At 35.5% G+C, this 57671-nt stretch carries 42 protein-coding genes (2 of these 42 running past the window's edge); 12 read left to right on the top strand and 30 right to left on the bottom strand.

Annotated features, from left to right (window positions below; translation table 11 throughout):
* Nucleotides 1-405, top strand: partial view of an RNA polymerase sigma factor SigX gene (gene sigX, locus NST63_RS05770; protein WP_071975073.1) — the 3' portion only. 147 nt of this gene lie to the left of the window's left edge; 405 of the gene's 552 nt are visible here — the last part of the coding sequence; the start codon falls outside the window, past its left edge; it ends in the stop codon at nt 403-405.
* Nucleotides 380-1489: a hypothetical protein gene (locus NST63_RS05765; RefSeq protein WP_212944684.1), complete on the top strand. Its 1110-nt coding sequence runs from the start codon at nt 380-382 to the stop codon at nt 1487-1489. The genes sigX and NST63_RS05765 overlap by 26 nt, the downstream gene beginning before the upstream one ends.
* Nucleotides 1490-2433: 944 nt before the next feature.
* Here the strand turns inward: NST63_RS05765 and NST63_RS05760 are convergent.
* The 4 genes from NST63_RS05760 to NST63_RS05745 all read right to left on the bottom strand — a co-directional run bounded on the left by NST63_RS05760 (nt 2434) and on the right by NST63_RS05745 (nt 7549).
* A complete protein-coding gene (locus tag NST63_RS05760; RefSeq protein ID WP_341041563.1) occupies nt 2434-4101 on the bottom strand; it encodes a hypothetical protein in 1668 nt (555 codons plus the stop codon).
* A gap of 126 nt (nt 4102-4227) precedes the next feature.
* Nucleotides 4228-5139 carry a ketopantoate reductase family protein gene (locus tag NST63_RS05755; RefSeq protein WP_341041562.1) on the bottom strand — a complete coding sequence of 304 codons (912 nt, stop codon included), beginning with the start codon at nt 5137-5139 and terminating at the stop codon, nt 4228-4230.
* A complete protein-coding gene (locus NST63_RS05750; protein ID WP_341041561.1) occupies nt 5136-6860 on the bottom strand; it encodes a sensor histidine kinase in 1725 nt (574 codons plus the stop codon). Before NST63_RS05750 ends, NST63_RS05755 begins: the two co-directional genes overlap by 4 nt.
* On the bottom strand, nt 6857-7549 hold the full coding sequence (locus NST63_RS05745; RefSeq protein ID WP_341041560.1) for a response regulator transcription factor: 693 nt from the start codon (nt 7547-7549) through the stop codon (nt 6857-6859). The genes NST63_RS05750 and NST63_RS05745 overlap by 4 nt, the downstream gene beginning before the upstream one ends.
* Before the next feature lie 307 nt (nt 7550-7856).
* Between NST63_RS05745 and NST63_RS05740 the strand changes: the two genes are divergently transcribed.
* The 3 genes from NST63_RS05740 to NST63_RS05730 all read left to right on the top strand — a co-directional run bounded on the left by NST63_RS05740 (nt 7857) and on the right by NST63_RS05730 (nt 10680).
* Nucleotides 7857-8954, top strand: a complete 1098-nt coding sequence (locus NST63_RS05740; protein ID WP_341044153.1) for a serine hydrolase — start codon at nt 7857-7859, stop codon at nt 8952-8954.
* 414 nt (nt 8955-9368) lie between these two features.
* Entirely contained in the window at nt 9369-10118 is a 750-nt protein-coding gene (locus NST63_RS05735) for an SDR family NAD(P)-dependent oxidoreductase (RefSeq protein WP_212944690.1), read from the top strand.
* A gap of 145 nt (nt 10119-10263) precedes the next feature.
* Nucleotides 10264-10680 (top strand): MarR family winged helix-turn-helix transcriptional regulator, encoded by a 417-nt coding sequence (locus NST63_RS05730; protein WP_212944691.1) that lies wholly within the window; start codon nt 10264-10266, stop codon nt 10678-10680.
* Between the two features lie 76 nt (nt 10681-10756).
* On the opposite strand, the gene NST63_RS05725 is transcribed toward NST63_RS05730, so the two are convergent.
* The 3 genes from NST63_RS05725 to NST63_RS05715 all read right to left on the bottom strand — a co-directional run bounded on the left by NST63_RS05725 (nt 10757) and on the right by NST63_RS05715 (nt 15628).
* Nucleotides 10757-12079, bottom strand: coding sequence for a D-arabinono-1,4-lactone oxidase (locus NST63_RS05725; protein ID WP_341041559.1), 1323 nt, complete (start codon nt 12077-12079; stop codon nt 10757-10759).
* Nucleotides 12067-13248 carry an alanine racemase gene (locus NST63_RS05720; RefSeq protein WP_341041558.1) on the bottom strand — a complete coding sequence of 394 codons (1182 nt, stop codon included), beginning with the start codon at nt 13246-13248 and terminating at the stop codon, nt 12067-12069. The genes NST63_RS05725 and NST63_RS05720 overlap by 13 nt, the downstream gene beginning before the upstream one ends.
* 154 nt (nt 13249-13402) lie before the next feature.
* The gene (locus NST63_RS05715; protein ID WP_341041557.1) at nt 13403-15628 is read right to left on the bottom strand and encodes an MMPL family transporter; all 2226 of its coding nucleotides are present in this window, start codon (nt 15626-15628) and stop codon (nt 13403-13405) included.
* Nucleotides 15629-15752: 124 nt separating this feature from the next.
* Between NST63_RS05715 and NST63_RS05710 the strand changes: the two genes are divergently transcribed.
* Complete coding sequence (locus NST63_RS05710; RefSeq protein WP_341041556.1) at nt 15753-16376, top strand: TetR/AcrR family transcriptional regulator; 624 nt, start codon at nt 15753-15755, stop codon at nt 16374-16376.
* A 201-nt stretch (nt 16377-16577) separates the two neighbouring features.
* Nucleotides 16578-18188 (top strand): FMN-binding glutamate synthase family protein, encoded by a 1611-nt coding sequence (locus NST63_RS05705; RefSeq protein ID WP_212944695.1) that lies wholly within the window; start codon nt 16578-16580, stop codon nt 18186-18188.
* A 155-nt stretch (nt 18189-18343) separates the two neighbouring features.
* Here NST63_RS05705 and NST63_RS05700 read toward each other — a convergent pair whose 3' ends face one another.
* Genes NST63_RS05700 through NST63_RS05685 form a run of 4 tightly spaced genes read right to left on the bottom strand, consistent with a single transcriptional unit; the run spans nt 18344 to nt 21107 of the window.
* Nucleotides 18344-19366 (bottom strand): metal ABC transporter substrate-binding protein, encoded by a 1023-nt coding sequence (locus NST63_RS05700; RefSeq protein ID WP_445663896.1) that lies wholly within the window; start codon nt 19364-19366, stop codon nt 18344-18346.
* A gap of 40 nt (nt 19367-19406) precedes the next feature.
* The gene (gene rpmG / locus NST63_RS05695) at nt 19407-19556 is read right to left on the bottom strand and encodes a 50S ribosomal protein L33 (protein WP_071975086.1); all 150 of its coding nucleotides are present in this window, start codon (nt 19554-19556) and stop codon (nt 19407-19409) included.
* A 30-nt stretch (nt 19557-19586) separates the two neighbouring features.
* Nucleotides 19587-19856 (bottom strand): 30S ribosomal protein S14, encoded by a 270-nt coding sequence (gene rpsN / locus NST63_RS05690; RefSeq protein ID WP_180212082.1) that lies wholly within the window; start codon nt 19854-19856, stop codon nt 19587-19589.
* Nucleotides 19857-19916: 60 nt separating this feature from the next.
* Complete coding sequence (locus tag NST63_RS05685; protein WP_212944696.1) at nt 19917-21107, bottom strand: GTP-binding protein; 1191 nt, start codon at nt 21105-21107, stop codon at nt 19917-19919.
* A 524-nt stretch (nt 21108-21631) separates the two neighbouring features.
* On the opposite strand from NST63_RS05685, the gene NST63_RS05680 reads away from it, so the two are divergent.
* Nucleotides 21632-22339 carry a DUF3298 and DUF4163 domain-containing protein gene (locus NST63_RS05680; protein WP_341041553.1) on the top strand — a complete coding sequence of 236 codons (708 nt, stop codon included), beginning with the start codon at nt 21632-21634 and terminating at the stop codon, nt 22337-22339.
* A gap of 132 nt (nt 22340-22471) precedes the next feature.
* Here NST63_RS05680 and ebgA read toward each other — a convergent pair whose 3' ends face one another.
* The 11 genes from ebgA to NST63_RS05625 all read right to left on the bottom strand — a co-directional run bounded on the left by ebgA (nt 22472) and on the right by NST63_RS05625 (nt 38672).
* Nucleotides 22472-25564, bottom strand: a complete 3093-nt coding sequence (gene ebgA, locus NST63_RS05675) for a beta-galactosidase subunit alpha (RefSeq protein ID WP_445663895.1) — start codon at nt 25562-25564, stop codon at nt 22472-22474.
* A 33-nt stretch (nt 25565-25597) separates the two neighbouring features.
* On the bottom strand, nt 25598-27181 hold the full coding sequence (gcvPB, locus tag NST63_RS05670; protein WP_341044151.1) for an aminomethyl-transferring glycine dehydrogenase subunit GcvPB: 1584 nt from the start codon (nt 27179-27181) through the stop codon (nt 25598-25600).
* Between the two features lie 15 nt (nt 27182-27196).
* Complete coding sequence (gene gcvPA / locus NST63_RS05665; protein ID WP_341041551.1) at nt 27197-28585, bottom strand: aminomethyl-transferring glycine dehydrogenase subunit GcvPA; 1389 nt, start codon at nt 28583-28585, stop codon at nt 27197-27199.
* Between the two features lie 27 nt (nt 28586-28612).
* Entirely contained in the window at nt 28613-29386 is a 774-nt protein-coding gene (locus tag NST63_RS05660; RefSeq protein ID WP_341041550.1) for an SDR family NAD(P)-dependent oxidoreductase, read from the bottom strand.
* Entirely contained in the window at nt 29383-31107 is a 1725-nt protein-coding gene (locus NST63_RS05655) for an amylo-alpha-1,6-glucosidase (protein ID WP_341041548.1), read from the bottom strand. Before NST63_RS05655 ends, NST63_RS05660 begins: the two co-directional genes overlap by 4 nt.
* A 74-nt stretch (nt 31108-31181) precedes the next feature.
* A complete protein-coding gene (locus NST63_RS05650) occupies nt 31182-32009 on the bottom strand; it encodes a carbohydrate ABC transporter permease (RefSeq protein ID WP_212944702.1) in 828 nt (275 codons plus the stop codon).
* 22 nt (nt 32010-32031) lie between these two features.
* Nucleotides 32032-32976 carry a carbohydrate ABC transporter permease gene (locus NST63_RS05645; RefSeq protein WP_071975094.1) on the bottom strand — a complete coding sequence of 315 codons (945 nt, stop codon included), beginning with the start codon at nt 32974-32976 and terminating at the stop codon, nt 32032-32034.
* An 82-nt stretch (nt 32977-33058) separates the two neighbouring features.
* Nucleotides 33059-34315, bottom strand: a complete 1257-nt coding sequence (locus tag NST63_RS05640) for an ABC transporter substrate-binding protein (RefSeq protein ID WP_212944703.1) — start codon at nt 34313-34315, stop codon at nt 33059-33061.
* A 120-nt stretch (nt 34316-34435) separates the two neighbouring features.
* On the bottom strand, nt 34436-35581 hold the full coding sequence (locus NST63_RS05635; protein ID WP_212944704.1) for a response regulator transcription factor: 1146 nt from the start codon (nt 35579-35581) through the stop codon (nt 34436-34438).
* Entirely contained in the window at nt 35574-37247 is a 1674-nt protein-coding gene (locus NST63_RS05630) for a sensor histidine kinase (RefSeq protein WP_212944705.1), read from the bottom strand. Before NST63_RS05630 ends, NST63_RS05635 begins: the two co-directional genes overlap by 8 nt.
* A 201-nt stretch (nt 37248-37448) precedes the next feature.
* Entirely contained in the window at nt 37449-38672 is a 1224-nt protein-coding gene (locus NST63_RS05625) for an MFS transporter (RefSeq protein WP_341041545.1), read from the bottom strand.
* Between the two features lie 621 nt (nt 38673-39293).
* On the opposite strand from NST63_RS05625, the gene NST63_RS05620 reads away from it, so the two are divergent.
* Both NST63_RS05620 and NST63_RS05615 read left to right on the top strand, forming a co-directional pair.
* Nucleotides 39294-39785, top strand: coding sequence for a competence protein ComK (locus NST63_RS05620; protein WP_212944706.1), 492 nt, complete (start codon nt 39294-39296; stop codon nt 39783-39785).
* 174 nt (nt 39786-39959) lie between these two features.
* Complete coding sequence (locus NST63_RS05615; RefSeq protein WP_212944707.1) at nt 39960-41639, top strand: methyl-accepting chemotaxis protein; 1680 nt, start codon at nt 39960-39962, stop codon at nt 41637-41639.
* 171 nt (nt 41640-41810) lie between these two features.
* Here NST63_RS05615 and NST63_RS05610 read toward each other — a convergent pair whose 3' ends face one another.
* The 6 genes from NST63_RS05610 to NST63_RS05585 all read right to left on the bottom strand — a co-directional run bounded on the left by NST63_RS05610 (nt 41811) and on the right by NST63_RS05585 (nt 50840).
* The gene (locus tag NST63_RS05610; protein WP_071975100.1) at nt 41811-42851 is read right to left on the bottom strand and encodes a glycosyltransferase family 4 protein; all 1041 of its coding nucleotides are present in this window, start codon (nt 42849-42851) and stop codon (nt 41811-41813) included.
* Between the two features lie 232 nt (nt 42852-43083).
* Nucleotides 43084-44163 carry a polysaccharide pyruvyl transferase CsaB gene (gene csaB, locus NST63_RS05605; RefSeq protein ID WP_341041542.1) on the bottom strand — a complete coding sequence of 360 codons (1080 nt, stop codon included), beginning with the start codon at nt 44161-44163 and terminating at the stop codon, nt 43084-43086.
* Nucleotides 44163-46025, bottom strand: coding sequence for a DUF5693 family protein (locus NST63_RS05600; protein WP_212944709.1), 1863 nt, complete (start codon nt 46023-46025; stop codon nt 44163-44165). The genes csaB and NST63_RS05600 overlap by 1 nt, the downstream gene beginning before the upstream one ends.
* 271 nt (nt 46026-46296) lie before the next feature.
* A complete protein-coding gene (locus NST63_RS05595; RefSeq protein ID WP_341041540.1) occupies nt 46297-47865 on the bottom strand; it encodes a putative polysaccharide biosynthesis protein in 1569 nt (522 codons plus the stop codon).
* Nucleotides 47862-48599: a WecB/TagA/CpsF family glycosyltransferase gene (locus NST63_RS05590; protein ID WP_212944711.1), complete on the bottom strand. Its 738-nt coding sequence runs from the start codon at nt 48597-48599 to the stop codon at nt 47862-47864. The genes NST63_RS05595 and NST63_RS05590 overlap by 4 nt, the downstream gene beginning before the upstream one ends.
* A 297-nt stretch (nt 48600-48896) precedes the next feature.
* On the bottom strand, nt 48897-50840 hold the full coding sequence (locus NST63_RS05585) for an S-layer homology domain-containing protein (RefSeq protein WP_341041538.1): 1944 nt from the start codon (nt 50838-50840) through the stop codon (nt 48897-48899).
* A gap of 298 nt (nt 50841-51138) precedes the next feature.
* Here NST63_RS05585 and secA2 point away from each other — a divergent pair, with 298 nt between their 5' ends.
* Both secA2 and NST63_RS05575 read left to right on the top strand, forming a co-directional pair.
* A complete protein-coding gene (secA2, locus tag NST63_RS05580; protein WP_212944713.1) occupies nt 51139-53490 on the top strand; it encodes an accessory Sec system translocase SecA2 in 2352 nt (783 codons plus the stop codon).
* 22 nt (nt 53491-53512) lie between these two features.
* A complete protein-coding gene (locus tag NST63_RS05575) occupies nt 53513-54394 on the top strand; it encodes an accessory Sec system S-layer assembly protein (protein WP_212944714.1) in 882 nt (293 codons plus the stop codon).
* Between the two features lie 70 nt (nt 54395-54464).
* On the opposite strand, the gene NST63_RS05570 is transcribed toward NST63_RS05575, so the two are convergent.
* Both NST63_RS05570 and NST63_RS05565 read right to left on the bottom strand, forming a co-directional pair.
* Nucleotides 54465-57029 (bottom strand): LuxR C-terminal-related transcriptional regulator, encoded by a 2565-nt coding sequence (locus NST63_RS05570; RefSeq protein ID WP_341041536.1) that lies wholly within the window; start codon nt 57027-57029, stop codon nt 54465-54467.
* Nucleotides 57030-57625: 596 nt separating this feature from the next.
* Nucleotides 57626-57671, bottom strand: the 3' end of a protein-coding gene (locus tag NST63_RS05565; protein WP_341041535.1) for a hypothetical protein. 122 nt of this gene lie beyond the right edge of the window; the window shows 46 of its 168 coding nt (coding positions 123-168); the start codon falls outside the window, past its right edge; it ends in the stop codon at nt 57626-57628.

Genomic DNA, 57671 nt, shown 5'->3' with positions numbered 1-57671 from the left:
AATCGAAGCAGTGAAAAAACGTGGGTTTTCTCTATCGCTAAGCATGTAGCCATTGATTTTTTTCGTAAGCAAAAAAGGTGGAAACATCGGCTAGCAGATACATTTGACATGGAAACTAACCAAATAAGTGATCTATCTCCTCTTCCAGAAGATATTGCCCTTCAAAATGAATCCATTCAATTAATGTATCGCTGCTTAGATAAATGTAAGATTGATCAGCGAATGGTATTAATATTAAGATATATTCAATGCTTAACCATTGCGGAAACAGCTGAAGTGCTCGGATGGACCGAAGGAAAAGTAAAAACTACACAGCATCGAGCATTGAAAGCATTGAAACTTTTAATGGAAGCCGAATTAAAGAAAGGAGATGCAAACTGTGGAAAAATACGATTGGAAAGATAATACGTATAATATAGAAGAATTACTCAAGAAATTTCCGGTCGTAAAAGACCATAGACAACCGCAGGAAATATATGAAGCCATTTCTCCAAAATTAGTGAAAAGAAAGCGACCGCTCTGGTTGTTTCCTGCTGCTGCATCTTTCGGTGTCCTAGTAGTTGTTTTTATTGTTAGTTCTTCTTTATTTACTCATAAACCGATGAATTCTTCCAAGAAAGATAGCAGCAAGCAGGAAACGATGGATATGGGCTTGAACACTCTTCAAGCAAATGATGTACCGAATATTTTTTCTGAAACGAATCAACGCTATGCTGTACAACCCGAGGAAAACTATCTCACTTTCAGTCTTACTGATCCAAACGATAAAAAAATTATTATTCCTATTAGTATGATTACAGACGAAAAAGAGCTCCCTTCTTTGCGCAATTACAATAATAAAATAAGTAAAATGCCATTTGACCAATGGGGGCTTCTTCCAATTGATCTTGACAATGTAAAGAAACTTTATGCGAAAGATGACAAGCTCATTATTGATATAAAATCACATACTACCTCTTTAGATAACAATACCTTTTTTGAGTCTATAAAAGAGACTTTTCGCTGGCAAAATTATCATGAGATTGAATTATTATCGGACGGAAAGTCCGAAGCCATTTTCCCTGTTGATGAAGCTGGGAACCATGCGTTTATTGAATATATGTATGATGAGGATCACCCTACCTTTCTTACACCAACTAAGGAGAGGTATAACACTTTGTCCGAAGCAGTCAAATATATGGAGAGTGAAAATTTCAAATGGCAAAAGCCCCTACATCCACCGATTCCAGATGGAGTAGATATTGAGAAAATTGAGGGCGACAAAAACAAAGAACATGTAAAGATAACATTTACGAATGATTCAGGTATACAAAATAACGAAGCCACTACTCTTATGTTAGATAGCCTTTTGCTAACTGCACGCGAATTTGGTTACAAAACGGTAACATTTTCTGGTGCAGAAGACTCATCTATCGAACAAATTGGTCCTATACCATTTCATACAGCCATTACCGTTCCCGTTGCTCCCAACCCGGTAGTATTAGAATAAACTTCTACAAAACTGCACGATTAGTGTGGTTTTTTACTTAGTAAAATATTATGCTAACCAGAAAAATATAAATAAGGAAAAAACAAAATAAAAAAAGGAAAATAATATTCAGTTCTGGTAAAACGACTTTATCAAAAAAACTAATTGCTCCCGAACTATTTTCATTTGAGCGTTGATGATTTCGATTATTGAAAGACTGTTTCCTCTAATTTGTTGCTTTTGTAAAAGATTCAGCGATTCTTATAAGCTTCTAGAACTTTTCTCATTGAAATGAAAGGGGACTAGCTATATGTATCGTTATTTTCTTCCTTCACGGTAATCAAACATTCTCTTTCGTTACCGTGCTCGCGCAATTTTCTCCTTCAAGGTAATCAATCGCTCCTTTTCGTTACCGTGCTCGCCCATTTTCCTCCTTCAAGGTAATCAATCGCTCTCTTTCATTACCGTGCTCGCGCAATTTTCTCCTTCAAGGTAATCAATCACTCTCTTTCGTTACCGCGCCTAGGTAATGTCCTCTCATCCTTCACGGTATTCATACATTCCGCTTATTGATTCAAACTTTACTTAAACCTGTTCCAACAGAGTATTTTTTCCATGAGATCATTGCCATCTTTTCAAATAAAGGGATTAATCTTGTGATCGACCACATATTACATGATGAGATGCATTCAGAAATTGCTTTGATAGTTTAAAAAATTATCCAGTTTTCTTTTTGGGTGTACACTGCCCTCTTTATGAGCTTGAATTAAGGGAAAAAATTAAGAGAAGACCGATTAAGTGGACAGGCTAAAAAAAATTAGAATTTGTACATTAGCAAGGAAAAGTATACAATATCCACATTGATACATACAAAAACTCAATAGAATCTTTGGTCGATCATATCAGGAACTGTCTGGAACAGACCATATAAAAAATGGGGCTGTTTCAGACAGCCCCATTTACTTCTATTTAATTATTTTAAATTCCCCATTCACTGATGTCATTATTTCATCTGTATCAATATAGTTGAATTCAACTGTATTACCTTTTTCAATAAATATTGAATACGGAAAATCGCTGGATTGTACAACAAAAATTTTATCACTGCCCTGTATCATGAATTTTACTGCTGTACCTCGTTCCGTTTCAGCTTTATAGACATGTGAGACGATTCCTTTTTGCGACTTCAATAAAGCTTTATCAGTAGGTGTTGTAGTGTCATTACCTAGTTTTGTAGCAATCGCATATTTATAGTCATCGAATAATTTTCGTTTTGTATCACCTGTGCTATAAACCTTTTCATCCTTTGCATTAATTAGCATCATTTCTCGGAATACGTGATTGGAATCCATTAACGGTACAACCCATGTAAATTGACCATAAATCGTATAAAGAATCGGCGTACCCGCTTCATATTTGTTCGCTCTAAATGTTTTTTCAGCAACATTCATAGCAGATTTTCCATTTAAAAGGCCATTTCCTTCAGTGAAGAAAGTAAATTTCCCTGTTCTCGCATTTAATATAGAGTAACTGACCATTGCCCCACTCCCTGATTTCGGACGGGTAAAGTCGGTAAACCAATGAAGCTGTAGCTCTTGATCAAAGACTCCATTCACCTCATCAACTCCCTCCCAATTTGTTGGGACCATGACATCCTCTTGGGAGAAGTGGGAATTCCAAAATCCATGAACATATTTTCCATACCACTCATTCCAATCCTCTGCAACATTCGTTGGAATGGCATGATCAATAAAGTCAGGTAAGTTGTTTAAGGAGTAATCCGTTGTTTTTCCTGTTACTGGGTCGACTAAATATACTCCTTTTACATCGACAATATTGCGGAACTTTTCATATTTCCCATATGGAATTACATAGTATGGATGATCCTCATCATCGGGTTCAAAACTGACATCTAATAAAATCATATCCTTATGAATCGAACGAACATGTCGTTTCACGTCTTTGCTAAAGAATGCTGACGGTACATAACTCATCTTCACTTGTACGAGCTCGGCTTCAGCCCCTTCATCCTCAGCACTCATTTTAATAAAACCAGGAACCTTTTCTCCTTTTAACCATTTAAAAAATCCAGTATATTCTATTGGAGTCACCCAATAAAGATGATTATCGATTTTTTGAATAGTTGAGTCGCCTAGATCATAATAGGATGAGTGTTTTAACTCGCCTATTAGCTTTTCACTGCGGTATCTTGCATATTTTTCTGGAACTACAGGAATATGCTGCTCATCAATGGCTGATTCCTCTTTCTTTTCTATCGTTACCTTTTTCTTAACAAACTCATACTTATCATTCGTAATTGTTATTGGATAAATAAAGGTAAAATACAGACCTCCAATAATAAAAGCAAGCCCTAGAAGCGGTGTAACTCCCCCATACTTTCCACGGATAAAAAGAATATCTAGAATAAAAAACGCACCAATGATAAATAATCCGTAACTAATAAATGCTTCCCATGTATGATCGATAAGACCTACATAGGTAAGTACAAAGATACTTACAATTCCTGCAATCAATCGCAAGCCTTGAAAGACTAAAAATGACTTCTTTTTATAATTTGATTTCCATATTAATGGATTCAAAGTTAAGGCGAATAGTGCTATGAGATAATACATGATGTTTGCCTCCGTTAAAAATAAAAATAGTTCTTACTGTACTAATACGTATAAGGATGATAAAAAGTTTCACTATAACTTTTCATACAAAAGATTGCATAATAAATGTTAATTATTTGTCAGCTTTCAAATACTACTCTCGTACACCTTCAAATTAGTAAATATAAGGTGAAGAATTGGAGTGCTATCTATAAAATTGGCATGTTCAAGAAGATAGCGAAAAAAGTGGTCTGCCTCTGTTGCCATTCCTTTTTCCATGTCCCGTTGCATCGATGATTTCATTTCAGCATTCAATTCTGCAATTTTTTCAAGGGTAGCTTTCCCGCTCGCTGATGTGATTGGTGCACCCATCGATTGCATGATTGATTGTACTTCATGACAAATTTGCTTGATTGATAGTTTTCCTGACATTGCTTTACGAATAGGACCAATCGGAGCTCTCATTAGTGTAGTAATCCCCGAAAAAGTAGCAATAAATAAATATTTTTCCCACATTGATTGGTTAATATTTTTGCTATATTCGAATTGTCCCTTCGTTCCTTCAAAAACCGTTTGAAGTGTTTTTATTCTTTCTGTCTCTTCTCCATTTCTTTCACCAAAAACAAGGCGATGAACCGGGCTAGTTTGTACAACATGTCCCTTTTCATTTAATGTTGTTTCAATAAAACAAAGTCCACCTAATATTCTCTTCTCCCCAAATTCCTCTACTAATTTATCAATATGGGCTATTCCATTTAATAATGGTAGAATCATTGTTTCCTCACCAATATATGGACGCATACTTTTAATTGCGCCGTTTAAATGATAAGCCTTTGTAGCAAGTAAAACGACATCGAATGGATCAGCTCTTTCACCGTCGCGAAGAAGCTTTGGTGTCAGTTTCATGTCCCCATGAATACTATTAACAACTAACCCTCCCTCCGTTAATTGACGATACCTATTTTCTCTAACTAGGAATGTAATATCCTCACCTTTTTCCATTAACCGTCCACCAAAATATCCTCCAATTGCACCTGCGCCTATTACTAAAATTCTCATTTATATCGCACCCCTTCTTCAACTTTAAATGTAATGGTAATCGTTGTTCCAACCTTCTCCTTGCTGTTTACAACAATCAATCCACCTAGTAACTGAACGAGCTGCCCTGCAATACTCATGCCTAATCCAGTTCCATGTGGAGAGGCATCCGTATTTGTTCCGCGAAAATATTTCGTAAATAGCTGGGGAATGGCTTCTTCCCTCATCCCGACTCCGTTATCTTTGACATAGATCTCTAATTTTTCATTATTTCCCATGACACCTACTTCTATATTTGTATGTGGGGGATTGTGGATAATCGCATTCATAATAAGATTTTGAAGGATTCGAACGAGCCATTTTTCATCGATCGCAATGTTATAAGATTTACAATTCGTTTGAAAGGATAGCTGTTTTCCTAATTCAGGAGAGTGATTAATAGATTCCACAACCGTTCTTCTTACAATTTCTATGACATCTTTTTGTTCTTTTTGAATAGGTATTGCCTTATTTTTTATTGCATAGGTAAGTGTTAAGTCTTGGATTAAAGCTTCCATATAGCTTGATTTTTCTACAATAATTTTTGCAAAGTCCTTTACTTCACTATGATCCCAATCATAGCCTGGTGAGGAAAGAATTTGTCCATATCCTTTTATTGAGGATAATGGGGTTTTTAAATCATGGGAAATACCTGCCATCCATTCTTCCCTCTCTCTTTCCAGCTGTTCTCTTTGCTGCTTATTTTTCTTCAATGTAGCTGCTAAAGTTTTGACTGATTGAAAAAGCTCGTCATACACTTTACGCATCCGTTTATTTTTATTTTGCTTTTGAGCTGCTTCCATCAAATCTATTTTGTATTCCCCAGTAGCCAATTGATTCACTGATCTCGTCAGATCAAGTAATGGTTTCCCCATCCGCTTTCCATATTGTAGCGCTGCAAATATAACGACACCCATCCAGACGATCAATCCTAAAGCTACAATGATAGCCAATACATAATAAATATTTTCAGGACCAGCTGGAGCCGTTTCATTCGGTAAATGCAAAAGCCAGGTTTGTTTGTTAGCTTGATCATAATACAATGTCATTTGATGAAAATATCGGTTAGGATAAGCAATATTAAAAATAAGATCCTCTACCGTATAAGCGCTCTGTAATTTTTCTGTTTTTCCATAATGGGCTATTTCCTTCCCATTCTGATCAATAACTTGAACAATCGCCTGCCTCTTTTCTAACCATTCTTTTTCCTTACTCGGAAAAATGAGGTGATTATTCATTTGTTTTGCTCGCTGTTGAAGCTGCTGAATTTGCTGGTTTTCTTTCTTTGGCTCTCCGTAAATAAGGATGAATGGCTTATCTTGCTTATACACCAAAAAATCATACGGCGATGGTATAAGTCCAGTCCAATAAGAAGCTAATTCACCACCAATATATCGATTAGGTAATTCGCTTGGTGCTCGATACTCATATAAAACATAACCATTTTCATCAATTAATTGCAGAAAACCGTTTCGTTCATCCACCTGCTTTAGAAATTTCTTTTCAATATGATAGGTATCCTTCTTTTTACTAATCGATTGGTAGAGATGTTCAAAGCCATATTGGGGGAAGTCTTCTTTCAGTAATTGCTTGCTCATATAATTTAAAGTGAAATAAATAACAAGTGCAATAATGCAAATAAAAAGAACACTGATAATCAAAAGCTGCTTCAACAGCTGGAACATGAGTTGGCGGTGAATCATTCCGAGTCCCCCACTAATTTATATCCAAGTCCACGTACTGTTAATAAATACTGGGGACGACTAGGATCTTCCTCAATTTTTTCGCGAACCCTACGTATATGCACCATCACAGTATTATCGTCAAAGCTTTCAAAATAGCCCCATACCCGTTCAAATAATTGCTGTTTCGTAAATAACTGATTAGGATGCTTACAAAAAAAGAGTAAGAGTTGGAACACCTGCTTTGGACAAGTCACAACTTCCCCTAACACCCTAAGTTCACCTTGTAATTCATCCACCTCAAATCTCCTATAACGATATACTTTCGAATGAATGATATTATCCCCACGTCGTAATCTTGCCTTAACTCGTGCGACAACCTCCATGGGATTAAAAGGTTTCGTAATATAATCATCGCCACCTAAAGCAAAACCAGTTAATTTGTCAGAATCAGTGGAACGAGCAGAAAGAAAGAGAATTGGTGCATCCGTTAATGTTTGGAGTATCGGACAAATATCGAAACCGCTTTTTCCTGGTAGCATAACATCTAATAAAATGAGATCGACTTTATTCGTTTGACAAATGGCAAGCGCCTCTTCAGCTGAAGTCGCTAGGAGCAATTGCTGAAACCCTTCCTTCAGCAAGATCGTTTGTAATAATTTCAATAATGATCGTTCATCATCCACTAAAAGAATTACGGAATGATACAAACAGGTTCCCTCCTTCCATTTAGTCTTTTATATAGGCTGTTTTCTTATAGTTTGTTGCTTTTGTAAAAGATTTAACGAGTAGCTCTTTTCTCCGTAAAATAAATGATGTAGCGGTCTTCAATCGATAGTTTTAAAAGCTTTACTTATACAGAAACAATGTTTGAGAAAAGAGCCTTTATATAAACATATCAAATTTCTAAGGGGAAATCTGGAATTTTTTATAAAATTAAGGTAATCGTAAGGTACTCGTTCTACAGTCTTAAGATTGATTAAGTATGATGCCAGTAGGAGGAGATGTAAATTGAAAATGATAGTAAAATGGATTCTAATTGGCATAGGAAGCATTTTAGCGTTAGGCGTGATTTTTTTTATCATCATTTTAACGCCTTGGTACCATAATTTTGCTTTCGGCAAACCTGCAGAAAAAATGCTAGGCTATGTGAACGATCACCCAGAAAAAAGTGCATTAACAGTTATAAAAAATGGAGAAATCATTTATGAAAAAAACGGCGATCAGCCGATGCCATTAGCAAGCACTTATAAAATTATCGTTGCTAGTGCATATGCGGAAAAAGTAGCAACTCAAGCCCTTAATTCGAAAGAGCTCATACCATTAAAGGAACTCGATAAGTACTATGCACCGAATACAGATGGTGGTGCACATCCAGCATGGATAAAAGAAATAAAAAAAGAAGAAAAAACTAGCGATGGGATGGTAACCCTTGAAGAAGTGGTTAAAGGAATGATTAAGTATAGCTCAAATGCAAATACGGAATATCTCATGGATCGTATCGGACTTGAGTTTATTGCATTAGAGGAAAAAAGGCTAGGGTTATCGTTTAGTGAGAAACCATACTATTTTACTGCAGCCATGTTTATTGGAAATTGGCTGAAAGTGGAGAAAAAGCAATCAACAGCTGAAATAGAGAAAAAGTTAAAAGCCATGGACGACAACGAGTACTCACAACTTGCAGCAACGATTCATAATGAGTTAAAAGAAGGAATCTACAAAGCGGGCTTTGGTCGGATTAGTCCATCCATTGATAAAATCTGGTCCGATCGTTTAATTAAAGGAACTACTCGTGATTATGCCATGCTCATGTATCACATCCAGACAGGTAGTGGCCTTTCTAAAGAAAAGGCAGACCTTCTTCATGCCGTTCTAGAAACTGAAAAAGGAACAGGAAAAAAAGGGGGATCTACAGAATTCGTGCTAACTGAAGCATCCTATTTCAAAAACAAAGATGGAGATGATGTGAGCTCAGCATTATTCCTCAATAACCTAACAGAAAAAGAACAAAAAACATTATTTTATATTCCAACCTTTGTTCGCATCTTTCAATTAGGACCATTCGATGGATTTTCCGTTGCTTTAGAAGCAAATTTATTAAAACTAGATCAATAATGTGTTAAAAAGATATGTTAACTCTATTTGTGATTAAAAGGAAAATTTGATAGGATTCCATACTCATCCGCTACAAATAAGATTAATGATGTATTTGAAGATATAAAGGATTGTCTATTAAGGGAACAGAACCTTTAATAGACAATCCCTTTTAATTTTTGACTACTTTTGTATCGTTTCTTACTTTTCTAAAAACCCACTGCCTGCTCTTATGGAATTTGTGGCTCTTTTCTCAGTGAAAATTAATGTGCATCATTCTTCAACTGCTATTTATTAATTAAAGCTTTTCTTAATTGGCACCAAAGTTTGAAAAAAAGGCTAAATTTTAAATTTGATAAAAAAAAAAGAAAGTGATATTATTTAAACGTAAAATATTTAAACGTCTAAATAATTATTTCAGAAAGAGGGTTCATAATGAGATTATCAGGAAAAGTTGCCATCGTAACTGGTGGAGCATCCGGAATTGGTAGAGGGATTTCATTAGCTATGGCAAAAGAAGGTGCACATGTTGCGATTGTTGATATAAATGAAGGTGCAGGTGAAACTACACTGGCTGAGGTTAATCAATATACTGAAGGAGCCTTATTTATTAAAGATATCTCTGTAAAAGAAAATATTGCGGGGATTGTTCAGTCCGTTGTAGAGAAATTTGGAAGGTTAGACATATTAGTCAATAATGCTCATGCATCAAAAAATGTTCCTTTCATGGAAACAACTATGGAACATTTCGATCTATCATTCGGGACAGGCTTTTATCCAACTTTTAATTTTATGCAAGCTTGTTACCATGAATTAAAGAAAACCGAAGGAAAAGTAATTAACTTTGCATCAGGTGCAGGGCTTGAAGGTCAACACACACAAGCTTCTTATGCAGCAGCGAAAGAAGCGATACGTGCCATCTCACGTGTAGCAGCAAATGAATGGGGTCCAGATAATATTAATGTCAATCTTATTTCACCAATTGCTGCAACTCCTGGTGTTCAAACATGGAAAGAAAACAATCCAGAAATGTACGAGGCAATGATTAACAAGATCCCTCTTCGTCGCTTAGGTGATCCTGAAGGGGATATTGGAAGAACGGCTGTTTTCTTAGCAAGTAATGATTCTGATTATATTACTGGACAAACATTTATGGTTGATGGTGGGTCCATTAAATTACGTTAAGGTCTTCCTATATAACAGGAGCAGAACTTGTTATTGACGGTGGATTTTATGCTCAATAAACAGTATATTGGAGAAAACCTCTTTTTAAAAAAGGGGTTTTCTTATTATAATAGAATATAGGAAATATAAAGGAAGTAGGAAAATAATGGATAAAAATAAAACCATTTTTGAGCTTATTCACGAAATGGATCAAGTCACCAATCAATTAATCATTCAATGGAATCAAATGTTCAGCGAAAATTTAGGAATTTCACATATTTTAGTCATCAATCATTTAAATAAACACGGGAAAAGTCGTCCATCAGATATTGCTCGTTCATTAGGCTTAACTCCTCCATCACTCACTCATTTGTCTGAGAAACTAATTAAAAAAGGATTTGCCAATCGAATGCGCGATGAAAATGACAGACGTATCCTATATTTGGATATTACAGATGAAGGCCGGAAAGTCCTCAGCAAAGCACAAGAAGCTGGCAAAACCCTTCGTAAACAATTGGTTCAAAAACTAACGGACGAAGAAATCAGCCAGCTCTTAAACCTATACGAAAAACTAAATAATTAAATTAGTCGGTGTCAGGCACCATTTATCCATTTCACGTTAAATTCATACGGTTATTTGCATAAATGGTGTTAAGCACTTAAATGAGTGCTCGAAAATATTTATTTAAATATAATCCTGTTGGATCATAGGTCTCGCGCTTTTCTAGAAATGTCGTCCATTCGGGGTAATTTTTCTTCACTGATTCCTTCGTCAAATTATTCATTTTCCCCCAATGTGGCCGGCCATTGTACTTTTCCATAACATTCCATATCCAACGGAAATACGCCTCGTACGGCATACCTTTATACATATGAAAGGCGAGGAATGCGGAATCCTGTTGATAGTTTGGATTTAAATAGCCGAATTCTCCTTTTACGAAACGGATTTCGATTGGGAAATGAACAAAAAATGGATTTTTTTCAAGCCCTTTCTTCAACTCTTCCAAACACACTAGAAATTGTTCAATTGGGATGGCGATCTCACTTTCATAAAATTTTACTTTTCTAGGAGTCGCAAATAATTCATAACCATATCCTGTCTCCACACGATTCGGAATGGTTTTTGCAGATAGCTGACTTGCCCATTGGGTTCGTTTAGGATTGTGTCGGCATATTTCTGAAAGTAAATAGAAGGCTTGATTTTCAATAACATTCTTACTAATAGTCGATTTCGTTTTTTCCCATTTCTTCTGTGGTTCGGGTGGAATAAGCGCCATTTGTTTGACTTGGATTAGATCTGTTCCCGGAAACCAAAACCACTCTAAATGACGAAAAAGGGTTAAATCCTTCTTCCAATTAGTCATTCCTTCTTCAATTGTTGCACGAAAAGTAGTTACCTTTAAACTGTATAATGGAAGAACCTTTAATGTGACTCGAACAAGAATCCCTAATAATCCTAAGGATATATGTAGAGAATTGGCTAGTGGATCCTCTGTACTTTCCCGTCGATGTGAATGATATGCGCCTGTACCATCAATCCATTCCCATTTTACAACTTGACTGGAAAGAGAACCTAACGTTATCCCCGTTCCATGTGTCCCTGTAGAAACTGCTCCAGCAATGGTTTGTTCTTGAATATCTCCCATATTTTCCAAAGCAAACCCCTGTTCTTTAAGCAAAGGACCGATTTCATATAAATAGGTTCCTGCCCAAAATGTTGCTTCCCCTTTCTCTACATCAATCGCATCTAATCCCCGCATTTCATTTAAGCTCATACATATCTCCTCAGGTAAAGCGATCGAACTAAAAGAATGACTTGCCCCAATTACTCGAATTCGTTTTTTTCTTTTATAAGCACTAGCAACAATCGTTTGTACTTCATCGACATTTCCCGGTGTAAAAAATTCTTCAAAATGACCTTGAGCGGTTTCAGCCCAATTTGACCATCGTTTCTTCGATTGCAACGTTTTTAAAGAAAGCATTCCCCTTCACCCCGATATGTTCGAAATTTACCATCTAATTTATCATCTCGACAAACAATAAGTTCTTGAAAGCGCTCACATAATTCTCCTGCTTTTGAATGTCGGAAATAAACCGTATCTCCTATTTTAGGGATAAAACCATTTGCTTTTAATGGTGTTTGTACTTCACCTGGTCCTTCATTTTGAAGAAATTCCAATCCTTCCGGTAAATAAACTGTTGGCAATTTATCCATGCTCAATGCACCCGAAGCTGTATATCCCCCACCGTGACAAACGATAACTCCCTCTTCTGGTTTTCTTGTAACACGAAGACCAAAACCTGCAGCCGATTTCAGTGGCAATGATGTATGTTGGTCAAACAACGCAGGAAAGTAAAAGGCCGAACCGACTGTGATTTCTGTTATCTCCTTCTGTTCTACTGTCCAGAGTAAACTTCCAGATCCCCCTCCATTAACAAACCTTAATTTTCCAACATATGATTCAATTATTTCCACTGCTTTTTTTCTCCATAGTGAAATATTTGTTCTTGAAGATCTTTTTAGTAATGGAATGATGCCCCTTTTCCATTTTTCATGAGGTTTGTCGCCAACTCCAGCAATTTGTGCTTCATACCCCATCAATCCAACAACCTTTGTACGCTTGTGTTTGATCCCTTTTTCCAATAAATCTTTCAGTGCTTTTTCTTCCGTAAGAGGTGATCGTTTTGTTCCGAAATAAATAAACGGAAAGGAAGTTGATACATTAATATCTAAGCAAATTAAAAGGATAATATCATGTTCTTCTCCTATTTTTTGAAGCCACTCCCATGTTTCAATCGAATCAACCATCCAAACAATTTCTTTTCCTTCACGAATAAAAGGAATCAATTGTTCAACGTCTTCCCTTTCTAAAATGGGATACCCCATTAAAAAATGATCAAATCCTTTTTTTGCTAAAAATAAGATTTCCTTTGCAGAATATGTCATCCACCCTGAACTTGTTGGGAAGGATTGAGCAATATAGTTTAAAACCTCGACCGAACGTATAGATTTTGTAGCAATTCGGATATGCTTATTCCCTAAGTGCTCCTTAACAAATAAGATATTTTCATCTAAATGATTCAAATCTAAAAAGGCAAAAGGCCTAGCGATATTAGAAAATGCCTTTTCATACTGTGAATATAGTGACATCGTCTCACCTCCTTTATATCTATATTTCTCTATCACTCTTCAAAAATCATATTTTCTTACACAAAAAGGGATTGCCTAAAACACAAAGGGGGAAAACCCTTTACTAGACAACCCTTTTCTACATGCTATTAAAAATGAGTATTCTTTATGAATATTATTTTTCTTGTACTTTATTAATATCTTTTTCCTGCCATAGTTTTCCTGGCCAAAAGGCATAACGTCCTAAAATCGTTGTGATTGCAGGAACTAATAATGGGCGGACAACAAAGGTATCTAGCAACACACCAATGGCAGTGATAACGCCGAATTGTAATAGAACTTGTATTGGGAGTGTTGCCAGTACGGCAAATGTACCTGCAAGAATGAGTCCTGCGGATGTAATGACACTACTAGTTTCACTGACCCCATTTGCAATTGCTACCTTATGTGACTGTGTTCGGCGATTTTTCCAAATGCTTGAGATCATAAAAATATTATAATCTTCCCCTAATGCAACCAGGAATACGAACGCATACAACGGAATTAGTCCTTGAATTGCAGGAATTCCCATCCCATAATGGATAATTAACCATCCTGCCCCCAAGGCTGCCACATAAGAAAATAGTACGGTGATGATTAAATAAACCATAGCAACAATAGAACGTAGATATGCTAAAAGCAAAACAGCAATTATAGCAATAACCACTGGTACAATGACTTTTAAATCTCGAGCTGTTGTTGATTCCGTATCATAAAGAGAGGAGGTTTCTCCTCCAATCCAATAGTGGTTATCTGGCTTTATTCCAGCCTCTACTAATGCAGATTTTACTTTCCTTGTAATCTCTGGAATGGACTCCACTGCTTTTTCATCATATGGATTAGCCTTTAGATTCACATCAAAGGATAAATAATTTTCATTTTCCTTCCCTTTCGTCGGTTCAGATATACTGTCGACAATTGACAGCTTACTTAATTCTTCCTTTATATGAATCTCTTTTCCTTCTGTATTCACAATAACTTGGACAGGTGCGAGTTCTCCTTCAGAAAAATGATTGGCCATAATGTCAAACCCTTCACGGGATGCCATGTCCTTAGGAAATGATTCTAGTAAATTTTGCGTATAATGAATCTTTGGTGCAAAAGTAGCTAAGACCCCTAGGATGACTACACTAAGGATGATAACCGTCCAAGGCTTCCCAGTTACCCATTTGCCAAGGTTCTTACTTAAACGACTATGCGCATGGTATCTTCGAACTTTTTTCCCTTTAATCTTTTCCAATTGACGCCTCATTTCCTCCGTTCTTGGGATGAACGGGAAGAATGCTGCTCTACCAAGAATGGAAAGTAAAGCCGGAAGTAGTGTGAGCGCAGCCATCCCCATAATGAGAATAACTAAACTAAATGGCACGGCAAATCGATGATAGGAGCCAAATTGCGCCAGGAGCAATGTGCATAAACTTAAAACTACTGTAATTGCACTCACAAATATAGCTCCTCCAGAATGTCTGATCGCATTTTTTAATGCAATAAATTTATCCTCTTCTTCAAGGAGACATTCTCGATATTTTGATACTAAAAATAAGCAATAATCCGTTCCAGCTCCGAATAATAAAACGGTCATGATTGAAATAGCTTGTGAGTCAACAGTTATGAATCCTTTTTCCGCTAAAAATCCTAAAATAGGGCTTGTTACACCATAGGCAAATCCCACACCAATGATCGGTACAATCGCTAAAAGTGGTGAACGATAAAGTAGAATAAGTAGTACAATGACTAATATAACCGTTGCAATTAATAATGTAATATCTGCTTGACTGAACAATGCAGAAGCATCCGTTGCAATCCCAACAGGACCAGTAAAACGAACATGTAATCCTGCTTCATGAAGCTTTTTACTATAAATTGAAGGAGAATCCAATTTCGTTAATTGTTTTTTTAGCTCCTCCAAAGTGTCTTTTAATTCATCCGTGCTAGCATCCTTTTTCATAAATATTGGCGTTACCAATGAAGTACCATCCTCTGAAGTAGCTCCTGAAAGCGCCTGTGGTGGAAGCTTTCCTAACGGAGGGATAAAATTTTGCAAAGACAATGGCTCTTTTTCAAGTTTTTTATATAAGTCATGAATAAGCTGATAATCTTTTTCTTGGAGACCTCCATCACGGTACCATGCTAATAATAATGGGGTTCCGGTTTCATTCGGAAATTGTTGCTTAGCAATTTCCTCTGCCTGAATCGACATCTTGTCATTAGGTAGATTTTCTGCCCCGTTATCAGTCACTTTGTTTACAATAGGTAATGTGGATGACAATACGCCAACCAAGATAACCCAGATCGCGAGCGTGATCCATCTCCCTTTTCGGCTTGCGCTAGACTCAACAAATCTAATTAATAAGTTTTTCATCTTTATTCTCCCTTCCATTTATTTCAAAATGGAATTTATGCTATAATTAATTATATATACCGGTCAGTTAATTATCAAAGAAAACGTAAAATTTATTTATAAATATTTTTTTGGAGGCATTATTATGGAAATTAAAAAAAATGGACGACCACTTGGTAGACCAAAAACGAATCATCTTGAAAAGCCTAGAAATGAATTGATCTTGGAAACTGCTGCTCGTTTGTTTCTTGAAAGTGGATTTCAAAAGGTTTCAATTGACGATGTTGCAATGAATGCTGGAGTAACAAAAGCAACCGTTTATTATTATTTTGACTCAAAGGCAGAGCTCTACAAGGAATCAATTGTTTCTTTAATGGAACGTATAAAATGTCGTATTGACTTGTTGATGACATCAGATAAGCCTTTATTTGAAAGACTTTTAGATGTAACGACCGCCCACTTGCAAGCAACAACCACTCTCGATCTTGAAGCATTTATGCGTGAATCAAAAACAGATCTCTCCGATGAACAAATTCTTGAAATGAGAATGGTTGAGCATAAAATGTATGAAGGGATTCAAGATGCTCTCCAGCTTGCCGTTGATAATGGAGAAATACCAAAGGTAAACGTCACATTTGCGACACAATCCTACCTTGCCCTTATTAAAGTTGGGAATTATAAACTCCCCTATGGGACTCCGATTTTTTCTTCAATAGAAGAGACATCAGAAAACATTCTAAACATTTTCTGGAAAGGTTTTTTTTCATAATATGTCGGGCATATTCACGTACCACATGTAGGCGGTGGTCTATTAAAAGGGCTGCCCTCTTAATAGACCACTCTCTGCATAATCCTCCTTCATAACTATCCATAAATGAAGTCGATCATTTGGAATTTTTTTACTTGCAGTTGTAGTATTGTTTATGTTTTAGTTAGTTTGAAAGACTTCTATTTAAGGGATGGTGGTAAGATGGGGTGGACACAAGCAATGATCGTCATTATTTTCATTCTAATGTTAGCAGTTTTTATTTTGCCTCTAGGTTTTTATTTTTTAATTTCCTATCGTGATGCACGGCAGAAAGAACATGCAGTTTTACGAAATTACCCTGTTCTTGGTCGGGTTCGTTATATTGTAGAAAAAATTGGACCTGAATTAAGACAATATTTATTTTTAAATAATGATGAAGGAAAGCCTTTTTCACGTAACCAATATGAGGGTGTCGTGAAATCAGGAAAGTATAAGCAAAGAATTACCTCTTTTGGATCACAACGCAATTTCGAGGAATCTGGCTTTTATATAAGAAATGCAATGTTTCCAAAACAAAGAGAGGATTTGCGCATCAATCAAAGTCCGAAAATTTCAACTTATTTATATAAAATCGATAACGAAAAACTAATGAGTCGAAAAGAGCATTCCGAAAAGGCTGATATTGATCCTTATTTATTATCTGATGATGATCAAATCATCATTGGAAAAGATCAGTGTAAAAAACCGTTTTATGTGAAGGGACTAATTGGCCAGTCCGCAATGAGTTACGGCTCACTTGGAAAAAATGCAATTACCGCTCTTTCAAAAGGACTTTCATTGGCTGGTGGTACATGGATGAATACTGGTGAAGGAGGTCTTTCCTCTCACCATCAAAAAGGTAATGTCGATATCATCGCTCAAATCGGCCCTGGATTATTTGGCTACCGGACCGAAGATGGTGAATTCTCATGGGAACGTTTTAAGGAAAAAAGCGAAATCGAACAAGTAAAAGCTTTTGAATTAAAGCTTGCTCAAGGTGCCAAAATACGTGGAGGACATGTAGAAGCGGAAAAAGTGACTCCCGAAATTGCGGAAATTCGAAGTGTGCCACCGTGGACAACAATAGATAGTCCGAATCGATTCCGCCAATTTCATGATACAAAAGGGTTATTAGATTTTATCACTCAATTAAGAGATATTGGTGGAAAACCAGTCGGGATGAAAATTGTTGTGGGTAACCGTGATGAAGTCGAAGAAATGGTGAAAACTATGGCAACGGAAGGTAAATATCCAGATTTTATTACAGTTGATGGTGGTGAAGGAGGAACTGGTGCAACCTATCAGGAGCTAGCCGATGGACCTGGATTACCGCTGTATACCGCCCTTCCAATCGTTCACCAATTGCTAAAAAAATATAAAATTCGTGAACATGTAAAAATTATAGCTTCAGGTAAATTAATCACTCCTGATAAAATGGCATATGCACTATGTTTAGGAGCCGATTTAATCAATACAGCAAGAGCATTTATGATCTCAGTAGGCTGCATCATGGCACAAACATGCCATTCAAATACATGTCCTGTTGGCGTCGCAACGACAGATCCAAATCGTGAGAAAGCATTAGTTGTCGAAGAAAAAATGTATCGTGTCTGCAACTATGTCGTTTCAACACGCGAGGGTCTATTTAATCTTGCAGGTGCTGCAGGACTATCATCACCAACTGAATTCACTGAGGAACACCTTATGTTCCGAGCGATGAATGGGCAACTATACTCAGGCAAAGAATATATTCAAGGTGTGCTTAGACCATCCATTGATCAAATAGCCCTTTAAATTAGTTTCGAAAACAAATAAATGCAGGCTGACAGTGAAGGTGTCTGCATTTTTTTGTTTAAACTTATTTCTTTTTAAAGCTTCCTTGAACAATGTATATACTGTATTCTAAGATGATAATTTGATAGGGTTGTCTTTTTGACAACCCTATCAAATTATTCTTGGTATTTTAGTAATGTTTGTAAATTCTTTTCCATCACTTTAATATAGTCAAATCCATTTTCCTGATCCTCCTTACTTAAACCTTCTAACGTATTTAGAACTTCTGTTTTAGCACCAATTTCATTAGCAAGAGTTTCAGCAACCTTAGGAGAGGCAAGTTCTTCAAAATAAATGACCTTTACATTATTTTTCTTAGAAAAATCCTTAATCTCTTTCATTTTTGCGGCACTAGGTTCGATATCGGGAGATAATCCAGCAATCGGTACTTGGATTAGTCCATACTCATTTGTTAAATAGCCAAATGCGGCATGTTGGGTGACTATCTCTTTTTGCTTAATATCCTTTAATCCTTCTCGGAAATCACTGTCTAGTTTCTTTAATTTTTTAGTAAAGGCAACACTATTTTTCTCATACTCTTCTTTATTTTTGGGATCTGCTTTAATAAGAGCTTCTGTAATAGTTTTAACTTCATGTTGTGCCAGCACAGGACTTAGCCAAACATGTGGGTCAAATTCATGATGATGATGATGCTCATGTTCCTCGTTAGAATCATGAGCATTTGTATCTCCCTCATGATCGTGATCCCCATGATCATGGTCATGCTCATGTTCTTCCTCTTCAACGCCCTTCTTCAGTGTAATACCTTTACTTGCCTCAACAAAATCTACATTATTATTGGAGATACTTTTACGGATACTAGGCACCCAGCTTTCCATATATTCACTATTAAATATAAATACATCTGCCTTTTGAATATTCGCCATATCTTTTGGAGTTGGTTCCCAATCATGAGGTTCAATGGTAGATGGAATTAGTAATTGCACATCTGCTTTATCACCGGCAATTTGTTTTGTAAATTCATACATTGGATAAAATGTAGCGATCACTTTTATTTTATCGTTTAATGCATCTTTTTTTGATTTTGTATTTGATGATCCTGTCACTTTTCCGCAACCGACCATTAGAATGATCGCAACAACTAGCATCAGGATTGATTTTATTTGTATACGGTTCATTATTCACGTTTCTCCTCTTTTTTGAAATTTTGTTTTCTCTTTATTTTGTCTCTCTATGCAATGTGCGCCTCTTTAAGCGCGGACAATATTTCATTAATTCTAACCGGTCAGGATGTTGTCGCTTGTTTTTCGTTGTTATATAATTTCTCTCCCCGGTTTCCGTGCACGCTAATGTTATTTTCACTCTCATATTTCTGCCTCCATATTTTAAATTACACAATTACCACGATGATTTTTTTACTCCGGGAATTTGACCTTTATGAGCAAGTTCCCGGAAAATGATTCGTGACATTTTAAACTTTCTTAATACCCCTCTTGGGCGACCAGTTACCTCACATCGATAAGTACGTCGTGTTGGGGAGGAATCTCTAGGTAATTTACTTAATGCTCGATAATCACCTTTTTCCTTCAATTCCTTTCTTTTTTCAGCATACTTAGCTACTAGCGCTTGTCTCTTTTGCTCCTTAACGATTTTTGACTTTTTTGCCATGCATATTTCCTCCTTAATTAATATAAAAAAGAATTATTACGATTTAAGATCGAAAGATCATCAATTGATTAACCATTCAAATGGGTCTTGAAGCAAACTCCAGTCCCCTTCCATTTCTTCCTTCGTTAATAAGCATTGATTTAACGATTGAATAATTCGCTCTTTTTCCATTTCTATTCCAATTAGCACTAGCTCTGTCTTCCGATCACCGTATATTGCATCCCATTGTTCCATTAATTCTTGATTGTCCCTTAGATAAACGTCTTGTTGTTCTTTCGGTAATGCGGCCACCCAGTAAGCCACAGGCTCAAGTTGTACTGATGGTCCAGCCTGGGATAATAATAATGCCAGATCATTTCTTGTCGCACACCAAATTAGACCTTTTGCACGAATAATTTCCTCTGGCATTTCCTCGATCCATTGATTTAACCTTTCTGTATGAAAAGGGATTCGACTACGGTAAACGAATGATTGTATTCCATATTCCTCCGTTTCCGGTACATGTTCAACTACTTCCAATTCTTTTAACCACCCTGCAGATTGACTAGCAAGATCAAAGTCAAACAGGTTCGTATTTAAAATATCTATCGGATTGATTACTCCATTCATTGACCGAATCAACCTTGCTTCGGGCTGAAGTTTTCTCAATATACATTCAAGTTGGACTAATTGTTCTTCTGGAAGCAGGTCACATTTATTGATGACTAAAACATTACAGAATTCTATCTGATCAATAAGTAAATCAGAGATTGTTCTTATATCCCCTTCCCCCATTGCTTGATTTCTCTCTAGCAATGACTCTCCAGAAGAAAGATCATGCCAAAAACGATTTGCATCCACGACAGTAACCATCGTATCTAGCCTACAAACATTTGACAGATCGATCCCTAATTGGTCATCTATATATGAAAATGTTTGGGCAACCGGGATTGGTTCACTGATGCCAGTTGATTCAATCAGGATATAATCAATATCCCCCTGGCTAGCAAGTTTCTGCACTTCTATTAATAAATCCTCTCTTAATGTACAGCAAATGCAGCCATTCGATAACTCGACTAACTTTTCCTCTGTTCTCCGTATACCACCACCTTGCTTTATTAGCTCAGCATCCACATTTATTTCGCTCATATCGTTAACAATAACAGCGACCTTTAAGCCTTCACGATTTCTTAAAATATGATTTAAAATAGTCGTTTTCCCAGCCCCTAAGTATCCGCTTAAAACCGTGACAGGTATTTTGCTATCATTCACATCTAGACCTCCTAACTATAAATTGTAATCATTACGATTTAAGTCTTATATTTTATCCTTAACACTCAGTGATCAGATATTTTCGTTGAAATATGTAAACAATTGAAAGTGTATATCAGTATATATGGATATGTATAGAAGTCAAATCGTAATTGTTACGATTTAAATCGTACTATACTACCCTTACCTAAGTCAACACTATTTATTTCGACATCTTATCATTTTATAAAGGTCGGAGTATTCAGAATTTATTATTTACTTTTCTTTTGGCTCTTTTCTCAAACATTGTTGCTATTTAAGTAAAGTTATTACAAATAAATATCAACTGTGGATCGCTACACGTTTCATTATACAGAGAAAAGAGCTACAATCTCCATAAGAACCGCTAGAATCCTTTATTGGGAGTAAAAGCCGGTAGTTAGGCTTTTACAAAAGCAACAAACTATACGAAAACAGACCTTCTTTTTAAAAGCAATAATTCACTGTATAATATGGAGGTAATAAACTTTTAGGAGGTTGATTGAATGGGAAAATCTAATTTTTTTAAGATTGTATTGAGCCTTTTGCTTATCTTTCCTTTGGCCTTTTTCACATCTTCTCTCGCTAACAAATCCAGTGCCGCATCTTCAAAGGTAAAAATCACCGACACACTTTATAAAGGAAAATCATTTTTAATCTATCCCCGAGTATCTGGTTTAAAAAATAATACAGCACAAAAAAAGATTAATGCTGTACTCACCTCACATGTGGAACATTCGTATCAGTCTTATCTTCAATTAAAAGAAAATGAAAAAGAAGTAAAAAATGAGGATTTCTGTAAAGAAAATCCTTCCTCTTGTAACTTTACTTTAAACACTAGATATGAAGTAAAATATAATGCTGGGGGTGTGTTAAGTATTTTACTATATGATGACTCATATACGGGTGGAGCTCATGGGATGAGCGTCGTTACTTCTTATAATTTCAACATTTCATCTGGTTACAAAATCACATTAAATGATGTGCTAAAATCAAAAAAATCCTATCAAAAAGTAAAAAAATATGTTTCCGATTATATGCTAAAGCATCCAGACTTGTTTTTCGATCCTACTACTAATGATTTTACAATTAATAAGGATACTTCCTTCAATTATACAAAAGAAGGGATAGGTCTTGTTTTCCAAGAATATGAAATAGCCCCATATGCTGCAGGGACGCCTTCCATAAACATACCTATTTACATTTATAAATAAAAGCTGTTTTTATGAAATTTGTAGCTCTTTTCTCCATAAAAAGATCAGGCTTTACTAATTTATATATGTTAAAACTTTACCTAAATAAAAATAGGGACTGTCTGACACTTTGAATTCAGACAGTCCCACTACTTATTTTATCCGATTACTCAGATATTTCCCAATTTCCTCATTACCATAAAACGGAGTGAATGTGACATTAAATTGAAATGCTACCGGATTTAGCTGATACTTAGGTAATGGGCCCGGACCACAACTGTTACTGCCTAACCCATTTAATTGATAATCTATATTTAAATTAATAAAATCACGTTTTTTTAATTGATAATGATGCTTCGCTTCATCAATATCCTCTTTAGTAAAATAATGAGCACTAAAATTCATGTCTTGCTCCCCAACCGCTAACAATCCGAGATGATTTCCATTATGGAAACTCACCCATTTTACATCGCTTCTATTTCCATTTTCCTGTGGAAATTCATAAGGATAAAATAATTCATCTACTGTTTTGCGATAATGCCCTATCCTACAGGCTTCCTTACTATCTGGGTAATTTTCAAGTGGTCCTCTTCCATACCAGCTTACATGATGAAAATCAGACGGTAGTTGCATTTCCAGTCCAACTTTTGGCCACGTATCAGGTAGTTTCCCAAAGGGCTTACCACTGATAGCTAATTGAACTAAACCATTCCCTTGGATGATGTATTCGTATGAACATTCTACCCCCCATCCAGTTACTAATGGAGAAATTGTTTCTTCCACACGAATTTTGATGGTTGAAGCATCTAACTGATCATAATCTATTTTCTTAACATCGTGCACGAGCATGTGTAAATATGCTTCTTTCCACTTTTTCACCATATACATTTCATTATCTGTCATGGCACGCCAAAAATTCAATCTTGGCCCTTTCTCCATCATTGATTGTTCATTTGAAATCCAGGAAATTATTCTTCCATCAATTTTTGAGAATTGTATCTCAAATTCATAACCATGAATGACTAAAATGTTTGAATGATCATTTATAAAAATAGGTTCTAACGAGGATGGCATCTGCTTGATTTCATCCAATTTCTCATTAGGCAAATCAATTTGGGCCCAAGCAATTTCATGTCCTTTTTTCGCCCATTTTGTATCTAATTTTAATGAAAACAATAGATTCAGTTTATAATCTACATTCTCTAGTTTCTCGATATGTCTGATTGGAAGACGGATCTCTCCTATTGAACTTGCACAAATATATGGCAATTCGACTGTTCCACTTGCAACGAAATCACCATTACCTTCGATTCTCCAACTACACTCTAAATGGTCGAGTGATAAGAAATTATAACGATTCTCTAATTGAAAGATTCCTTCTTTTACATCGACAACTTTTACACTCACTGGTTCGATGATCTTTTTATATTGATACAGTCCTGGAGATGGCACCCTTTCAGAATTTACTAATCCATCTAAACAAAAATTACTATTATTTGGTTCATCTCCGAAATCTCCACCATAGGCAAAATACATATCTCCTTCTGGCGTGAATTGGCGTAACCCATGATCGATCCATTCCCATACAAAGCCACCCTGCAAGCGATCAAATTGATAAAAAGCATCCCAATATTCCTTTAATCCACCAGGTCCATTCCCCATCGCATGGGCAAATTCGCATAAGATATGAGGTTTATTCCAATTATCGGCTTTAGCAAAATCGAGAATTCGATCGACCGAAGAATACATTGTACTATAAATATCCGTTGCTTTTGTTTCTCGGTCTCCTTCGTAATGAACAATTCTAGTAGGATCGATTTCTTTACATCGTTTATACATCGCTTCAAAATTACGACCAAATCCCGATTCATTGCCAAGCGACCACATAATAATACATGGATGATTCTTATCACGTTCTACCATTCGCTCGACTCTCTCCACGTAAGCCGTCTCCCAGCTTGGATCATCACTTAACTGATTCTCATTTCCTAATAATTCGAATCCATGAGTCTCTAAATCTGTTTCATCAATGACATATAGACCGTACTCATCACATAATTCGTAAAATCTTGGATCATTCGGATAATGTGCTGTACGAACAGCATTAATATTAAATTGCTTCATCATGATAATATCTTTTTTCATTGTCTCATATGAAACTGTTCGCCCGGTATCCGGATCATGATCATGACGATTAACACCTTTAAACAAAATCGTCGTCCCATTTATTTTTAATAGACCATCTTTAATTTCAATAGATCTGAATCCAACACGGTAAGGAATCACTTCTATTGTTTTCCCATGACTATTTTTCAAGATTAAGAGCAAGGTATATAAATTAGGATCCTCTGCAGACCATTTACGCGGTGAAGTGACAGGTTGTTTGACACTGATTGAGATGGACGAATCCGCCTTCACCAATTGTATTGAAGATTCCCCAGCAGCTACACATTCTTTCTTATCTAGTAACTGGTAAGATAACGATAGTCTTTCTTCCTGTTCACCGGTATTTCTAATCGATGCCCGTATATCTAAAGAGGCATTGTCATATTGTTCATCTAAGTCTGTTGTTACATAAAAATCATAGATATGTTGTTGAGGTATAGCTAGTAAATATACATCTCGGAAAATTCCACTAAACCACCACATATCCTGATCCTCTAGGTATGACCCATCACACCATTGGTAAACTTGAACAGCTATGCTATTCATGCCCTCCGATATAAATGGGGTAATATCAAATTCAGAGGTCAAACGGCTTCCTTGACTATAACCTACTTCATGGCCATTCACCCATACATGAAAGGAGCTATCTACCCCTTCAAATCGGAGATGAATATTTTGACCATCCCAATCCGTTGGAATATAAAAGGTTCTTCGATAGCAGCCTGTAGGATTCTTTGTAGGTACATGGGGAGGATGCACTGGAAATGGATAATATAGATCCGAATAATGCGGTCTTCCATAGCCTTGAAGCTGCCAAACGCCAGGAACTTGAATCTTATCCCATTGCGAACTATCATACCCCTTTTGGTAAAAACTCTTTGGAATCATTGTGGGATGCTCCGCATAAAAAAAATCCCATTTTCCATTTAATAATTTTTTCGAAGAAGCCATGTCTGGATAAGTGGTTAAAGCATCTTTCACATTAGAAAATGAAATAAAATGGGCTCTTGGACTTAGGCGATTTCTTTGTAATAGATGCTGATTACGTATATCGTTATTCAAAAAGAGTGTCACTATCATGTCACCTCAATCTAATAGGTTCATCTTACTTTTTTACTTACTCATGCTTATTTGTTTATGAATAACCTTCTTCTGATATGTTCTCCAAGTAATACACCATTTCTCTGGATGATCAAGAAAATCCTGCTCATCTAGCTGGTGAATAGTACTCTGTTGTGGTGCCTCTTTTACAATCATTGGATTCTCATAAGCTTCTTTTGAAATTTGTTCAAGTGCAGAAATATATTCATCTAAATCTTGTTTCGAATATGATTCTGTAGGCTCCAATGTAAAAGGCTGTTTCACTATATATGGATGATGACTCGTCCAGTAGTGTAATCCAAAATCAGTCATTCTTCTTTGTATATCCTCAGTTGTCACCCCTGTATCCTTTGTTAGCCCTTCCCAGCTATAACGAACTTGTTCTAAGCGGCTTCCTTTTATATAGGGGGCACTTGCTCCTTTAATTTTTCGAACCTTGCTATACATATAATTATTGTTTAGAACTGCTGTTTTTGCTACTTCCTTTAATCCATCTGCTCCTAATGCCCTAATCCATGCATAGGCACGGAGAACGGTTTGTGCTACTCCATGAAACGCGCGAATTTTGCCAATTGAATGCGGTAATTCATCATTTAAGTAATATTTATCGTCTTTATAATCGACAATTGCTGTAGGTAAAAACCCTTTTAAATCTTCTATTACTCCAAGTGCCCCAGTTGCCGGCCCACCACACATGTGAGGAGCTGCAAATGTTTTATGAAGATTAAAGAAACACATGTCAAAGCCTGCTTCTTTCGCACGTGTAATGCCTAATAACCCATTTGCATTAGCTTGGTCATAATAGCAAAGCCCACCTACATCATGAACAATTTTTGTAAATTCATTAATTTTCCCATTAAATATTCCTGTATCCTCTGGATTTGCTACAACAAATCCAGCTGTCCGCTCGGAAACCACTGCCTTTAATTTTTCTATATCTGGAAATCCGTCTTCATCTGGATGCAGGGTTATAATTTTGTACCCCTTAACAGCAGCTGTGGCAGCTTGAGAAGGATGAGAAAAAATCGTTGTAATAATTTCATCACGTTGATCGCCTTCTCCTCGTACTTCGTGATACTTCCTTACGATTGATGCCATTGTATATAATGCTTGTGTACCGCCACTTGGCTGGAAAGTAAAGCAATCCATTCCGGAAATTTCACGCATACATAAATCCAACTTATAAAAAATTTCGAGTATTCCCTGAACAGTCGATTCATCCTGCAAGGGGTGAAGTTCAGTCAATTTAGGATCACGTACAAGAAACTCATTAATTTTTGGAATATACTTCATCGTACAGGTTCCTTGACCAATTTCTACATTAAAGTCCGAGCCAAGTGTTTCTTGGGACAGACGAAGATAATGACGTAAAACACGTGCTTGACCTATTTCAGGAAGGGCAGCCTTACTCTTTCTTTTCATCTCTAAAGGAAGATCGGATATTCCATCACCAACCAATTGAGTGATTTCTTCATCCACTGGTGGAACCTCCACACCCTTTTCCCCTTTTTGATGTAATTCAAAAATAATCGGTTCGTTCCATTTCGCTTGATGAAAATCAACATTATGCTTGAAATTCCTTTTCTTTATTTTCATCACATTCGCTCCTCCCTATTTCTGAATGATTTCAGTTAACGAATTAATTAGACGATCAATATCCTCTTTTGTGTGAATTTCTGTAACGCAATACAAAGCACATTGACCCAGCTCTGGAAATTCAATAGATAAGTCTTTTCCACCAAAGATTTTATATTGAAGAAGCTTTTGATTGATGTCTTTTACTGTCATGTCCGTTTCATTAAAATCAACTATAAATTCTTTAAAAAATGGGGATCGGAAACGTGATCCTTTTATACCTTTTATATGTGCGAGCTGTTTAACAGCATATTGACTCTTTTGTCTAATCGCTTGGCCTACTTCAGACATCCCATCTGGTCCCATTAAAGCTAAGTAAACACCTGCTGTTATTCCCCATAATGCTGTTTGAGTTCCAACAGATTCTTTTCCCTTTTCACGTAATGCAAAGGAGGTGCGGTCATATGCCACGTCACCAAACCCATATTCTCCATCTTGAATAGTAGGAATTATCCCGAATAAACGAGATGGATACTCCTGAACAAACTGAACCTCATCACGGGTGGCAATAAATCCTGCTTGCCCGCCGCTAAAATTCATATGCATACCAAGAGGTTGTAAATCACCACAAACGATATCTGCACCATAATGACTTGGCGGAGCTAATATTCCAAGTGAGATTGGATCAACCCCTACAATCATTAGGACTCCTTTTTCCTTTAATAATTTTGCTATCGTCTCCCCCTGTGATTCAATAAATCCTAGATAGGATGGATTTTCAAAATATAGGGCAGCAACATCTTCAGATAATTTAACTGTTAAGTCTTCAAGATTCATTAATCCAGATTCTAATTGAAAATCAATAAATTCAAATTCTAAATCAGGAGAGCCATAATTAGTTATAATCTTTGTTCGTTCAGGAGCAACAGTTTTGGCAAGGAGTACTTTCTTCCTCTTAGTTATCCTAGCAGCCATTCGAATTGAAGTAGCCGCCGCTTGCCCCCAATCAAAGGTAGGTACATTGACCACATCCATATCAACTAATTCTGCTAATAAACTTTGATACTCAAAAAGTGCCTGGAAGCGCCCATGATCCTCATATGGTTCGCCAGCATAAGCAGTCAAAAACTCTGAACGTTGGTTAATTTCATCGCAAACAGCTGGTATAAAGTGCTGCCAGCATCCTGCACCTAAGAAGCTTACATATTCCTTAGTGTTTATATTCTTTTGAAGAATTGCTTCGATATATCTCCTAAGCTCATATTCCGTTAAAGGCTTGGGCAGATCCATATTTCCCTGGAATTGAAGCTCTTTTGGAATACAATTATATAACTCCATAACGGATTGGACTCCTATCTCATTAAGCATCTCTTCCTGAATTTCTGGGACCATATTTGGAATATATGGGTGTATTTTTTGTGACATCACTAATTCCCTCCTTAAAATAGTTACTTAAGCTAAACCACCGCCATCAACAACTAGCTCTGTTCCTGTTACCCATGAGGCAAGTTCACTAGCAAGAAATAATACCCCGTTGGCTATATCCTGTGGTTTACCAATTCTCGCTAATGGACGATCTGCACCTGACGAAATTAAAAATATATCTTCATTTAGATTTAGCTGCTTTGCTTCATTCCTAAGTAATGGTGTATCTGTATCACCAGGGCAAATACAATTCACACGAATATTTTGTGGCCCATGGTCAATCGCCATTGCTTTCGTTAAATTAACAACACCCGCTTTTGCCGCACAATACGCCGCCTGATCTCCTCCTTTCAATCCCCATCCCGATCCAGTATTAATAATACTTCCACCGCCAGCAGCAGCCATCAGAGGAATTAGATATTTAGATAGAAGATATACACCCTTTAAAGATACATCGATCACTAAATCCCAATCATTTTCCTCCAGTTCCACCACACTCTTTCTTCGAATAATTCCCGCATTATTAAATAGTACGTCTACACTTCCATATTCTTTCTCTAGCAGTTCTTGAACATGTTGACAATCTGCAGATTTTGTTACATCACATTTAATAAATCGAGCTGAACGTCCTTGATTATTTAGATCCGCTTCCACCTCTTTTCCATTTTTTTCATTAATGTCTAACAATACAACCTTGCTGCCGACCTCCGCTAATAATTGGGCTGTTGCTAACCCTATCCCCGATGCAGCTCCAGTAATCACACATACTTTATTTTTCAATTGAAAATAGTCTCGATTCACTTGGTTACACCCTCCTTATTAATTAAACTGCCCGCAATCAAAAACACACTTGAGGTCCAAGTAAATGCAGGATCACGCAGCCCTTCCCCAGTCATCGCGTTAAAATTTTCTGCCATACCTGATTGATTTGCCATCTGACAAAACGCTTCTGCAATTTTGATTGCCAAATCTCCTTCTCCACATGCTAATAATCCATCTATTAAGAGCATAGTGGAAGGAGCCCAAATTGGTCCTCGCCAATAACCATCATCTCGGTAATAATCACTAGTTACACTTTCCGTTGCAAAACCATGCTCTGTCTTAAACTTGTTTTTCGTTAATAAATTGGTTAATAATATATTTCTTTGCTCACTAGTTAATCGCTCACCTAAAATGAGAGGGATATAGAGTAAGAGACTATCAGATTTAATCGTCTCATGAGTGGTAGATAAACAGGCTCTAAATCCATTTTCTGTCCAAAAATGCTCCATCATGGCGGAAAAAGTGGCATCCGCTCGCTGTTTCCATTCCAACGCTTCTTTTGCTTTTCCTAATTGTTTTGCAATTTTTTGTAATACATCCATCTGTATAATTAAAAACGCCGATAAATCTGGAGTTTCGACTGGAATTCCTTTTGCAAAAACCGTGCTATTATCCCAACCGCTATCATTCCCATGATTATATTGACAAACTCCATCTTGATCATCGTCACGATGGTAAAACCACCAATTGGTCCACCGTTTTAATGGCTCATATACCTCTACTAATCTTTCATTGTCAATAAACGTTGTTTTTTCCATCATCCACTTCAATGCCCAGCCATGAATAGGTGGTTTACAGCAATTCCACAATGCCCCTTGATCATTTAAGAAATCTGGTAATGCGCCGGAACGATCTTGTTGATCGAAGAAAATACAAAACTGATCCCATGCAAGTTCAGGGTTATTATCAATGAGTGCCATCGCATTAAAGCAATGATCCCAACTCCAAATATTTGTCATCCAGTTTTTAGACATATACATGGCAGGTCTCTTTAATAATCCATCCGGTTTCACTACACATGACCAAGTAATATAGGATGCCATGTCAAATCCATTGTTGTACACATCAGGGATCTTTAACATCCCCTCTTTCCAGTGCTTAAATTCCTTTTCAGCCTGAAGCACATTTTCTTTAAATGAAAGGGACAATTTGGATTCCTTTTCAAAAACGAGATTATATTCAGTAATCGCTAGATCAAATTCCTCCGTCATCACATCTGGCTTACAATAGGCGAAAATATGCTTACTCTTATCTACATCAAACGGAGCATCCACTAGCAGTGAACCTTCCAAAGGAATAAGTCGAAATCTTCGTTTTTGAATAAAACTATTCATCTCCCAGGTTGTATCTGGAAAACGCACGGCATAATCATAAGCACCTGTTATAGCAGAAAGCTTTAGTCCCACGCGATTCCCTTTTATTCGAATCGTAGAATCAGAGCTAAAACAGCATTTAATTGAATCACCGCTACCATCTGTCGCAATTAGCGAAAGTAAATGGGGCTCCATCTCAACATCGTAATGAATGCTTTCTTCACCACGTAACATCTCAATGGCAAACAGTGAACTATCTCGTTCATCTCCTCCGCGAATATGTCGGATAAACAATTTGGTTTGATCAGATCCTTTTCTGTGGATTGGAGAAATAACTAAATAGGAACCATAATAGCTGAACGGAATTTTCATGTTTGCAACCTTCATAACTTCCCCTCCTTATCTTTTTCTAGAGCGTTAAAACAAAATGGATGAACTGAAAATCCATCCATTTTTTATCATTATTTCAGTCCTGTTGACTGTACACCTTCAACAATTTTCTTCTGTGCCAAGAAGAATAAAATGAGTGGTACGATACTAATTAAGAACGTGACAGCCATGATTCCGTTTGTATCAACATCGTGAACTCCTTTAAACTGAGCTAACCCCAAGGTTAGTGTATATTTACTCTGATCATTTAAGAAAATTAATGGACCTAAATAATCATTCCAGCTCCCTAAAATATTAAATACAGCAATCAATACAATAACTGGCCAAACTAGCGGCAAATAAATTTTATAATATATTTGGAAAGAATTTGCTCCATCCATTCTTGCCGCTTCATCAAGTTCTTTTGGAATAGACATAATAAACTGTCGGAGCAAGAAAATGTAAAAGGCTGAACCAAACCAAGATGGAACAATTAGTGCCTTTAACGTATTAATCCAACCGAATAAATTAAACTCCATATATTGTGGAATCATCGTAACATCCCATGGAATCATCATCGTAGCTAAAAGAATAATAAATAAAACATCTCTACCTTTAAATTTGAAACGTGCAAACCCATAGGCAACTAAAGTAGATGAAACGATTTGTCCTATTGTTGTCATAGCGGTTACAATTAAACTGTTCACTAAAAAGTGATTAAACGGTTGACTGTTCCAGGCCTTCAAAAAGTTTTCAAAATGCCAGGTTGATGGTAAAAGCTTTGGTGGAAATTGATATAGCTCCTCTGGTGATTTAAGCGCTGTCGAAATCATCCAAAAAAATGGTGCAAGGAATAGGATGGATAATAAAATAAGCATTCCATAGACGAATCCCTTTTGCACTCTTCTTTGTGCTTTCATCTAGGCACCCCCTTTTTAAGTTCTATTTATCGTTTTTTACTTCATTTTCGTAATACACCCACATACTAGAGGATTTAAAAACAACTAAGGTTAATGAAAGAACAATGATGAACATAATCCATGCATTAGCTGATGAATAGCCCATTTTAAAATATTTAAATGCATTCTCATAAACATACATCGCATAAAAATAGGTTGATTGAAGTGGGCCTCCACCTGTTAGGACAAGTGCTAAAGTTAGTTGCTGAAATGCACCGATAATCGTCATAATTAAATTAAACAGAATAGTTGGTGACAGTAATGGCAATGTAATTTTAAAGAATTGATAAATCTTTCCTGCACCATCAATTTCTGCCGCTTCATATAATTCTTGGGGTATATTTTTTAAGCCTGCTAGAAAAATCAGCATCATGGTCCCCTGTCCCCATAAACTTGCGACAACCATTGCCACCAATGCCCAAGTTGTATCATTCAACCAGTTAGGTCCATCAATCCCAATTAAAGATAATAAATAATTAAGAATGCCATATTCCCCATCATAAACAGATCCCCAAATCATCGCTAAAGCGACACCAGATATTACAGAAGGAACATAGAAAAATGTTCGGAATAGAGAGCTTCCTTTTACCCTTTGATTTAATAAAATGGCTAACAACAGTGCTAATATAATATTTAATGGAACAAAGAAGAGAGCAAACTTCACAGTAACCCATAAAGAGTGCCAAAACAGTGGATCATCGGTAAACATTGTCATGTAATTGGATAGTCCAACAAATTTCTTCTCACCGACAATCGGCCAATCAAAAAAGCTAATTACAAATGAAAAAAGCAATGGGCCTAATGTAAAAATTAAAAATCCAATAATCCAAGGTGAAACAAATAAATAAGGAGTTATTTTTCTCCATTGTTTTTTCTTCTTCGTCTGAATCGTTGTTTGTCCGGTAGTGACACTCAAATCGACTCTCATAATTACCCTCTCCTACTAATCCTGAAAGGAGCTTTCTACTAATTTTGGACTTATTAATAGATTTGCTCCCTCATCGTTTAATTTACTTAGATAAGTATTTTTCTGAATCTTTTACCGCCTTATCAAATAATGGCTTTCCATTTTGACCGAGCATAACAGCATTTATGGCAGCCGATAAATTACGATTCACTTCATTCCAATTTTTATTTAATAAAAATGCAGGAGTATTAGTAGCGTTTTCAAGCATAATATAAAATGGCTTATATAGCGCATCTTCCATTACTTTTGTCTCTTCTACTACACTTTTTCTTACAGGTAGATCAGCTGTTCTCATTTTTATCGCCTTTTCAGAGGAGTAAAATTTCACAAATTTCCAGGCCAGTTCTTTTTGCTTTGAATCCTTCGCAATGGATATAGAAGAGGATGAGATTAATCCTTTTACTGGTTTTGACCCAAAGGAAGGCATCATCACAGTACCGAAATCAACTTTTGCATCTTTATAACCTTGAATTGGCCAAATTCCACTAATAAGCATTCCAAGTTTGCCTGATTTAAAAATATCACTTGCACTTTGCTGATTTTTCCCTCCAGTTAATACTGCAATACCGTCTTTTACCATGTCACCATACATTTGGATTGCTTCAATTGTTTCAGTGCTATTCATCACCCCGTCAATTTGCTTTCCATCATCACTAATGAAACTACCGCCATTACTCCATACTAAGCTTTGTAAATCATAAGTATCCGGCTCTGAGGTAACGGAAAATCCGTACTGTTTCTTACTCTTATCTGTTAATTTTTTTGCACTTTCTAAAAACTCGTCCCATGTCCAGCCTTCTTGTGGATATGGAATGTTATATTGGTCAAAAAGTTTCTTATTATAATAAACAACCATAGTAGAAAAACCTGCAGGCATTCCATATAGCTTCTTATCTACCTTCGAATAGTTAAATAATCCCTCATAAAAATCATCCATTTTAATATCTGGGTCCTTCTCCACGTATGAGTCTAAAGGTTCAAGTGACTGATGATAGGTTGTAAAATCCCACATATACATCACATCAGGAGGGTTTTTTGCTCCAAATGAGGCAGCAATCTTTTGATCAAAACCATCACCATAAGCCTCTACTTGCACCTTCACATCTTTATTTTCTTTTTCAAATTCCTTTGCAATATCCTGCTGAATTTTTAACGTATCACCAGTATCCCAAGTAGCAAAACGTAAAATTGTTTTCCCATCCTTTTTCCCATCTCCAGAAGAACTGTTTGAACTACAAGCAGACATAACAAGAACAAATACTGCTACTAACAACGAGAACCATATTCTCTTTTTCTTCATAGGACCCCTCTTTTCTAATTTTTTAACTATTAAAAATATAACCGCTTTCATTTTATATTTAATGAAAGCGGTTAAACACTTCTATTTGTTTGATACTCATTGTACTTTTTAATTGTTTTTTCATTTAGCTTGCCAATTTGTTTGCCCTATATCGTCTTTTTGTTGGATTCGATAATTGGAAGGAGGATAACCTGTACACCGTTTGAACCACTTACTAAAATATTTAGCATCCATAATTCCAATAAGCTCACCAATTTCTTGGATGGTTAATTTCGATTCATTTAAAAGCTGCTTTGCCCATTGAAGACGTTTTTTCTCTATATATGAGTGAATACTTTCACCTGTTGCTCTCTTAAACGATGTACTTAAATGACTCCTACTCATTTTCACTTCTTTAGCAATATCTGAAACGCTCATAGGATTTGATAAGTTTCTAACAATATACTCAATCGCCATGATAATAACATTTGGGCATTCAAATAATAATCCTTCTTTCTGTGCATGGTGAAAAGCTCTTACCACTTTCATCCACTCCTGCATCCCCGATAATGGACCCTCATATATCCAATCCAGTGCTTTTTGTCTCGCTTTCAATTCAATCAGATGACCTAAAAAGGTTTGGTGGAAAGCTTGTTCAATAAAAATGAAAGTATAACTATCATTAACTGATAAGGATACAGAATTCACCGACTTTGGGATAGACTTCAATAATGAAGCAGTAGACTTATATATTAGATAGACATAGAAAGGTTGATTCATCCAACTCCATTCATTCTTGAAGAACAGCTCCAATTGATGGTCAAAGTCACTTTGATCCTCCCTAATCCAAAAATTAAAGGATTCTTGTATATCTGATGCTATGACTTCTTTATTAGATTGGGATAATTCCTGTTGAAAGGAAGTAAGAAAATGGTCTAATTCCGAATCCTCGAATACTGTTTTTAATATATAACCTGAAGCCCCAAGTTTTAATCCTTCCTGTGCATATTCAAAATCTTTATGACAACTCAATAAAAGGATTTTCGTACGTGGTGAGTATGCCTTAATTCTTCGTGCAAAATCAAGACCATTTTCTTCAGGCATCACAATATCCGTTATAACAATATCTGGATGATATTTTAAAAACTCCTCCCATCCACGTTTTCCATTTGGAGCTTCTGAAATTACCTTCATCCCGTAGTGGCTCCAATTAATCGTTGCCCTTAAACCTCGTCGTACGATTGTATCATCGTCTACAATTAATACTTTAATAAGTGACTTATCCACGAGTATCTCTCCACCTTTTTGGCCAAGATATAGAAATAAATGTTCCTTGATTGAGCACTGAATCCGCTCTAATTATGAAATCCTTTCCAAAGTAGATTTGGAATTTTTGTTTTACATTATATAAACCAATCCCACCACGTACATGATCCTCTGGCCGTGTAAATAAAGTATTCAACTTTTCCTGTGACATTCCTTTTCCATTGTCCTTTAAAGATAACCGGAAATATTCACCATTCTCGAGAATCTCTAGTTCAATTATTCCTTCTCCATCCTCAAAAGCATGGAAAAATATATTTTCAAGCATAGGTTGCAATGTCATTCTCGGAATTAACCCATTACTAAGTTTCTCATCCATTACTATTTGAAAATTAAAATGATCTCCATATCTAAGTCTCTGAATAACTAAAAAATGCTCAATTGCCTCTAACTCTTCCTTTATTGAAATAAGTTCAATAGAAAAATTTAAATTACCTTCAAGAACTTTTGATAAATGTAATAGCATTTGTCCAATTTCCTTATTTCCATCTAAGCGTGCCTTCCACTGAATGGTGTTTAACGTATTAAATAGAAGATGAGGGTTAATTTGATAATGGATCGCCTTCATTTCAGCTTCACGTTTCATCAATTCTTTTTGTTTAATCTCTTCCATTAATTGTTTTATCTTATCAACCATTCGATTAAAGTGAAAACTAAGTTTACCAATCTCATCTTTTGTATGAATGGAGAGTTTTGTATCGAATATCCCTTTACTTACTTCATCAATTGCAAACTTTAAATTTAAGATTTTCTTTGTAAACTGATTGGAAAAAATAAAGGAAAGCATTGACGCCAGTAGAAATGAGATCCCAATTCCTATTAAAACAATTTTAAAAATCACTCGTGACGATTGATAAAATTTATCTCTAGGAACCCGAATTTCAACATTCCAATTATTAATGTTTGTCTGTTCTTTCCAAATAATATCATCTTTCCTAGCTGCTTCTTTAGAAGTAGAGTGGTAAAGTGATTGTCCCAATTCATTTTTAATTTCAATTCTTGAATGGAGATCTTTTTCAAGTACCTTCATTAACTCAAATAAATCATCCACATCGGTTTCTATTAAAAGATATCCATTGTTTAATACTCCATATGAGAATTTTAATGGCACAATTAAACCCAATACATGTTTTGGATTATTATCCTTGTAATGTGTAGGCTGATAGATCCCAATACTAGGATTTCCACTCCAAACACTACGCTTCCATATTTCCTGTTTCTTAAATAAATCAAATTTAAAATCATAGCCCCCATAAAAATACCCTGATGAAGTGATTACGTATATCCCACGAATATTCGATTTTTTATGTGCCTGCAACAGCCTTTCTAAATTATTCATCTCCTTAAAATCTGAGTACGTTTTGGGTTCCTGATGCTTCAAATTTACTGCTGTACTATCCGCTAAGTATTGTTGTATAGCAGATGATCCATAATACATATCTACTAAAATTTGATCTAATTGAGTTTTAATTTTCTCCCCTGCAAAGTGGTTATAATTTGCTAATTTTCCATTAACAACTTTAGAAGACTGTAAATATGAAATAATTCCTAGTGTTAGTAAAGGAACCAGTGCAACAATTAAAAACATAATAAATAATTTTTTCTGTGTGCTAAGCCTATTTATCAACACTTATGTCTTTTTCCTCCTTCAGAAAACCTTATAAAAACAATACCTTATTCCTAAAATTAAAAAAAGATATAATATTTTAAAAATGGTCGCTATAAAAAAGAGTTTCTCAATAACCTATATGCGGTCAAAGAGAAACTCTAATCATTTATTCAGAAGCTATATTATTTCCATGTCTTTTAAATTAATAGAAATGACATACTCTTATACACTATCCTTAGAGATTTCCATTTTTTTTGGTACTGCTTTATTGTAAAGTGGCAAGATAAACAGCACTCCGATAATAAATAGTGCAGCTGAAAGTTCGAACATTGTAACGATTGTCCATTGATCCTTAAGGTATCCTGCCATACTCATCGTCACTACCATTGATCCCGTGAATAATGGGCTCAGTGTACCATTTACCCGTCCGATATAGTCGGAATCTGTATTTTGTAAAATCATCGTATTGATCCCAATCTGTATACTCGGCATGAAGAAACCACACATAAATTCTACAATTAATGTTACCCAAAGAAGAGTGGATGCCCCAATAATGCTCATACCAATCGCATTAGCTAACATCCCCATCATCAATAGTCTTTGAGGAGGCGTTGTTTTTGAAAATATCATTGAAAAGATCCCACCTAAGATCATCCCGACACCGTTTACCATTAGGAGCCATTGAAGATTTTCTTTTGGCAGGCTTAATCGCTCAGTAACAAGAAAAATATTCAGTGGTTGAATTAAACCAATTCCTAAGCCAGCTGCCATAAAACAAATTCCTAATAGCTTTAATTCTCTCTTAGCTAATACATACCGAATTCCACTCTTCATTTCTTCCCAAAGAGTAGTTGTTTTTTCTCCCTTCTCCATAGAATGGTCTGCTGGAATTAGTGTTAGGGCAGCAGCAGATAGTAGAAAAGCAATACCCGTTATCATTATTGAAATATCAATCCCAAATTGTTGGAAGACAAAGGTTCCTAGTACTGGACCTAAGATCATAAAAATGGCAAAAATGGTTTGATAGATGGACATAGCTGATTGAATCAATTCCTCTTGCAGATGCATCTTAAAGAGTTTCATCCCTGATGGTTGTGAAAATTGTGAAAGGATGGCTGAGATGAGTGTAGCAAAGAATACTGCCTTCCAAGTACCAAATACTAGTGCAAGAATAACTGCAAAGATGGACACAGCACTTAAAAAATCACACCAAATCATAGTTTTTTTCGGCTTCCAACGATCTGCAAATGTTCCTCCAATAAATGAGAAAATAAAAATTGGTGCAAATTCTGCAACTGAGATCATTGAAACAGCTAATGCATTCCCATTAGTTTTCTCCATAACGAATAAAAGAACTGCAAAGTTTCTAACCCAAATTCCAACCTGTAAAAATAACGCTGATACAAATATCGCACGAACAAATCTATTTTTTAATAATTGTCCCATAGGATTCTCCTTTTCTTATTTCATTTTTTCCCTTTTTGATAATGGCTCTTTTATCAAGTTATTGTTGCCATTTATAAAAATCTTATCTCATAGTTAATGGTTGAAGACCATCAACAACTTCATATACGAAAACAGTATTGACTATTTAATATTCATAAAGACTCCTTTCATAAAACAACCTCATACGCATTAGGATTTTGTACTAATAGAGCACAGTAAAAAACCCCTTATCTGCATTTTTTGCGATAAGAGGCCGTCTAGAACCATAAAAGGACATTTGTACAGATCAAACGATCTGATAAACTGTACAATTCTTTTTTAGATTAAAAGCATAGACTAATCCCATTATCAAAAAATGCATCGTAATATTAACGAATGTTTTCAAAAAATAGGATTAGTTATTCATCGCCCTTTGGTTCACTCCTTTTTTATTAGTGTAAACAGTTTAACTGATTCTTTTCTATTTTTCAATAGCAGATAAATAATTTTTTTAAATAATGAATTATTTTATAAATCATAAATCCAATATACAAGAGTGTGAAAATTCTAATAAATATATGGATTTTCATGGAAATTACTAGTATAATAGAACTATTAATTTTACCAAGGAGGGATTTATAGGTGATTAAAAAAGTTGATTATACTATCTCTAGCTCCACTATGGCACTTGAACCAATAGATAAAGGGGGATTCCTTACTAAGGTTTATGATGAAAGTGGAATCATTTTAAGTACTAATTCTCCCCTCGAGTTACTTATAAATGCCTGCCATATTAGAGATTCTAATTATCACTGGCGAATAAACATTGTTAAAAAGACATTATCCTTTTATAAAAAAACTCCGTTAGTTATTTGTCCAATTGAATCGATTTATGCATTTCCAACCACCTCTCCCCAAGAATATCACTGCCAATGGATTTTTCCGGAACATATTGATGAATATGTAATGAAAATGGGCCGCCCAGTTATTATTTTCGATAATGAACTAGAAATGGACCTGAACTGTCAAATGCGCATCCTAATAGAACAAATAGATCGTGCCAAAAAGTGTATCACTCATTTTCGTTCCTTATTGCAAAAAAGCTTTATTCACATATTATATAGAAAAAACTAACCAAAAAATACCTATATCAACTACCGATGAAGGCAGATGATACACCAAGATCCCTTTAACCCATTTTTTTACTCAGACACAACCTTTTTCCTATGATGTTTGACATGTCTATGGTACTATTATTTTGGTATATTTTTAATTTTTTAAATAAATATGCATCTAGGAGGAGTACATATGCGTAGCTTAAAGGGAAAAATCATTGGTGGTTTTAGTATTATTGTGGCCCTTTGTTTAATTTTAGGTATGTTCAACTATATTTCTATAATGGAAAATAATAAAAAAACCGATAAGATTATTTCTAAACAACTTCCACTTCTAACCGCTAATAATAATCTAAAATATAATATCTCCCAAAGAATTTCAGCTGCAAGAGGATATATTTTATTTGATGATGTAAATTATAGAGTGGAGTTCGATCAGTATACGGAACTTAGTAAAGATTTTCAAAATGAAATTCTAAAGTTGACCAACTCAAAGGAAGAAAAAGAACTAATCAATAGAAGCGTTAGTTGGCAGAAATCCATTGAAGATGAAGTGTTCAAAGTATATGATTCTGGAGACAAGGAAAAAGCATTAGAAAGTTTTAAAAATAAAATTACTCCTGAAGGAAATTTAATCATATCGGGATTTCTGCAGTTGTCTACTAATCAGGAAAACGCCATTCTGAAAAATGGGAATATTGCCATTGATTCTGGAAAGAACTCTTTAAATTTAAGTATGATCGTATTAATTATCATCATTATTCTGTCTATCATCATATCTTTAGTCATTTCAAGCTCTATTACAAAACCGATACTAAAAGTGGCAAAACGAATGAAGCTAATTACTGCTGGTGATTTAACTAGTCCTGACATTAAAACAAAAGCAAAAGATGAAGTGGCCCAATTAACCAAGAGCGTCAATGAGATGAATGAACAGCTGCGGCAGTTTGTCACAGAAATTTCAACTGCATCAAAAACTGTTTCACAGCAAAGTGAAGAATTAACTCAAGCATCTAATGAAGTCGTAGAAGGTAGTAAACAAATTGTTTCAACCATGCAGGAATTATCTGCAGGTGCAGAAGTACAAGCCGGTTCTGCCTCTGAACTTTCCGAATCTATGCATACTCTATCGAAAAAAATAAATTTAGCCAAAGAAAATGGAATGTATGTATCAGAGACTTCTCAGAAAGTACTTTCGCTCACAGAGGAAGGAAATCAAGCAATGAACTCTTCCGTGGAAAAAATTCAGTTAATAAACAACACCGTCAAAGAATCAGTGAATAAAGTTACTGTATTAAAGGAACATACACAAAGCATTTCGGAATTAATTTTAGTGATTAAAGAAATATCAGACCAAACTAATTTATTAGCCTTAAACGCTTCAATTGAAGCTGCCCGCGCAGGTGAACATGGTAAAGGGTTTGCGGTCGTAGCGAATGAGGTTAAAAATTTAGCTGAACAAGTAAATGTCTCAATTTCAAATATCACTGCTATTGTGACAAATATTCAATCAGAAACAGAAAACGTGACAGAGTCATTAATGCAAAGCTATCAACAGGCGGAACAAGGGGCAAAACAAGTCAATCAAACTGGCGAAACTTTCAATAAAATTAATCATTCAATCCAATATGTAGGCAAAAAAATGCAAGATATATCAAATGATATTAATGATATTGCTCAAAATAATGAAAAACTTAACATAGCGATATCCAATATCGCCTCCGTTTCTGAGGAGGCAGCTGCAGGAATCGAGCAAACATCAGCTGCGGCGGAACAATCAAGCAGTACACTAGAAGAAGTTTCAACACATGCCGGCAAGCTAGCAGGCCTAGCAGAAGATCTTAATACATTAATTCATAAATTCAAAATATAGAATTTTCCCTAAAGAAAAGTATCATGAATGAATAAAAGGATAATCTAAAAGGTCCATCCCCTTTTTGGATTATCCTTTTCCTTTTAATAGAACGTTCCCTAACAATGATTCACACGAGTTTATCTATAGTAATTACAAAAAACCTCTACAATATGTAGAGGTTTTAAAAAATTACGATCGATTTCTTATGAACTTTATTAACGGTTTATAATCCTTGCCGATTAAGCCGATACTTTCTACAAACAGTTCAATCGCAATAAGCATGACTGCAATGAAGATAAATGATCCCCACATTGTTGCCATTGTGAAAATAAATGCAGCTAAACCAAACATGGCAGCTAATGCATAAATAATAAGTACAACTTGACGGTGAGAAAAACCGATTCTTAATAAGCAGTGATGCAGATGTGATTTATCAGGAGCGCCAATTGGCTGTTTATTAACAATCCGGCGAATAATCGCAAAGAATGTATCCGAAATCGGAACACCTAATATAATAACTGGAATGATCAAAGAGATAAATGTCAGACTCTTGAAGCCTAATAATGATAATACAGAAATAATAAAACCTAAAAATAATGCTCCCGTATCACCCATAAAGATCTTAGCAGGATGAAAATTATACAATAGAAACCCGAGCGTACTTGCTAAAACAATAGCAGCCATAATAGCAATACCAAGATTCCCTTGTAAGATTGCCATTCCACAAATTGAAATAAGTGCGATAGATGATACACCTGCTGCTAATCCATCTAATCCATCAATAAGGTTTATCGCATTAGTAATTGCAATGATCCAAATGATCGTAAACGGTATACTGAATATTCCAAGCGATAATGATCCACCGAAAGGCAGGTTGATAATATCAATATGAAGACCTCCCCAAAGGACAACTACTAGGGCTGCAATAATTTGACCAAGAAGTTTTACTTTGGCTGAAAGCTCCTTCATATCATCAAGAACACCAGTAATTACAATAATTAAGCTTCCGATAATGATCGGTAAGGTGTATTTCTGTTCTGGACTTAAAATCAACATTCCAATAATAAAACTAATAAATATCGCTAATCCACCTAATCGTGGCATAATTTTTTGATGAACTTTTCGATAATTTGGTTTATCTGTCGCGCCAATTTTTATAGCGAGTTTCTTTACTAAAGGAGTTAGTAAAACCGAACTTATAAAGCATATAAATATCGTTAAGTAGAGCATTTAAATCCTCCTTGAAATTAGCGTACCCATTTATCCACTCAAAAAAACTGGGATAATCCTACATAAATAATTTATTTTCAATACACCAATTTGTTTACAAGTTTAATGATTTCTTCTAGTCTATAATTCTACTCTTATCCAATCATACGGATTATATCATAAAATATTTGAATAGAATAGTAGACATTATAAAAATTAAAATAAATGTAAAAAAAGCTCCAAATATGGAGCTTTATTTCGAATGAAAGACATCAATTGCAGACTTCGCAACATGAATGGCCTCTTCCTTTAATGGTTCAACAATTTCAATCAATTTCTTTCGTTCATTATTTCGCTGTTCTAACATTCGTTCCATTTCGGTAAATACTGTCTCATCATCCCATCCTGTATCTTTTACATGACCTAGTACTGGTTGTTTCACCCTTGAAGCAAATGCATCAATTTTGGGGTCATAGGAAAGAGCTATAAAAGGTGTATAGGTAATTGCTGCAAAAATTAAGGAATGGAGTCGCATACCGAATAGTAAATCGGATTTACCAATCATATCAATTTTTTCCTCAATTGAGGCATCATAAGGATAAATACTACTTTCTTGTTTCATTAATCCTGCTACTTCTTGTGAAGCAAGATCATCATGTTTTCCATGCATCGGTATAAATAATACACCCACTCCATTTTCAACACAACGATCCAATGCTAAGGCAATTTTTTCCTTATAGTGATTTTCTGTTGGCCAATCACGGACACTTACACAAATTAATGATTCTGGAAATGATCGCTCTTGGAGCCAAGTGTTTTTTACTTGGCCTATTGAAAGACCCATGACCGGATCTGGAACGATCGAAATTTGCTTACTAATACCAATGGAGCGTAATAATTCTTTAGACTCCTCGTCCCTAACTGTAATTTGTTCTGCTTTATTTAACGCGCTTTTTACTATCCATTTACTATATGATTTATTAAATGGTCCCATACCTTGTGAATAGACAAAAACAGGTTTGTGAAGCCATTGTGCAATTTTCATAATCCCGGAATAGTAAGGTACACTTCTGAAGCCTGTTTCATCTTGAAGTAGGCTTCCACCTCCACTAATAAGACCATCGGCTGACTTTAATGCATTGATTATTTCTTTTAATTTCCATCTGTTGACAGCCTCAACATCGTATAACTTCGCTGTGGAATCAGGGTTATTAGATAACACAGTTATTTTTATCGATGGGTCTTGAAGCCTAAGCGCTTGGATAATAGAAAATAAAATGGCTTCATCCCCTACATTATTAAACCCGTAATAGCCTGAAATAACCACTTGCATTACTTCCACCTCAATTTAAAAACCGTCCTAATATATTTATAAATAAATGAGAATACAACTATGAAAATAACTCCTACAATAAATCCTAATACTAAACTATAAGCACTTCTTAAAAGGGAGACATACAATGGTATGTGCAAATGTGTAAAGGTATTAACCAATGATAAAAACCCAATTACACCAGGAATAAGGAAAAACAAACCGACTTTTTTATTAAATCTCATGATATGCAGACCTAATAGATAAATTGGAAAACCAATTAAAAATTCTTTCGTTCTAGGTCGAACATATAATGTTTCCTCAATTAATTGTCTAATTTTCAGCTCAATAGAACTAACTGAACCTTCATTTCCAGTACGACTCAAGTAATAATATGCGACACCTGCTAAGACAATTAAAACAGCCACATGCCAATAACGAATATTCGTTACGAGTAATTTTTTGATATTTCCCCACAGTGCGTAAACAACCATAAATAGGATAGGTAAAATATAGAGTAGTTTAACCCCTCTAAACACCTGAATTTTGACTAAATATTCATTGCCATTTAAGATCGACACGACTATAAATATTCCGATTAAACTGATAATCGCTGCACGCAAATAGGAAAGAATGATATCTTTAAATGAACGAATTTCCTTCTTCGGTACAATAGCAAAAATCGGAGTAATAACGGCAATAACTAAAGCAAATACTTGGGCTAATAGATGACTATTAGTAAATAATGCTCCAATTGCACCAATTAAACCAAGAACACCAATGACAAATGCCCAGCGTTTATTGAATACAACAAAGGCAGCCAATGTTGCAAATAAAACACCTGCTAAGAAGGCTACAGACTTAGACCAGAATGGTGTATTAATATGTTTAAATGGCTCTGCAATCCCCGCATGAAACTTCCCAGGCATTTTTTCATGTACATCTGTTAAAAATGACGTTGTTTCCTTCAATACATCCTTCGGTTCACCCGTTTTTAGATGCATGTAAATGGCACGTATATTTCGTTCCTTAACCGCACGCACAACACGATCAACACTTGCCACGTTTGATTGATCATCTAAATTAATACTATGAAGTCGAATAACATTATAATCAAAAGTATGTGCTACACTCGCAAATCCCTTTTGATCAGCAAATTCAATACCCAAAACTGAGTATTCATTTTCTTTAAATTTCGTAGACCAATTTGCAATAGCTTTTCCATTCGGGAACCCTAATACTTCGTCTCCTAAAAATAAAAAGCTCTTTGACTTATCATCTTTCATTGAAGTAACTTGGTCTACTACAAATTTATTATTTTCATCTATTTCATTAGAGATACGTGGAACCACTTTAAAATCATGTGACTTAAGCTTTTGGATAACATCCTCATTAAACCCTAATGGGATATCATCAAGCTTTTTACTATCCCCTGGGATAAAATAAAATGTTCGATCATCCACTTTAACCTCTTTAATATCTTCAAAAACCTTTTGAATACTAGAAAGATATGTTGAATCAGGATCGACATAAACAAAGATCCCATTCTTTTTAAATTCACGATTTCCATTCACATCTATATGATCAAATAGCATTTTTTCTGCCATTGCTTCTTTACTGATAATTGACAATTGGCCATTTTCTTCTAAACTCTTTAACGTTTCTGGTTCAACACTTAGGGATTCAAGTCCCGCTTTCCTTAATTCATCATAAACATGATCTTCTTTTAATGTTGGATCATTATCAACTAGTTCCTTAATTTCATCATTCGGGACAATCATTTCGTATGTATTATTATCCCATTCTGTTGTAAAACGTGAGTAAATCGCTGGAACATTTAATAGAAGAAAGATAATAAGAACGATCCATAACCATTTCTTCAACCCATTCACTTCCTCTCTATTTGTAAGACTGTGTTAATGTTACTTTTCACATGTAAAAGCTTTGCGCTATTTTTATTTTGCGCTTATTCATTTAACAAAGCCTTCTGCAAAAGCAATATGTGGCTAAGCTTAAAAGAGACACCAGTATAAAACTGATGTCATACTTTTTCCACCTTTTATCCGCTTTAGGTAAAAATTATATCATAAATTGTCATAGTAAATATCCACATTTTTCTACATTTTTCTAGAAATATTTATAGTTTGTTCCAATTTATTGATTCATTGCTTTTTTAAAAAACTTACCAATGATTGGAAATGAGCTTAATTCCTCACGATCAATCGCTTTTAGCAAAATCAATAAAATAGCATAAATAAGTCCACCGATAACAATGGATCCGCCTAAATATAGAAGAGCGGACATTCTTCCCCAATCAGTAATTTGAAGATATAAGGTTGGCACCCCAACCACTGCTCCCATAACAATGGAGGAAAGAATACTTACTAATGTCTTTCTATTCCATAATGAAAAAGAGACATTTTTCATAATTAAATGAGTATTGATAAAGAATATAACGATGTAAATAAGCAAGGTTGATATACCCGCTCCAGTTAATCCGAAGTATTTAACAAATACAATATTTGTTATTACTTTTGCCAAAACGCCAATTATTATTATAATAGCGGCTTGCTTGGCCTTATTCATCCCTTGTAAAATTCCTGTACCAAGCACTGTTAATGAAGTAAATACTGAACTAAAGTTAATAATCGCGAGGACCATACTTCCTTCAGTATTTTTAAAAAGGGCAAGGTTAAGTGGAAGCGTTAAAGCCAATAATCCAAAGGCTGCTGGCCATGAAACTATATTGGTTAACCAATGGGCTCTGCCAATAATATTACTCGCTTGTGCTCTTTCATTATTTAAAAGCTTACTAGTAATTAAAGGAATTAATGGTAAGACAATTGATGAGGAGAACACAGTCGCAATTTGGACCAATGACAATCCGCGGCCATATATACCATATAGATAGGTAATTTCCTTCTCTGAATCGCCAAATGATCGTAAACTGAATGGAATGGTAATAGAATCAACAAAATTCAGTAATGCCATTGTAATAGCTCCAATACAGATTGGGATGGATATTTTAAGAATTTGTTTTCCTATCTTTTTAAAGTCATCGTATGTGTATTTTACTTCTGATGTTGGTTTTATCGAGTCACGGGCAAATTTAGAACGCAAGTAAATAAGTGAAAGTAGGGCACCTATTGGTGATCCAATCATGATTCCACCTGCTATCACTTGATTTGTATAATGCTGTTGTACAAATATATATGCAACAACTAGAATAAATCCAACACGGACTAATTGTTCCAATACTTGTGATATAGCTGTTGGTCTCATATCCTCGAAGCCTTGATAGAACCCTCGGTACACAGCCATATATGGTGCGATTAACAGTGTTGACGCAACAATTAGTAAGGATAAACGAGTATCCTGTCCACCTAAAACATGTGCAATCGGTCGTGAAAATATGGAGATAAATGAAAAACTAATTATCCCGAATAAAAACGCCAATATACCTGCTGTTACAAATATATTTCTAATATCAGTTTGGCTCTGATTTACTCTAGCTTTCGTAATCAACTGTGAAATGGCTATAGGAATACCCGCAACAGAAAGGGTCAATGCAACCATATATACTGGATAAACTAATGAAAAAATTCCTAATACTTGATCTCCAGCAATATTCTGTAACGGAATTCGAAAGATGCTCCCTAAAATTTTTGAAACTAAAGTAGCAATGGATAAAATTAATGTACTTTTAATAAAAGACTGATTCATTTTCTCCCCTTAACCTTTTGTCCATAAATTTTCATAACGAAATGCGGAAGAACAAGCATCCTCTTCCATCTCGAAGGTTGCTTTACTAAGCGATAAAACCATTCAAGATTTAATTTTTGCCAAATCTCAGGAGCCCTCTTTACTTCCCCTGCTAATGCATCAAATACTCCACCTACACCGATAAAAATACCTTTATTAAAATTAGCTATATGTTGTGCAATCCACTGCTCTTGGCGTGGGAGCCCTAAAGCAACTAAAACGATATCAGGTTGAAGACTTTCCACTTCTTCAGCTATTTGATTATGATTCCAATCAAAATAACCATTATGGGATCCGACAATATTTGCATTCGGATAATTAGTATTAATTTTATTGACTGCTTTTTCAAGTACTTCTTGTTTAGCACCAAGTAAGTAAATTCGGTATCTATGCTCATTTGCTAAGCTTAAAAGATCCATCACCGTATCATAGCCTGTAACCCGCTCCGGTAAAGGCTGGTTTAAAATCTTTGCTGCTTTTACAACACCAATGCCATCAGCAACAATATAATTTGCTTGCAAAATTGTGTCCATATAATTTGAATCTTCATTTGCCTTCATGACAATTTCAGGATTTGCTGTTACAACAAATGTCTTCTGTTCAGATTCAATTCTTTGCTTTAATAATTGAACAAAATCATTTTGATTCGTATGGATAAAAGGTACACCTAGGATGGTTACCTGCTTATGATTCATGATAATTCTCCTTGCTTCGTCAAGTTTCGATATCATTCATTACTATAACACAAAAGGGATGTAACAAATAGATGTTACATCCCTTTTTTAAAATACAAAATTTACGAGTTTTTGTTCACAGATTTTCAGGAGCTTATATCTAGTCTAGCTCCTGGACCCGTCAGCTTGCGCTAGCCGATTGTTCTTTATGGCTGTTTTCGTATAGTTTATTGCTTTTTTAAAAGCCCAACTGCCGGTTTTACACCAATTAGTTAAACTTTATTAGAATAGCAACAATTTTTGAGAAAAGAGCCTTTTTTATTGAGCAATAGGAGCTTGAATGACATTATTCCCATAGCTTCCGTTTCTGTATACATATACTTCCTGAGCATTTCTAAAATCACTTTGATCAGATAAGATTTTAAACCATGTACCTTCAGCATTGGTTACAGTATCTTTAATGATGATACCAGCACCAGTATTCGGATATGAATATACCTTATTTTGTGCACCTGTTGTTGCATCAGTTCTAACGTTCACACCTGGTGCAGTCGTTACACCTAAAGCATATTTATTTCTTTCATTGCCACCTAAATATTGATCAATTCTAAACATATGTCCTGCTGTTTTTTGTCCCCAATACGGATCAGACGCATAGCGTAAGTTCATACCTGCCGCTTTATTCCCTGGCATTGCACCACGATACTGTACTCCACTCGGGTTCACATATCTCTCTGACAAAAATTTCCCTGCATGATCAATTGATTCGGCAAAACTTGAATATTTCTCACCACTGTCTGGAGCAGTATCATATACTTTAATTCCAAACAAATTATTTGTCTTCTTCGCAATCTCACTTGTTCCCCAGTTACTTTCATGAATGGCTAAAGCAAATAAATACATTGCATTAATTCCATATTTGCTCTCAGCTTTTTTGAATTCTGTTCCTAAAGTGGCAAGCGGGCTTCCTGCTGGCCCATTAGCTACTACATAACGATTTAAATCTTCTGCAGTGTAGGTTGTCTCTGTACTAATAGGTAGTAGATTAAAATATTGATACGCTACTCCTACTTTTGTTCCTTGTACATTATAGAATGTATGACCATCCCAGCTATAATATTTGCTTCCAGAATTTAAAAAGCTAGGAGCAACACCATATTCATAGGATGCATAAGTATCTTTTAACGGATTGTAAATGGAATGTCTTAATGTTCCATTTGCAGTTACCTCATAATAAGAACGTCCTTTTTCAAGGATACTTGGGATAAGTTTAATTTCGTCCTTTTTCGCATAACCAGTCATGCCTGCAATCGCTACCTTAACCCAGTTTTCTCCTCCATCAAAATATTCTAATTCAGTGCCTAATACTGCATAGGAAATATCGGATTTCAGACTTTCGCTACTATATATAGAAGCAACCGTATTATTTATAACTGCAATCCCACTTTTCATCCATACAATGGTGTTTCCTTTTAGCACTACTTGATTACCAGTTGCATTACTCTTAGCAGTGTCGAAAGAATCATAGCCTTTGATAATCGTAGGCGTTCCATCAGAAGATAGATTCGCTACTTGATAATCTCCAACCGGAGTAGTCGGTGTCTCTGGTTCTGTTGTCGATTGCTCAATTTTATTTAACATCCGATTAAGAACAGCAGCAGTTTGACCACGTGTTGTTTTTACCTTCGGACCAAATTTATTTCCATCAAGGCCGCCAAAAATCTTCAATGCGACTAATCGTTCAATAGCCCCACGATATTGTTTATTAATTTGATTTGTATCAATAAACGTTAGTGGTTTACCTTCTGCAATAATACCCTTTGTTGATAAAGCACGGTCAGTCATAACCGCCATTTCTTCTCTGGTAATCGCAGCATTTGGTTTAAATGTGCCATCAGGATATCCACCTACGATCCCCGCTTTTGCAGCGATTTGAACTACATCTGAATACCAATCCCCTAATTTCACATCTTTAAAATTAGATTCATTCAGTTCTGCGATGGATAGATCAGCTTTATTATATTTATCTAATTCCAATGTCCTAACAACAAAAGCTGCATATTCTGCTCTTGTTACTGACTTATCAGGCTCATATTTATTAGGAGCTGTTCCTTTTAATATCCCCTTATTAATTAAAGCCCGCATATCACTTTCAAAATAATGCCCCGTAATATCATCACTTGCAGCAAAGGCTGGAAGTGAGAATGATACAATCATGATGATTGAAAACATACATAGGACTAAGCTTTTCACGGATTTCATCCATCTACCTCCTAAAATATTATTTTGTCTATTTATTAATCTATCAGAAATGATCGACAGATACTAGATTCATTTGACATAATTCTACTTTCATTACCAGTAAATTCAACTTATCTCTACTTCAACCATTTGTGGTATAATACTCATATGTGCGTGTTCAAGGAAGCGAAAGGATAGAATTTGCTGTTGTCGAAATACGCCAAAATACTTGTTCTAACGGGTTTGTGCGGAAAATTCTTCAGCTTTATCCTCACTTTTTGAACAACCTCGTTATAGTAATTTTGAGGGGAGACCATTCATGATTTCTTATCTAAAAAAAACATTTGGAAGTCAACATGAAAAAACGTTAAAAAAATATAATAAACTGGTTAATCAAATAAATGACATTGAACCTGAAATAGAAAAATTATCAGATGATGAATTAAAAAATAAAACGATTGAATTCAAAAAGCGTTTATCAGAAGGTGCAACCATTGATGACATTAAAGTAGAAGCATTTGCTACCGTTCGTGAAGCATCTAAAAGGGTGTTAGGGATGCGCCATTTTAATGTGCAATTAATTGGTGGGCTTAGTTTACTTGATGGGAATATTTCTGAAATGGCAACGGGTGAAGGAAAAACACTTGTGCCTTCTTTACCAAGTTACTTACGAGCTTTGGAAGGCAAGGGCGTTCATGTTATTACAGTGAATGAGTATCTTGCTAAGCGGGATAGAGAAATCACTGGAAAAATCCTTGAATTCCTTGGTTTAACAGTTGGATTGAACCTTTCTCAAATGACCCCATTGGAAAAACAGGAAGCTTATAATGCAGATGTAACATATGGAATCGGGACTGAGTTCGGATTTGACTATTTACGTGATCATATGGTGATGGCCCCAAATCAACGAGTTCAGCGTCCATACCATTTTGCAATAATTGATGAGGTCGATAGTGTCCTTATCGATGAGGCAAAAACTCCACTTATTATTGCAGGGAAGACGTCATTAAACTCTGAACTATTTTATGTATGCTCACAATTAGTCAAAAGATTCAAACTAGATAAAGACTATACCTTTGATCCTGAATCGAAAGCAACGAATTTTACCGATGAAGGTGTTAATCGTATAGAAAAATCATTTGGAATTGATAATTTATATGCTATTGAGCATCAAACTCTCTATCATTACATGATTCAGTCCTTAAGAGCAGAAGTCATTTTCCGTAGAGATGTCGATTATATCGTTCAAGAAGGAAAGATTGAATTAATCGATATGTTTACTGGTAGAATCATGGAAGGTAGAAGTTTAAGCGATGGCTTACATCAAGCAATTGAAGCCAAAGAAGGTTTAAAACTTACTGATGAAAATAAAATGCAAGCTACCATTACGATTCAAAACTACTTCCGTATGTATCCAATTCTTTCAGGGATGACTGGTACAGCGAAAACCGAAGAAAAAGAATTTCAACAAATTTATGGTATGGATGTTATTCCAATTCCAACTAATCGACCGAAAATCCGTGTTGATAAAAATGATTTAGTTTACGATACGATTCAACATAAATATGAAGCGCTAACGAAGGAAGTTAAGAAAATTCATGAAAATGGACAACCTATTCTAATTGGAACTGCCTCAATTGAACAATCAGAATTAGTTGCAACCTATTTAGACAAAGCTAAGCTTCCTTATCAATTATTAAACGCAAAAAGTGTGGAAAAGGAAGTCCAGCTTATCTCAATTGCCGGGCAAAAAGGGCAAATCACAATTGCAACCAATATGGCTGGACGAGGTACGGATATTTTGCTAGGTGAAGGGGTTGCCGAACTTGGCGGTTTATATGTAATCGGTACTGAAAGGCATGAAAGTAGACGAATTGATAATCAATTAAAAGGGCGTTCTGGCCGTCAAGGTGATCCAGGGGCAAGTCAGTTTTTTATCTCGATTGAAGATGAAATCGTACAGCGTTTTGCTGCCGATCAAGTAGAAAAGCTTCAAAAATCACTACAAACAGATGAAAACGGGTTGATTATGAATAAAAACATACACGACTTTATCGATCGAACACAGAGAATGTGTGAAGGTAGTAACTATTCTGCACGTGAATACACATTAAAACTTGATGATGTTGTGAATGAACAGAGAAATATCATTTATTCTATTCGCACTAATGTGTTAGAATCAGAAAACACTGTAGATTTACTAAAAAAATCTCTCCAAAGTGCAACCGAACACATTCTCCAAGAAGCTGAAGAATCAAATAGTGAAATGAATGATCTGAATGAACTTAGAGCAAAGATTAATCGTTTATCACTTCAGCATCTACCAGAATTTGAAGATGGTTTTGACTACAGTGAAGTGAAAGGGATCATTTTAGAGAACCTACAATCAACCCTTAAACAGATTGATGAAAGCTTTAATGAACACAGTGATCTTCACCCATTAGTCAAAGACCGTACATTAAGAATTATCGATGAGTATTGGGTACAGCATCTTGAGTCAATGACAAGATTAAAAGAAGGCATAGGTTTACGTGGTTATAGTCAAGAGGACCCTATCCGTACTTACCAAAAAGAAGGTTTAGAGGTTTTCACTCATACGTATTACCGTATTGAGAAAGAAATGAGTGAATATGCTATCATTTTAATAAACAGCTTTTCTACACCAGAATAATATTTTTGTAGGAGGAACCCCCATGTTCTTTATAGGAAAAAATAAAAAAAGAGGGCGAGACAGTGTTGTTTCGTCTAGTGATCTACTTAATGAAGAGGTAACCGATCAAGCTAATATGGAAGAAGAAATAGAAACAGAGCTTTCCATTTTACCTGGATCAAATATTTCTCAAGAAAGAGAATATGTACTTCGTTTCCTTAACAACGAATGTGCACCGTTAAAGCCTAATCAAGTCTCACTTTCAGGTGTGGAAATTAACAGTGATTCAGCAGAAAATTTAATTGTTACTGCCTTTGTAAGAAGTAGCTTAAATAAGTCAATTACCTTCCAATCTGTCCCTCTCATTCTATTAGGGAGTGAAGGAGAAGTATTAGGCAAAAAGACCTTTGATCTAGGTGAAATAGGTGAATTACCACCAAAAAGTAGCCGTCCATGGGATTTTGTCTTTACTAAAAAGGACCTTTTCACTGATTCTGTACCTAAAGATGGATGGAAACTTGCATTTGAAATCAAGAAACCACATTCTCTTGACTTAGCAAAAAGCTGGGAACAAAGCCTTGCTGAGGAAGATAAAGAGAAGTTAAAACAATTATTAAACACAGTCCAACCACCTAAGCCTGGTGAGGTAAACTTTATGGGAATTCAGGCCAATATTAATGAAGAGGGTAATTTACATATTACTTTGCTTATTCGAAATGGTTCTGATAAGAATATTCAAATTCAACAATTGCCACTGACTGTAGAAGATGCAACAGGTGAAATTATTGCACAAGGTGGATTTAAACTAGAGGATTTTGAAGTAAAGGCAAATACAAGTAAACCTTGGACATTCATTTTCCCTAAATCATTAGTAACAAAGGAACAACCAGATCTATCTACTTGGAAGGTTCAACCGCCTAAATAAATAATATAAATTAAACAGGTGCCTGTCACTATCCTTTAATAGGATATGTCGACAGGCACCTTTCCTTTTTCTAATAATCAATTAATCTTAATTCTTTCGCTCGGATCAAGGCTTGGGTTCGGCTCTTTACCTGAAGCTTAGAGTAGATTTTATGATTATATAATTTCACCGTTCCTACGGTAATATACAAGGCTTCGGCTATTTCTTTATTGGTCAGTCCTTTTTCAAGGAGCTTTAATACTTCTAATTCTCTATTTGTTAAGTCATCCAAATAAGGAAGATCTGTTTTTACAACCACTTCATCGATAGAATCATGTTCAAATTTCGATAGAATCTTCGAGCAATACTCCTTAACTGCTTGATCTGTAGAAACTATCTTTTGAAAATCACATAATAGCTTCTTCATATGAGTACCTTCATCTAGGAACAAACGGAGATAACCTTCTTTCATCCCAAGCCTGATCGCTTGATTAATAATAGTAAAGGCTTTTGAACGATTTCCCTCTTCAAAATGGATTAATGATTGTAAAATCATTAATTCAATGAAGATCGCAAGTCTATTTTCTAATTCTACTTGTTTTATTAATGGCTCGATTCGTTTCAATGCTTTAGTCCTTTTTCCTGATGCTCGAAGCACTCTAATCTGATTGATGCTGATCATTCCTGTATCAGGCATTTGTTCTAATTTCTCCATCAACTCTACCGCCTTATCAACCCTCCCCTCTTCAAGCATTATTTTTATCTTAAAACCAGTTATAGTTGTTCTCCAGTGACGATCTGTTATTGAATTCTCTAATTGTTGAATCATTTGCCACATTTCATCATCATTATTTAATGCCCTTTTCATACGTGCATAGAGCAGAGAAGATGGAACAAGAATGCCTAAATTCCTATGTTTCTTTCCAATATAAATGCCACGTTTTGCAAAATACTGAACCTTATCCAGTTCATCCCATTCATAATGAATGGCACCTAATACAACGGCTCCAAAACCTACAATTGGGAGTCCGCTATTTTTCCATATCTCGCGCAGTTTCCCGTAAAGAGTACAAGTAGATGCTAATTGTCCACCGAGTGCAATATCACTTCCAAGAACATTCCATTCAGGAGATAGAATTTCTACTCCCATATGATAAAATTCACTATATTTAGGAAGCATTTTCGCCGCAGTTGTCATGTGCTTTATACATTCGTCCCCTTTCTGCTCAAGAAGGGCAATATATCCTCTTAAAACATGTAATTCAATCAGAAACTTTTCATATAAAGATTCTTCCATTTTGAGGATCAATCGATCTACGAAAGTCAAATATGTATGTGCATTTTCCCACATTTTCTGAAGGGCTAATGTCCAGGAATAAATAATACATAAATAAGGACTATTTTCAATCCAATCATTAGGAAATAGGTTAAGAAGGTGCGCAAGTTCATTGTATTCTCTGTTCTTTAATAATGAAGGGGCAAGATTCCATAAAAATTCTGTTGCTTTATCTAGATCATTTGCTTGAACGGCATGATTGACTGCCTTCGAAAGATAGCCTTGAGTATAAAACCATGTATACGCTCGACGGTGTAAATGAACAATATTCCCTTGGTATTTATTAACTAATTGATGATAAAAAAACTCCCTTAATAAGGAATGAAGTCGGAACCATTGATTGTTTCTTTCTGGAATGAGTTTAATCATTTCTTTTGAAGAAAAAAGAAGCTGCAAATACTCTGCAGAATCGTTTTTTAAGGTAACTGCTTCGCAAAGAGAGCAGGATAGTTCATCTAAGATAGAAACTTCTAGCAAAAAGTTGCGAACAGAATCATCTAGGTAATCAAACATTTCCTCGATTAAATAACTATATATATATGGATGTCTCCCCGAAAACTGATCTTTTTCATAAAGCATAGATCGATCTTCCATAAGGGCTTGAGCAAATAAGTTCATACTTATAACCCATCCCTCTGTTTTATTTTCTAATAGCTGAAGCTCTAGTTCATTTAAAGGGAGTTTTTTTAATATATGGTAAAACTGCTTGAATTCAATCCCTTTAAAACGCAATTCCTCCTTCGAGATTTTTACCATTTTTCCTGTATACTTAAGCCTTTTTAATGCAGGGAGATTTTCCGTTTTAGTGATTAAAATGATTTTCAAATTACTAGGAATGAATTCTAATAATGATGCAAAGGTTTGTTGAATTTGTGGATGATTCATCAAATGAAAATTATCGATCACTAAACAAAGTTCACTTGAAAACATTGCGATTTCATTTATACATGACTGAAATATTTTCTCTAATACTGGAGGATTTGGTGAATAGAGAAGGTTTCTTGACTTTAGCCCAAGTTTATCATCAATTATAGCTAAAGCACTAAGCATATATTCCAAAAAAGTTTCTGGTTTATTATCCTCTAATCCTATTGAAATCCAAGCGACCGGCAATTGGATGGTTTTTACCCATTCACTAACTAATGTAGTTTTCCCAAAACCAGCAGGAGCTCCTACCATAATCACATTTTTATCTATAGCATGATTCAACAGATTATGTAAGTGGGGTCTTGGCAGGATATTTGCTTGATTCACTGGAATTTGAAGTTTTGTAACTAAAATAGAACGAGTCTCCCCAAATTGATCATTTCTACTTTTCAAGTCCACTCCCTCCCCTATGCTCATCAAAAGCTTTGTACTAATTATAGTATAAAATATTCATTTTTTAGAATTTTTTTATACTATAAAGCTCTTTACTTTAACATTGTTGTTATATAAGAGGAAAGTTTGAATCAATAAGAGGTAACCTTTGTGAACGATTGTGTACCCGGAAGCGGGAATTCAACTCTGCACGGGAACCTTTGTCAGCGATTCATTACCCGGAAGATGGTATTCAACTCTGTTCGGGAACCTTTCTGACCAATTCGTTACCCGGAAGATGGTATTCAACTCTGTTCGGGAACCTTTCTGAACGATTCGTTACCCGGAAGATGGTATTCAACTCTGTTCGGGAACCTTTCTGAACGATTCGTTACCCGGAAGATGGTATTCAACTCTGTTCGGGAACCTTTCTGAACGATTCGTTACCCGGAAGATGGTATTCAACTCTGTTCGGGAACCTTTCTGAACGATTCGTTACCGGGAAGGTCGCAATCATCTCTGTTCGGGAACCTTTCTGAACGATTCGTTACCCGGAAGATGGTATTCAACTCTGTTCGGGAACCTTTATGACCGATTCTTTACCCGGAAGATGGTATTCAACTCTGTTCGGGAACCTTTCTGACCGATTCTTTACCCGGAAGA

The sequence above is a fragment of the Heyndrickxia sp. FSL W8-0496 genome (assembly GCF_038007825.1).
In the GTDB taxonomy this organism is placed as follows: domain Bacteria; phylum Bacillota; class Bacilli; order Bacillales; family Bacillaceae_C; genus Heyndrickxia; species Heyndrickxia oleronia.
Note: the sequence above shows the minus strand (reverse complement) of the source record. Positions and strands in the feature narration are given on the sequence as shown.

Bases quoted from the DNA above. Each gene is read 5' to 3' on its own strand.
- NST63_RS05650 (WP_212944702.1), bottom strand. From the start codon at position 32,009: ATGAAAGCACAAAGAAGAGTGCAAAAGGGATTCGTCTATGGAATGCTT.
- NST63_RS05595 (WP_341041540.1), bottom strand. From the start codon at position 47,865: ATGAATCAGTCTTTTATTAAAAGTACATTAATTTTATCCATTGCTACT.
- secA2 (WP_212944713.1), top strand. From the start codon at position 51,139: ATGATTTCTTATCTAAAAAAAACATTTGGAAGTCAACATGAAAAAACG.
- ebgA (WP_445663895.1), bottom strand. From the start codon at position 25,564: ATGATAGTGACACTCTTTTTGAATAACGATATACGTAATCAGCATCTA.
- NST63_RS05655 (WP_341041548.1), bottom strand. From the start codon at position 31,107: ATGAAGGTTGCAAACATGAAAATTCCGTTCAGCTATTATGGTTCCTAT.
- NST63_RS05715 (WP_341041557.1), bottom strand. From the start codon at position 15,628: ATGAAAAACTTATTAATTAGATTTGTTGAGTCTAGCGCAAGCCGAAAA.
- NST63_RS05590 (WP_212944711.1), bottom strand. From the start codon at position 48,599: ATGAATCATAAGCAGGTAACCATCCTAGGTGTACCTTTTATCCATACG.
- NST63_RS05575 (WP_212944714.1), top strand. From the start codon at position 53,513: ATGTTCTTTATAGGAAAAAATAAAAAAAGAGGGCGAGACAGTGTTGTT.
- NST63_RS05750 (WP_341041561.1), bottom strand. From the start codon at position 6,860: ATGATTCACCGCCAACTCATGTTCCAGCTGTTGAAGCAGCTTTTGATT.
- NST63_RS05730 (WP_212944691.1), top strand. From the start codon at position 10,264: ATGGATAAAAATAAAACCATTTTTGAGCTTATTCACGAAATGGATCAA.
- NST63_RS05615 (WP_212944707.1), top strand. From the start codon at position 39,960: ATGCGTAGCTTAAAGGGAAAAATCATTGGTGGTTTTAGTATTATTGTG.
- NST63_RS05585 (WP_341041538.1), bottom strand. From the start codon at position 50,840: ATGAAATCCGTGAAAAGCTTAGTCCTATGTATGTTTTCAATCATCATG.
- NST63_RS05740 (WP_341044153.1), top strand. From the start codon at position 7,857: ATGATAGTAAAATGGATTCTAATTGGCATAGGAAGCATTTTAGCGTTA.
- NST63_RS05610 (WP_071975100.1), bottom strand. From the start codon at position 42,851: ATGCTCTACTTAACGATATTTATATGCTTTATAAGTTCGGTTTTACTA.
- NST63_RS05710 (WP_341041556.1), top strand. From the start codon at position 15,753: ATGGAAATTAAAAAAAATGGACGACCACTTGGTAGACCAAAAACGAAT.
- NST63_RS05625 (WP_341041545.1), bottom strand. From the start codon at position 38,672: ATGGGACAATTATTAAAAAATAGATTTGTTCGTGCGATATTTGTATCA.
- NST63_RS05760 (WP_341041563.1), bottom strand. From the start codon at position 4,101: ATGTATTATCTCATAGCACTATTCGCCTTAACTTTGAATCCATTAATA.
- NST63_RS05645 (WP_071975094.1), bottom strand. From the start codon at position 32,976: ATGAGAGTCGATTTGAGTGTCACTACCGGACAAACAACGATTCAGACG.
- NST63_RS05680 (WP_341041553.1), top strand. From the start codon at position 21,632: ATGGGAAAATCTAATTTTTTTAAGATTGTATTGAGCCTTTTGCTTATC.
- NST63_RS05720 (WP_341041558.1), bottom strand. From the start codon at position 13,248: ATGTCACTATATTCACAGTATGAAAAGGCATTTTCTAATATCGCTAGG.
- NST63_RS05755 (WP_341041562.1), bottom strand. From the start codon at position 5,139: ATGAGAATTTTAGTAATAGGCGCAGGTGCAATTGGAGGATATTTTGGT.
- csaB (WP_341041542.1), bottom strand. From the start codon at position 44,163: ATGCAAGTGGTTATTTCAGGCTATTACGGGTTTAATAATGTAGGGGAT.
- NST63_RS05700 (WP_445663896.1), bottom strand. From the start codon at position 19,366: ATGAACCGTATACAAATAAAATCAATCCTGATGCTAGTTGTTGCGATC.
- rpsN (WP_180212082.1), bottom strand. From the start codon at position 19,856: ATGGCAAAAAAGTCAAAAATCGTTAAGGAGCAAAAGAGACAAGCGCTA.
- gcvPA (WP_341041551.1), bottom strand. From the start codon at position 28,585: ATGTCACAAAAAATACACCCATATATTCCAAATATGGTCCCAGAAATT.
- NST63_RS05735 (WP_212944690.1), top strand. From the start codon at position 9,369: ATGAGATTATCAGGAAAAGTTGCCATCGTAACTGGTGGAGCATCCGGA.
- gcvPB (WP_341044151.1), bottom strand. From the start codon at position 27,181: ATGAAAATAAAGAAAAGGAATTTCAAGCATAATGTTGATTTTCATCAA.
- rpmG (WP_071975086.1), bottom strand. From the start codon at position 19,556: ATGAGAGTGAAAATAACATTAGCGTGCACGGAAACCGGGGAGAGAAAT.
- NST63_RS05705 (WP_212944695.1), top strand. From the start codon at position 16,578: ATGGGGTGGACACAAGCAATGATCGTCATTATTTTCATTCTAATGTTA.
- NST63_RS05725 (WP_341041559.1), bottom strand. From the start codon at position 12,079: ATGCTTTCTTTAAAAACGTTGCAATCGAAGAAACGATGGTCAAATTGG.
- NST63_RS05640 (WP_212944703.1), bottom strand. From the start codon at position 34,315: ATGAAGAAAAAGAGAATATGGTTCTCGTTGTTAGTAGCAGTATTTGTT.